General features: G+C 40.2%; 45 protein-coding genes and 1 riboswitch (1 of these 46 running past the window's edge). Of the genes, 6 read left to right on the top strand and 39 right to left on the bottom strand.

Features of this window, described 5'->3' with window-relative positions:
• Together mfd and pth are read right to left on the bottom strand one after the other, a co-directional pair.
• A protein-coding gene (gene mfd, locus JZO83_RS09280) for a transcription-repair coupling factor (protein ID WP_207115573.1) crosses the window boundary here: on the bottom strand, positions 1-1,693 show its 5' end (the start). It extends 1,829 nt beyond the left edge of the window; the window shows 1,693 of its 3,522 coding nt (coding positions 1-1,693); its start codon is at positions 1,691-1,693; the stop codon falls past the left edge of the window.
• Positions 1,694-1,710: 17 nt separating this feature from the next.
• Positions 1,711-2,271 carry an aminoacyl-tRNA hydrolase gene (gene pth / locus JZO83_RS09275; RefSeq protein WP_207115572.1) on the bottom strand — a complete coding sequence of 187 codons (561 nt, stop codon included), beginning with the start codon at positions 2,269-2,271 and terminating at the stop codon, positions 1,711-1,713.
• 347 nt (positions 2,272-2,618) lie between these two features.
• On the opposite strand from pth, the gene JZO83_RS09270 reads away from it, so the two are divergent.
• The gene (locus tag JZO83_RS09270; RefSeq protein ID WP_206853280.1) at positions 2,619-3,593 is read left to right on the top strand and encodes an L-lactate dehydrogenase; all 975 of its coding nucleotides are present in this window, start codon (positions 2,619-2,621) and stop codon (positions 3,591-3,593) included.
• A gap of 280 nt (positions 3,594-3,873) precedes the next feature.
• Complete coding sequence (locus tag JZO83_RS09265; RefSeq protein ID WP_062806046.1) at positions 3,874-5,274, top strand: L,D-transpeptidase family protein; 1,401 nt, start codon at positions 3,874-3,876, stop codon at positions 5,272-5,274.
• A 48-nt stretch (positions 5,275-5,322) separates the two neighbouring features.
• Here the strand turns inward: JZO83_RS09265 and JZO83_RS09260 are convergent, their stop codons facing one another.
• Positions 5,323-5,829 carry a VanZ family protein gene (locus JZO83_RS09260; protein WP_066026615.1) on the bottom strand — a complete coding sequence of 169 codons (507 nt, stop codon included), beginning with the start codon at positions 5,827-5,829 and terminating at the stop codon, positions 5,323-5,325.
• A 122-nt stretch (positions 5,830-5,951) separates the two neighbouring features.
• On the opposite strand from JZO83_RS09260, the gene JZO83_RS09255 reads away from it, so the two are divergent.
• Positions 5,952-7,751 (top strand): M3 family oligoendopeptidase, encoded by a 1,800-nt coding sequence (locus JZO83_RS09255; protein WP_207115571.1) that lies wholly within the window; start codon positions 5,952-5,954, stop codon positions 7,749-7,751.
• Between the two features lie 123 nt (positions 7,752-7,874).
• Here the strand turns inward: JZO83_RS09255 and JZO83_RS09250 are convergent, their stop codons facing one another.
• From JZO83_RS09250 to JZO83_RS09170, 17 genes are all read right to left on the bottom strand, one after another.
• Positions 7,875-9,377 carry an NlpC/P60 family protein gene (locus JZO83_RS09250; RefSeq protein ID WP_062806043.1) on the bottom strand — a complete coding sequence of 501 codons (1,503 nt, stop codon included), beginning with the start codon at positions 9,375-9,377 and terminating at the stop codon, positions 7,875-7,877.
• 362 nt (positions 9,378-9,739) lie between these two features.
• Positions 9,740-10,264 carry a rod shape-determining protein MreD gene (gene mreD / locus JZO83_RS09245; protein WP_010734108.1) on the bottom strand — a complete coding sequence of 175 codons (525 nt, stop codon included), beginning with the start codon at positions 10,262-10,264 and terminating at the stop codon, positions 9,740-9,742.
• A 3-nt stretch (positions 10,265-10,267) separates the two neighbouring features.
• A complete protein-coding gene (mreC, locus tag JZO83_RS09240; RefSeq protein ID WP_010734107.1) occupies positions 10,268-11,122 on the bottom strand; it encodes a rod shape-determining protein MreC in 855 nt (284 codons plus the stop codon).
• Between the two features lie 159 nt (positions 11,123-11,281).
• The gene (locus JZO83_RS09235) at positions 11,282-11,920 is read right to left on the bottom strand and encodes a thiamine diphosphokinase (protein WP_207115570.1); all 639 of its coding nucleotides are present in this window, start codon (positions 11,918-11,920) and stop codon (positions 11,282-11,284) included.
• Entirely contained in the window at positions 11,920-12,570 is a 651-nt protein-coding gene (gene rpe, locus JZO83_RS09230) for a ribulose-phosphate 3-epimerase (protein ID WP_207115569.1), read from the bottom strand. The genes JZO83_RS09235 and rpe overlap by 1 nt, the downstream gene beginning before the upstream one ends.
• Positions 12,571-12,582: 12 nt before the next feature.
• Positions 12,583-13,482: a ribosome small subunit-dependent GTPase A gene (gene rsgA, locus JZO83_RS09225; RefSeq protein WP_207115568.1), complete on the bottom strand. Its 900-nt coding sequence runs from the start codon at positions 13,480-13,482 to the stop codon at positions 12,583-12,585.
• A 147-nt stretch (positions 13,483-13,629) separates the two neighbouring features.
• Positions 13,630-15,666 carry a Stk1 family PASTA domain-containing Ser/Thr kinase gene (pknB, locus tag JZO83_RS09220; protein WP_207115567.1) on the bottom strand — a complete coding sequence of 679 codons (2,037 nt, stop codon included), beginning with the start codon at positions 15,664-15,666 and terminating at the stop codon, positions 13,630-13,632.
• A complete protein-coding gene (locus tag JZO83_RS09215; protein ID WP_206853215.1) occupies positions 15,663-16,403 on the bottom strand; it encodes a Stp1/IreP family PP2C-type Ser/Thr phosphatase in 741 nt (246 codons plus the stop codon). Before JZO83_RS09215 ends, pknB begins: the two co-directional genes overlap by 4 nt.
• A 12-nt stretch (positions 16,404-16,415) precedes the next feature.
• On the bottom strand, positions 16,416-17,774 hold the full coding sequence (rsmB, locus tag JZO83_RS09210) for a 16S rRNA (cytosine(967)-C(5))-methyltransferase RsmB (RefSeq protein WP_206853212.1): 1,359 nt from the start codon (positions 17,772-17,774) through the stop codon (positions 16,416-16,418).
• Positions 17,774-18,718, bottom strand: coding sequence for a methionyl-tRNA formyltransferase (fmt, locus tag JZO83_RS09205; RefSeq protein ID WP_206853211.1), 945 nt, complete (start codon positions 18,716-18,718; stop codon positions 17,774-17,776). The genes rsmB and fmt overlap by 1 nt, the downstream gene beginning before the upstream one ends.
• A complete protein-coding gene (gene def, locus JZO83_RS09200) occupies positions 18,711-19,202 on the bottom strand; it encodes a peptide deformylase (protein ID WP_019722350.1) in 492 nt (163 codons plus the stop codon). Before def ends, fmt begins: the two co-directional genes overlap by 8 nt.
• 13 nt (positions 19,203-19,215) lie before the next feature.
• Complete coding sequence (priA, locus tag JZO83_RS09195; protein ID WP_207115566.1) at positions 19,216-21,624, bottom strand: primosomal protein N'; 2,409 nt, start codon at positions 21,622-21,624, stop codon at positions 19,216-19,218.
• A 189-nt stretch (positions 21,625-21,813) separates the two neighbouring features.
• Positions 21,814-22,119, bottom strand: coding sequence for a DNA-directed RNA polymerase subunit omega (gene rpoZ / locus JZO83_RS09190; RefSeq protein WP_010734097.1), 306 nt, complete (start codon positions 22,117-22,119; stop codon positions 21,814-21,816).
• 4 nt (positions 22,120-22,123) lie between these two features.
• On the bottom strand, positions 22,124-22,738 hold the full coding sequence (gene gmk, locus JZO83_RS09185; protein ID WP_206853206.1) for a guanylate kinase: 615 nt from the start codon (positions 22,736-22,738) through the stop codon (positions 22,124-22,126).
• Between the two features lie 352 nt (positions 22,739-23,090).
• Entirely contained in the window at positions 23,091-23,981 is an 891-nt protein-coding gene (locus JZO83_RS09180) for a YicC/YloC family endoribonuclease (RefSeq protein ID WP_206853204.1), read from the bottom strand.
• A gap of 18 nt (positions 23,982-23,999) precedes the next feature.
• The gene (locus JZO83_RS09175) at positions 24,000-24,218 is read right to left on the bottom strand and encodes a YdbC family protein (protein ID WP_019722353.1); all 219 of its coding nucleotides are present in this window, start codon (positions 24,216-24,218) and stop codon (positions 24,000-24,002) included.
• Entirely contained in the window at positions 24,188-25,879 is a 1,692-nt protein-coding gene (locus JZO83_RS09170) for a patatin-like phospholipase family protein (RefSeq protein WP_207115565.1), read from the bottom strand. The genes JZO83_RS09175 and JZO83_RS09170 overlap by 31 nt, the downstream gene beginning before the upstream one ends.
• Positions 25,880-26,112: 233 nt before the next feature.
• On the opposite strand from JZO83_RS09170, the gene JZO83_RS09165 reads away from it, so the two are divergent.
• A complete protein-coding gene (locus tag JZO83_RS09165; RefSeq protein ID WP_207115564.1) occupies positions 26,113-26,889 on the top strand; it encodes a hypothetical protein in 777 nt (258 codons plus the stop codon).
• Between the two features lie 54 nt (positions 26,890-26,943).
• On the opposite strand, the gene thiT is transcribed toward JZO83_RS09165, so the two are convergent.
• The 9 genes from thiT to mprF all read right to left on the bottom strand — a co-directional run bounded on the left by thiT (position 26,944) and on the right by mprF (position 37,634).
• A complete protein-coding gene (thiT, locus tag JZO83_RS09160) occupies positions 26,944-27,528 on the bottom strand; it encodes an energy-coupled thiamine transporter ThiT (protein ID WP_034688585.1) in 585 nt (194 codons plus the stop codon).
• Between the two features lie 84 nt (positions 27,529-27,612).
• A riboswitch (TPP riboswitch) is annotated at positions 27,613-27,715 on the bottom strand.
• Between the two features lie 23 nt (positions 27,716-27,738).
• On the bottom strand, positions 27,739-28,707 hold the full coding sequence (locus tag JZO83_RS09155) for a ribose-phosphate diphosphokinase (RefSeq protein WP_019722356.1): 969 nt from the start codon (positions 28,705-28,707) through the stop codon (positions 27,739-27,741).
• Between the two features lie 89 nt (positions 28,708-28,796).
• A complete protein-coding gene (gene glmU, locus JZO83_RS09150) occupies positions 28,797-30,170 on the bottom strand; it encodes a bifunctional UDP-N-acetylglucosamine diphosphorylase/glucosamine-1-phosphate N-acetyltransferase GlmU (protein WP_207115563.1) in 1,374 nt (457 codons plus the stop codon).
• 158 nt (positions 30,171-30,328) lie between these two features.
• Entirely contained in the window at positions 30,329-31,147 is an 819-nt protein-coding gene (purR, locus tag JZO83_RS09145) for a pur operon repressor (RefSeq protein WP_206853190.1), read from the bottom strand.
• Positions 31,148-31,317: 170 nt separating this feature from the next.
• Entirely contained in the window at positions 31,318-32,142 is an 825-nt protein-coding gene (locus tag JZO83_RS09140) for a metal ABC transporter permease (protein ID WP_207115562.1), read from the bottom strand.
• The gene (locus JZO83_RS09135; RefSeq protein WP_207115561.1) at positions 32,115-32,795 is read right to left on the bottom strand and encodes a metal ABC transporter ATP-binding protein; all 681 of its coding nucleotides are present in this window, start codon (positions 32,793-32,795) and stop codon (positions 32,115-32,117) included. The genes JZO83_RS09140 and JZO83_RS09135 overlap by 28 nt, the downstream gene beginning before the upstream one ends.
• Before the next feature lie 19 nt (positions 32,796-32,814).
• Entirely contained in the window at positions 32,815-33,753 is a 939-nt protein-coding gene (locus JZO83_RS09130; protein WP_207115560.1) for a metal ABC transporter substrate-binding protein, read from the bottom strand.
• Positions 33,754-34,102: 349 nt separating this feature from the next.
• Positions 34,103-34,951 carry a 4-(cytidine 5'-diphospho)-2-C-methyl-D-erythritol kinase gene (gene ispE / locus JZO83_RS09125; RefSeq protein ID WP_206853183.1) on the bottom strand — a complete coding sequence of 283 codons (849 nt, stop codon included), beginning with the start codon at positions 34,949-34,951 and terminating at the stop codon, positions 34,103-34,105.
• A gap of 112 nt (positions 34,952-35,063) precedes the next feature.
• Positions 35,064-37,634, bottom strand: coding sequence for a bifunctional lysylphosphatidylglycerol flippase/synthetase MprF (gene mprF / locus JZO83_RS09120; protein ID WP_207115559.1), 2,571 nt, complete (start codon positions 37,632-37,634; stop codon positions 35,064-35,066).
• Positions 37,635-38,218: 584 nt separating this feature from the next.
• On the opposite strand from mprF, the gene proC reads away from it, so the two are divergent.
• Positions 38,219-39,013, top strand: coding sequence for a pyrroline-5-carboxylate reductase (gene proC / locus JZO83_RS09115; RefSeq protein WP_207115558.1), 795 nt, complete (start codon positions 38,219-38,221; stop codon positions 39,011-39,013).
• A gap of 263 nt (positions 39,014-39,276) precedes the next feature.
• Here proC and JZO83_RS09110 read toward each other — a convergent pair whose 3' ends face one another.
• The 10 genes from JZO83_RS09110 to JZO83_RS09065 all read right to left on the bottom strand — a co-directional run bounded on the left by JZO83_RS09110 (position 39,277) and on the right by JZO83_RS09065 (position 56,939).
• Positions 39,277-44,199 (bottom strand): hypothetical protein, encoded by a 4,923-nt coding sequence (locus JZO83_RS09110; protein WP_207115557.1) that lies wholly within the window; start codon positions 44,197-44,199, stop codon positions 39,277-39,279.
• Between the two features lie 185 nt (positions 44,200-44,384).
• Positions 44,385-47,159 (bottom strand): QWxxN domain, encoded by a 2,775-nt coding sequence (locus tag JZO83_RS09105; protein WP_207115556.1) that lies wholly within the window; start codon positions 47,157-47,159, stop codon positions 44,385-44,387.
• Between the two features lie 440 nt (positions 47,160-47,599).
• Complete coding sequence (locus JZO83_RS09100) at positions 47,600-47,806, bottom strand: hypothetical protein (protein WP_207115555.1); 207 nt, start codon at positions 47,804-47,806, stop codon at positions 47,600-47,602.
• Positions 47,807-48,000: 194 nt separating this feature from the next.
• Complete coding sequence (gene rny / locus JZO83_RS09095) at positions 48,001-49,557, bottom strand: ribonuclease Y (protein WP_206853170.1); 1,557 nt, start codon at positions 49,555-49,557, stop codon at positions 48,001-48,003.
• Between the two features lie 288 nt (positions 49,558-49,845).
• Complete coding sequence (recA, locus tag JZO83_RS09090; protein WP_206853168.1) at positions 49,846-50,886, bottom strand: recombinase RecA; 1,041 nt, start codon at positions 50,884-50,886, stop codon at positions 49,846-49,848.
• A gap of 105 nt (positions 50,887-50,991) precedes the next feature.
• On the bottom strand, positions 50,992-52,236 hold the full coding sequence (locus JZO83_RS09085) for a competence/damage-inducible protein A (protein WP_207115554.1): 1,245 nt from the start codon (positions 52,234-52,236) through the stop codon (positions 50,992-50,994).
• A gap of 219 nt (positions 52,237-52,455) precedes the next feature.
• A complete protein-coding gene (pgsA, locus tag JZO83_RS09080; protein ID WP_019723896.1) occupies positions 52,456-53,034 on the bottom strand; it encodes a CDP-diacylglycerol--glycerol-3-phosphate 3-phosphatidyltransferase in 579 nt (192 codons plus the stop codon).
• A 171-nt stretch (positions 53,035-53,205) separates the two neighbouring features.
• Positions 53,206-54,096 (bottom strand): helix-turn-helix domain-containing protein, encoded by an 891-nt coding sequence (locus JZO83_RS09075; protein ID WP_207115553.1) that lies wholly within the window; start codon positions 54,094-54,096, stop codon positions 53,206-53,208.
• A gap of 292 nt (positions 54,097-54,388) precedes the next feature.
• On the bottom strand, positions 54,389-55,678 hold the full coding sequence (locus JZO83_RS09070) for a pitrilysin family protein (RefSeq protein WP_207115552.1): 1,290 nt from the start codon (positions 55,676-55,678) through the stop codon (positions 54,389-54,391).
• A complete protein-coding gene (locus JZO83_RS09065) occupies positions 55,671-56,939 on the bottom strand; it encodes a pitrilysin family protein (RefSeq protein WP_206853160.1) in 1,269 nt (422 codons plus the stop codon). Before JZO83_RS09065 ends, JZO83_RS09070 begins: the two co-directional genes overlap by 8 nt.
• Positions 56,940-57,162: 223 nt before the next feature.
• On the opposite strand from JZO83_RS09065, the gene mscL reads away from it, so the two are divergent.
• Complete coding sequence (gene mscL, locus JZO83_RS09060; RefSeq protein ID WP_206853158.1) at positions 57,163-57,627, top strand: large conductance mechanosensitive channel protein MscL; 465 nt, start codon at positions 57,163-57,165, stop codon at positions 57,625-57,627.
• Positions 57,628-57,671 lie beyond the last annotated feature (44 nt).

Below are 57,671 nucleotides of genomic sequence, written 5' to 3'. Positions count from 1 at the left end.
TATTGATTCGTGGTGTTTTGGATTCCGATGCCACATATTTTTGGATCAAATTCAGCTGAGTGACAGGGATGAAGAGCTTATCATCGTTTTGGTAAATGATCGTCATATAGTCTTGGTGGACCCCATCGACTTCTAGTGTTTCCATGCCGATATATTTCCCGATCCCATGATTTGCATGGACGACATAGTCTCCAGCTTTTAGCTCATTATAGCTTTTTAGACGTTCTGCATTCGTCACCGTTTGCCGGCGGGTCTGTTTTTTCGTCGTCTTTTGGAAGATTTCTTTCTCAGTGATCGTGACGATTTTTTCTTGTGGTAGCTCAAAACCTGTCATCAATGCGCCTTCAACTAACTGGACTTGTCCTTTGATCAGTTGATCCGCTTCTGTTTCTACGACCAATATGTCTTCATCGCGCAACATTTGCTCTGCTTTTCGGATACGCTCTTTGGTCGGAATGAAAATAACTACCGTTTGCTCTTGTTTGCGCCAACGATCCATTTCCGTTTTCAGCAACGGCATCTGTCCAAAGAATTGTTGCATCGTACGGTATTGGAACTGATAAAGTGCTTGGAACCTTAGATTGCCCATCCCTTTTTGGAATAGAGAGAAGAAAGTAGTCGCAAATTTTTCTTTTTGGATGATCCCATGCACATCTGCCACAAATTGTTGTTCAGAAAACACACGTAACTCACTGAGTTTTTGTGTGTGCCATTCCGCTGCTTCTCTTTCCATCTCGCGATTCGTTTCCATGATCCGTTGGTAATCGTCCACGATCAGCAAGCTGTCTTGTGGAAAATAATCCAAAATCGACAACTGTTCCGAATACAAAAGATCCGCATAGAACTTCGCTTCATCTGTTGGGATATTTCTTTGCCATTCTGAGAGCAACTGTCCGAAATAATCGTGTAAAAATTGTCGTTCAGTAGGTTCTGAGGTCGTTGCTAGTTTCTTTTCTAAGAGGTTCTCGATTTTTTTGATGCCATCAAGTAGATTTTCTTGCGAATACACTTGCTCGCTCGTTGGCGGCAACCAAACTTCTTCGATCTTTTCAATCGATCGTTGCGTATCTGCTTCGAAGTATCTCATGGAATCAATTTCGACATCAAACAGTTCCACACGAACTGGGTATTCAAAGGTCAACGGATAAATATCGATGATACTTCCGCGCATACTAAATTCTCCAGGTTTTGCGACCATCTCTGTTCGCTCATATCCCATCAAAACGAGTTGTTGTGGTAACGATTCTACAGCGATCTCTTTGCCAATTTGCCAATGTAATTGAGCATTTTTCCATGTTTCTTTATCAGGAAGACGCTTGTGTAACGCTGCCACTGGGAGAAGATAGATCCCTGGCTCGTTTTGTTGCAAGCGATTCAATGTCGCCACACGTTCCGCTCGAGCTTCTGGAGAAGAAAAGGCCATTTCTGCGGACAAAACTTCATCTACTGGAAATTGGTGAATGCTTTCTGCCGGCAAGACATGTTGTAGATCCTCAGCCAATTGGTTGACATAATATAAATTAGGCATCAGGATAATCAAATTTTTGTTCAATTTTTTAAACGCATGTGCAAACAACAGTGTTTTAGCCGACCCAGCTAAACCGGTGATCAGCTGTCTGGACATTCGTTGTTCAAGATTCATGGACCATTCAGCCACTTGTGAATCTTTGCCAATCAGTTGGATCATATCCATCTGTTCATTCTCCTTTCTTAATTAAATTTGTTCATCGTATCAATAAAGGAATGGCCGTCCAATAGAAATTCAACAGCAGCAACCGATTGATCAATACTTTGCTCGATCAGCGGCTGCGTTTCTTTACTGAAAGGACTAAGAACATGTTGGATCACTGTCTTTTTGCCTTCAGGTCTGCCAATGCCGACTTTTATTCGGTCAAAGACGGTACTATTCAAATGAGAAATGATACTCTTGATCCCATTGTGGCCTCCTGCACTTCCTTTTTGTCGCAAGCGAATTTTACCGATTGCTAAATCTAAATCATCATAGACGACCACCAGTTCTTCTGGGTAGATCCCAAAGTAAGTCATCAACGGACCGACTGATCGGCCTGATTCATTCATAAACGTTTGCGGTTTAACTAATAAGATTTTTTCTCCGTCATGGAAAAATTCAGCTACTTCTGCTTCAAATGTGTTTTTCTTAAAGGTCGCTTGGTGTTTTCCAGCCAAACGATCCACCACCATAAATCCCACATTATGTTTGGTTTGTTCATATTTTGTGCCCGGGTTTCCAAGCCCTACGATCATTTTCATTTTTACGCTCATCCAATCTTATAAACAGCACAAAAGGCTGGACTGCTCGTAGGCGGTCCAGTCTTTGACTCGATTTTTTTTATTATTCTAGCTCTTATTAGTATAACACACAATCCTTTGTTACAGCTAAAAAGAGAAACTTAATAAATGAAAAAACGATTAAATTTATAATCCAAAACTAATGAAATCATTGGTTTTGCTGAATAGTGAAATAACGCACATGTAAGCTTTTACATATGATACAACCTTGTTATCTGTTATATTTTATAACCAAATAGCGTGACAGAGAGCTTTATACATGTTAGCATAGGCATGGGAAAAACAAATCAATGGAAGGATTGATACAAATGGTTGCAAATACAGAAAAAAAAGATCATCAAAAAGTTATTCTTGTCGGAGACGGTGCTGTAGGTTCTAGCTATGCTTTCGCTTTAGTGACACAAAACATCGCTCAAGAAGTAGGGATCATTGATATAAATACTGCAAAAACTGAAGGAGATGCCATTGACTTATCACATGCTTTAGCATTTACTTCACCTAAAAAAATCTATTCTGCATCTTATGCAGATGCACATGATGCAGATTTAGTCGTTATTACAGCTGGTGCACCACAAAAACCAGGTGAAACACGTTTAGATCTAGTAAATAAAAACTTAAAAATCAACCGCGAAGTTGTTACACAGATCGTTGACTCAGGTTTTAACGGTATCTTCTTAGTCGCTGCTAACCCAGTTGATATTTTAACTTACTCTACTTGGAAATTCTCAGGTTTCCCTAAAGAGCGCGTAATCGGTTCAGGAACTTCACTTGACTCTGCTCGTTTCCGTCAAGCACTTGCTGAATTAGTTGATGTGGATGCACGTAACGTCCATGCGTATATTTTAGGTGAACATGGTGATTCTGAATTCCCAGTATGGTCACATGCCAACGTTGCTGGTCTACAAATCTATGAATGGGTTAAAAATAATCCAGACGTTGATGAAGAAGCAATGGTTAACTTATTCTTTGGTGTACGTGATGCTGCGTATACGATCATCGAGAAAAAAGGCGCAACATTCTACGGTATCGCTGTTGCATTAGCACGTATCACTCGCGCAATCTTAGATGATGAAAATGCCGTTCTTCCATTATCTGTTTACATGAATGGCGAATACGGTCTAAACGATATCTATATCGGCGCACCAGCAGTTATCAACCGTCAAGGTATCCAAAAAGTTATCGAAATTCCATTAAGCGATAGTGAACAAGATCGTATGGCTGCGTCAGCAAAACAATTAAAAGACATCTTAGATGAAGCTTTTGCTGCATTAGACGCAGAATAATCCAAAACAATTTGAACGTCCGTTGACTCGTAAAACCGAATAAACGACGTTTTAACAACTGACCTTCGCAGGAGATCCTGAAAATTGACCTTCCATTTTCTAGGATCTCCTGTTTTTTTTATACGATTTTCCATAGCAAAATCACGTCTAACTAATGTTATTTTTCCGTGCAGTATGTTAATTTTTGTATAAAGAGGGACATCATTTCGTCTTTTACTGTAAATTATGCTATGATAGAGTCGTTACACCCTATAACTATTATTATTAAGGAGTTGCAGATATGACAAGATCTTCTCATCGAAAAAAATCAATGCGTATTGGTTTGCTTTCTGTTCTCGGTGTGATTCTAGTATTAATCGGCTTTTACACCTATCGTAGTACATATTACACGAATCGTTTTCTTCCTAAAACGGAAGTCAATTCGATCAATGTAAGTAACCTGACTATCGACCAAGCAAATGACAAGCTAAAAGAAGCTTATTCCAATAAGACGATTTCAATCAAAGAAAACGGAACGGTTTGGAAAGAGATTGCAAAGTCCGATCTTGGTTATAAAAAGGATTTTTCAACTGATCTAGCTTCCATCTTGAAAAACCAAAATGCTTGGACTTGGGGAATGAACTATGTAGCTGCGGCCGAAAAACAAGAAATCGATCCACTAAGTGCGGAACGGGAACAACTGGATCAAACGATCGAGACATTGTCTACGGAATTGACTGAATTGAATAAAGACCGTACGCCTACTGCCGATGCAACGATTGAAAAGTCTGGTGACTCATTTAAAATCAAGCCTGAAGTGAAAGGGAACACGGTCGATGTCGAAGCCGTTACGAAGGAATTGACAACTGTTGTCAATGATGGAAAAGATACAATTGATCTGACTGAGTTCCAAAAAGAACCAACGGTCACATCTACAGATAAAAAGTTGACTGAGCAGTTAACGACAATGAATAATATCGCTAAAGTAAAAGGAACTTACAGTATCAATGGTGAAACAGTTACGATCCCTTCTTCACTCATCGTTGAATGGCTCACCTATGAAGATGGAAAACCTGCGCTTGATTCAGAAAAAGTTCGTCAATATGTTAGTGAACTTGGCGAAAAATACAATACAAGTACGAATGATACTAAATTCAAAAGTACCAAACGTGGCGAAGTAACTGTTCCTGCTGGCACGTTCAGTTGGACGATCCAAACAGATAGCGAAGTAACAGCATTAACAGAAGCGATTTTAGCAGGACAAGATTTCACACGTTCACCAATTGTTCAAGGTAGTACAACTGCCGACCACCCATTGATTGAGGATACGTATATCGAAGTCGATTTAGAGAATCAACATATGTGGTTCTACAAAGATGGGAAAGTAGCACTTGAAACAGATATCGTTTCAGGAAAACCTTCTACCCCTACTCCTCCTGGTGTCTTTTATGTCTGGAATAAAGAAGAAAATGCAGTATTAAGAGGAACGAACGATGATGGTACACCATATGAAAGTCCAGTGAACTATTGGATGCCAGTCGATTGGACAGGTATCGGTATCCACGATTCGGATTGGCAACCAGAATATGGCGGCGACTTATGGCGAACTCGCGGTTCTCATGGTTGTGTCAATACGCCACCAGGTGTCATGAAAGAATTATTTGGAATGGTTGAAAAAGGTACGCCTGTTTTGATTTTTTAATCGTAACTACTAGAGCACAGTTGCAGACACGCAACTGTGCTCTCTTTTTTACTTTCTCTTCTTTATAAAAGTAAATAAAATACATATAACAACTGCAGTCAATGCCCCCATCGAATCAAGCATGACATCTTGGAACATTGGTGAACGATCGCCTGTCAACATTTGATGGAACTCATCTAGACCGGCGTATCCTGTCGCAGATAACCAAGCAAGAACCCCCGTTAACCACCAGATTTTCATTTTCGGGAATACACCTAGATACAGACTACCTCCTAATAGAAAATAGGTACCAAAATGGGCGCCTTTTCTTAAAAAGAATTCAATGAATTTGCTGTATCCAGAATGGTCGATACTGATAACACTTTCTCCATAAGTAAACTGGATACCTGATAATGCTTCTTTAAAGGGTTGGTTTGGGAACCACGCATCAATTCTTGAAAGTTGCGATTGTTGTCCATAGGTTTGCGAGGAGCTATAAAATAAAATAGCCATGATCATTAATGCAAACACTAAATAAAAATTTCCATTTTTTCTTTGTTTTTTTAAAAACTCCATAAGTCACCTCTTCTTTCTATGATAGCTTTTTTTTCATAAAACAACAATAATTTCTCCAAGACTTATTCCTTCTTTAAATGCTATACTAGAGATAGTACCATAAATATGAGAGGGGTTTTTTGATGAATTATTCGCTTAACTGGGATTTAGATTCTATCTTTCCTGGAGGAAGTGCTTCAACTGAATTAAATGAACGTTTGGCTCAATTAGAACGACAAATAGAAACATATTACGAACAAATCAATCAATGGTCATTTTCATCCGAAGATATCGATTCTCTTGTGACGATTTTGGCACTTCAAGAAAAAGTAACCAATGGCTTCAGCCAATGTAATAGTTATATTACTGCTTTATTATCTGCTAATGTAAAAGATTCCGATGCAAAGATTTTGTCTGGTAAACTCTATGCTTCATTACCACGTTGGCAAGCAGCAGATACGATCTTATCGAAAAAATTTGCAGAAATATCTGACAATGAATGGACACACTTGATTGCTCAAGATCAATTAGCTCCGATTGCTTTTCGCATGAACGAAATTCGTCGCGATGGCGCACGCTTGTTATCTGAAAACGAGGAGCACATTATCAATACATTATCTTTGGATGGTTTGAATGCCTGGAGTAGTCATTATGATACGATTGTCGCTAGCGTGACTGTACCATTTGAACAAGAGGGAGAAATCATTGAATTATCTGCTGGTCAAGCATTCAATAAAATGATGGGTGATCCTGATCCAGAAGTCCGCAAACAATTATTTATAGCTTGGGAAACTGCTTGGCAAGAAAAAGCACCTTTATTTACAGACACTTTGAATCATTTAGATGGGTTCCGTCTATCCACCTATAAACTACACGGTACAACAGATTTCTTACAAAAGCCTTTAGAATATAATCGCTTGAAAAAAGAAACATTAGATATAATGTGGAAGACGATCCAAAAAAATAAACAACCCCTTGTCGATTACTTAACAAGAAAAGCCAATCTTTTCGGTAAAGAAAAAATGGAATGGCAAGACCAAGATGCACCGATCATTCTAGGTGATATGAAAGAAAAAACCTTTACCTTTGATGAAGCGGCAGCATTTATCATTGAGAATTTCAATAAATTCAGTCCTAAAATGGCTGAATTTGCTCAAGACGCTTTTAACAAAAGTTGGATTGAAGCAGAGGATCGTCCTGGCAAACGACCTGGTGGTTACTGCACCGAATTGCCTGAAACACAAGAATCTAGAATCTTCATGACTTATAGTAATTCAGTCAACGAAGTCGCTACTTTAGCCCATGAGTTAGGTCACGCTTTCCATAGTAGTACGATGTGGGATCTTCCAGCGTTGAATCGTGAATACGCGATGAATGTTGCTGAAACAGCAAGTACATTTGCAGAATTGATCGTAGCTGATGCAACACTTAAAGCGGCATCAACAAAAGAAGAAAAAATCAATTTGTTGGATACTAAACTACAAAATGCTCTGGCTATGTTCATGAATATCCATTCTCGTTTTATCTTTGAAAATCAATTCTATACTGCTCGACAAAAAGGACTAGTCGCAGAACAAGAGATCACTGATATGATGATCGAAGCGCAAAAAGAAGGATATGCAAATGCATTATCTACTTATCATCCTTATTTCTGGGCAGCAAAACTACATTTCTTTATTGATGATGTACCGTTTTATAATTTCCCTTATACCTTTGGTTACCTGTTCAGTTTAGGTATTTACGCCTATGCTAACGAGCAAGGTTCAAGTTTTGAACAAGAGTATATCGACTTACTACGCGATACTGCTTCGATGACAACGGAAGAATTGGCTCAAAAACACTTAGGTGTAGACTTAACGAAACCAGATTTTTGGCAAGCAGGTATCAACATGGTCTTAGAAGATATCCAAAACTTCATGGAATTGACGGAAGAATTTATTTGATCATGCTTTCTAAGCAAGAAAATTTTAAAGGATCGAACAGACAGTTACCAAAAACTGTTTGTTCGATCCTTTTTAGTTTCGTAAAAAAAGAACTAACTCACTTTAGAGTTAGTTCTTCATAAATTACATACTTACAGCAAAGTCAGGTGCATACCATTGAACTGAGCCAATTTTAACACTTTCGCCCGGTTGTGGTGCGTGGATGTATTGTCCGCCACCTAAAGAAATTGCTACGTGGTAAGTGCCACCAGCTGCTCCCCAGAATAATAAGTCTCCAGCTTTTGCTTGAGAAACTGAGATTCTAGCTCCTGCTGATTCTTGAGGTACAGTCCAACCACCGATGTCACGACCAGTTACTTGTAGGTACACATAGCGTGTAAATCCAGAACAGTCAAATCCACTTGGATCTTTTCCACCCCATACATAAGGAGTCCCAATGTATTTCATCGCTTCAGCTACAATCGCTGCTCCATTAGTAGATGGAGCCGTTGGCGCTGGAATTGATGGTGCCGGTGTTGATGGCTCCGGCGTTGATGGAGCTGGTGTTGATGGCTCCGGCGTTGATGGAGCTGGCGTTGATGGAGCTGGTGTTGATGGCTCCGGCGTTGATGGTGTTGTTGTTTCTGGAACAGATGGTGTAGTAGTAGATTCTTCTGTTGAAGATTCTGGTACACTGCTTTCAGTTGTTGAATCTTCTGTTGATGTAGATGATTCAGGAACTGAAGATTGTTCTGTTGAAGATTCAGCACTTGATGATGATTCTGAAGTAGCTGATTCAGAAACTTCTGTTGATTCTTGTACTGATGAAGAAGAAGCTTGTTCTTGCTCTTGTGCTGCTGCAGCGGCAACTGCTGCTTGTTCACGTGCTTCTCTTTCAGCTTGTTCTTGTGCTGCTTGTTGACGCGCTTGCTCTGCTAAACGAGCTTGTTCACGAATACGTGCTTGCTCTGCTTCAGCTTCTGCTTTTTGGCGGTTCAAGTCTTCTTTTTTATCTTCTGCTGTTGCTTGTTCAGCCGCTAAAGTAGTTTTTAGGACATTTAAATCAGCTTGTTTTGATAGTAAGTCGCCTTTTTGTGATTCTAAAGCCGCTTGGTTTTCTGCTAACTCTTGTAGCTTCGCTTCATTTTCAGCTTTTTTATCTTCAACTGCCTGTTTGTCTTCTTTTTGTTGTTTCACTAAGTCTTGGTTCGCACGTACAATTGATGACATTGCTTGAACGCGTCCGATAGCATCTGAGAATGACTCAGCATTCAATACTGCATCGATGTAGTTAGAGCTTGTACCTTTAACTTGTGTTTCACGTGCTTGCTCTTGGATCGTTGCTTCACGTTTTTCGATACGTTCTTGTAGATCAGCAATTTCTTGTGTCAATTGAGAAGACTCTTGACGTAATGTTGCTTGATTAGCTAATAAAGTTTCAGCTTTTGTATTGATGTCAGCGACTTGACCTTCTAATGCCTCGATTTGAGATTGGGCACTTGCTTGTTGGTTTTGTAATTCCGCAATTTTTTGATCTTGTTGTTGTATTTGAGAATCAAAATCTTCCGCCGCGGCTGCGATCGGTGATGCTACGGCAGTCAAGGCCATTGAACTTACCATTACTGCTGATATTAAACTCTTTTTCACTCTTCATTCCTCCGACTGGCTTAATTTAATAAATATCTAAAAATATTTAAGTCTTTCTTAACGATAACAAAATTGTACCATAGCTGTATGTCAATGAGATAATAGTTATGTTACAAAAACATTTCAAAACAACTGATTATAATGACAGAAATGTAAGATGACATGGTTATTTTCATAATACATTTTTCAATAATTAAATAATGTCCGTTTTAAATTAAATAAAAAAAGGCTGAGACATTGGGCCTCTCGCACCACCTAAAACAGATTAAATGGCGGGCACAGAAGTAACTTCTTCGGCAATAAGGCGCCATCCACAAAAATTTGAAAAACAATTTCCGTGGATGGCGCCTTATTTCTCGAGACTAAACACCTCTGTCCCGACCTTCTTTGAATAGCTTCTTTAATGGGAATACAAGTAGAGCGAACAATACCATATTCAATAATAATGTTGGGCCTAAATATTTAGTGATAAAGTACGTACTATCTACACTCGCAAGTTTGAATACCATTTGTACGATCAATGTAAACAACTCATAGCCTGTGATGAAAATGATGAGGCTAAAAAACTCAGTAAAAATATTTACATGGATGACCGATTTCATCCCATACATGATAAATACTAATAAAGGTAAAGCAACTGCGTAAATACCAATCACACCAATATAGTAAGAATCAAAGATAATACCTAAAACTAATGTCGTGATCAGTAAGTAGCGTTTGGAAAAACTCAAACTGCAAAATAGTAAAACCAATATCAAAAGATGCGCACTTGCCATGTAGTCACCGCTCGACCACCTGATCATCATTCGGGTAAAGTGCCCATCGATCAACATGAGTAGGAACAGGAGGATCGGCAAATAAATGGTCATTTTCTCTTTTTTCAGCATGGACTATTCCTCCACAAGACGTTTGATGATCGTTACTACTGGGAGATCATACATATCCGCATAAGGTTTGACATAGACTTCGCGATCTAGCCCATAACTATCTGGTTTTGTTTTGATGACTGTACCGATTTGTAGATCTGCTGGCGAGTTGCCTCCAAGACCTGATGTTTGTACTACGTCGCCCTCTTTGATTTCACTGTCACCTGTTAGCTGTGTCACAACTAGCGCTTGTAACTTTTCGTCATAATTCTTGAGTAAACCGAAAGATTCTCCGTTTCCAGAAGATACGCGGACAGGAAAATGGTTGGAACTTACATTTGATGAAGTCAGCAATTCTACTTTAGAAGAAGTGGCATTGACTTCAATGACACGTCCGACTAAACCTTTTTGCGCCATGACTGCCATATTGACTTCGATTCCATCATTTGATCCTTTATCGACGACTAATAGATCTTGCCATGAGTCAGGTGAACGAGTGATCACATTTGCTGTGACTCTTTCATAACTCGTCAACGTTTGGCTTAAATCGAGTTCGCTTTTTAGTGCATCGATTTCTTTTTGCATGTTCTTGTTTTTTTGAGCTATCTCATCATAGCTGTCGATTTTTTCTTTTAACCGTTCATTTTCTGAATAGGTGGTGAAAAGATGATGTACTGAATCCACGCCATTTTGGACCCATTTGACCGGAGCAGAAATCGTCCGATCGACAAAAGAGACACTGTCGTTCACAATAGATTGGAAGAAATTGGGCTTTCCTTCATTCGCTCGCTGGGCAGCTGTCACACTTAGGACCGTTACTACGATAATAACGATAACTAAGGTAATAATGATATTTTTATTAGGATTGAACTTCTTCACAAAGACACCTCGAATTAAATTAGACTCTTAACTGTAATTTTATCATTAAATACGAGGAAACAAAAGGCTCGACCCTTCTTTTAAGCTTTTTTTAGCAATTAATTCAAACTGTCATTTTTTCCCTTTACACCAATTGTTCGTTTCTGATGAACCAATCACTTAATCTTTACTTTGGATGACTGAAATGATCCCTTTCGAGAAGGAAAAAGATGCTTTATCTGTGACAAATTCATTGCTTGCATAAGATGTTGGACGAGGTACTTCCTCATTCGTTAGTTCATATTTACTGTCAGTTAAGGTCAAATGACTCACAGGGGTCAAACAACAATAAGCCAAATACTTCATTTCAGGGATTTTTTTGATCTCGTAAGTTCCTGGCAGATAGTAAGTGATCACGTTTTGTTTGTCTTGTATCTCGATTTGGCGAACAAACGGTTGGAAGCGTGGTTCTAATGCCAACCATAGATTGGCTAATAGATGATCCACTCTGCCACCGGTTGCCCCGATCAGCGTCACACTTGCCTTTGGAAAGTGTTCGAATGTCTTTGCCAAACCTAGCTGTGTGTCTGTATCGTCTTTTTCTGCCGGTGCTTGATGTATCTCGACTGCTTCTTCGGATACTCGTTGAAATTCCGAAGAAGACAACGAATCAAAATCACCGATCGCTAAATCCAGAGGGTAGCCTTTTTCAAGCAGATAGAGCGCCCCGCGGTCGATCCCCACGTAGCGATCAAATGCTCGCTGTGACAAATCTGGCCAATTTTCTGTTGAGCCGCCTGCGACAAGTAATACTTCCATTAACTCAACGCCTTTTTCAATTGATTGATCTGAGTAGCTGGGTCTTCTGCACTATAAACATAAGAGCCTGCAACAAATACATCTGCGCCTGCTTCTTGACAGATTTTTGCTGTTTCTGGAACGATTCCGCCATCTACTTCGATTTGGTAGTTCCAATTATTCGCTGTGCGTAATTCTGCTAATTCAGCGATTTTATCCACCGTTTCTGTAATAAAGCTCTGTCCGCCAAAGCCAGGATTGACCGTCATCACTAGCACTTGGTCGACTAAAGGCAAGACATGCTTGATCATTTCGATCGGTGTACCCGGATTGACAACGACACCTGCTTTGACATCCAAGTCTTTGATCATCTGGATCGCACGATGGATATGCACCGTAGATTCCACATGAACAGTGATGATATCTGAACCCGCTTTTGCAAAATCGGCAATATAATTTTCAGGATTGATGATCATCAAATGAACGTCTAGCGGTAATTTTGTGACCGGACGGATTGCTTGTACGACGTTCGCTCCAAATGTGATGTTAGGAACGAATTGTCCATCCATTACGTCCACATGGATATAGTCTGCGCCGCCTTTTTCTACTCGTTCGATGTCTGTTTGAAGATTTGCAAAATCTGCGCTTAAAATCGATGGTGCTATTTTCATAAAAATATCCTCCTATTTCCTTCTGCTTTGTTTTTTGTTGTACATTGGTTTACGATTTTCAACTTCTTGCAAAAATTGCAAGTAATTGTCATAGCGGGTTTGGGCAATTTCTTTTGTTTCTACTCTTCGTTTGACTTCACAATCTGGTTCTTTTACGTGCATACACTCTCTAAAGCGACAATCGATCGAAGCTTCGACAAATTCAGGGAATTGTTTGGCTAACTCAACAGGCTCGATGACTAAAAAATCGATTGAGCTGAACCCTGGTGTATCGGCAACTAACCCGTCATAAAGCGGCAATAACTCGACATGTCTCGTCGTGTGACGTCCGCGTCCTAAAGAATCGGAGATCTCGCCTGTCTCTAATTCAAGCTCTGGAGAGATTTGATTGAGTAAGGTCGATTTACCGGCGCCAGACTGTCCCATAAAAACAGTCAATCTTTCTGGGAAATAGCGTACCAGTTCTTCCGTATCTCCTTGTTCGTGAGGCACGATCACTGGATAGCCGATTTTTTCATAGGTGTCTTTGATTTCTTGGATTTTTGTTTGTTCGACAGTTAGATCCGTCTTCGTCAAATAAATGACTGGCTCGATCGATTCATATTCCAACATGACCAAAAAACGATCAAGGAGATTATAGGAGAATGTGGGTTCGATCAAGCTAGTGACAACAACACCTAGATCGACATTTGCGACCGGTGGACGTACTAACTGATTTTTACGTGGTAAAACTTCTAGCAAGTAGCCGTCTGTCTTATTTTCGCTTTCAAACACCACTTGATCTCCAACGAGTGGAGTGATCTTTCGATTGCGGAAATTCCCACGTCCTCTTGTCTGATAGGTCTCTCCATCTTTATATACGTAATAAAATCCACTTATTGCTTTTCTGATTTGTCCTTTGATGAAGTCCACCTCCATTTTTTAATATATTTTACCACAGGACAGCAGAAGTTAGGAGGAATCGCAAAAAATAGACCTGAGAATTTCCTTAAATGTCTAACAAATTTTGGAATCTCAGGTCTATTTTTAATGTTTGTTGTTACAGATTGTTTGCACAGATTATTCAGTATCACTCGTAGATTCTGACGAACTGCTTTTCGTTTCCTCTTCTGAAGATGAACTGCTTGAGCTGCTGGACGAGTCTTTTTCAGAACTTGAAGAAGAAGTTTTGGCTGGGTCAGGTCCTTTTGAATAGATCACATTAACGACCGTTCCTGATGTGATCGATGCACCTACCCCTGGGTCTGTACGGATCACTTTATCTTTTTCAACTGTATCTGAAAACTCATACGTTTCATGACCGATGTAGTCGGCACCAATGCTAGATAAATAGCTTTGGGCATCACTTTTCGTATAACCAGAAATATCATTCAACGTCTTTGCATTCGGGCCTTGACTAACAACAAAACTAATAAATGTCGTCGCCGTCAATGGTTCCCCAAAATTTGGTGACTGACTGATGATCGCACCTACAGGAACCGTATCACTGTAATCATTGGTTGCACTGATATTTGTGTAACCATTCGTTCTCAAAATACTAACGACCGTTTCATAATTTTGGCCGGTGTAATCGCTCATTGTTGGCTGTGTGCCTTTACTAACAGTAAACGTGATCGTATCTGATATCGGATCAACTTCTGTTCCTTCATCTTCTGATTGTGAGATGATGTTCCCACTCGTGATCTCATCACTGAATTCTTCTTCTTTTTTGATTCGACTTGATGAAAACCCTAGATCGAGTAATTGCTTACGCGCTTCATCATACGACATATCCGTATAATCATCGAGTTGGACTTTTTTCTTCCCTGTACTGATATAAAGCGTGACTTCACGATTTTGTTTCACGGTTGTTCCAGAGGCTGGATCTGTTTTGACCACATTACCTTCCTCAATCGTATCATCCGCAATTTCTTCGGTATTGGTTGCTACCTTCAATCGTGCTTGGGTCAATGTTTCTCTTGCTGAAGCTTCAGATTGCCCAGACACATCGGGAATCGTGACTTCCCCTCGTCCACCTGAAGCAAATAAAACAGCTGAGCCAATCCCTAATAAGGCAAGTAAAACGAGTAACAAGATCCACCATTTTTTCTTTCGTTTCGTCTTGACATCTGGCATTTTTTCTTCTGGGTCTGGTACTTCTTCCGTTGTTTTTTCTTCTGGCAAAGGCATAGACTTAAAGGAATCTGGCATTGGTGTTTCTGCCGTTATCGGGGTCAACACTTTCGTTTCGTTCCCCATCGCCTGTGGTTGCCATTTTTCTTCGTTTGCTCGCTCCAATGAAAGAACTGTTGCTAGATCATCGGCCATTTCTTCTGCCGTTTTATACCGATCAACAGGTTCTTTGGCGGTTGCTTTCAAGACGACATTTTCTAATGCTTGCGGCGCACCTGGATCAAGCGCCTTGATTGAAGGCAAGTCATCCTGAAAATGTTTCAATGCGATCGTAACGGCTGATTCACCATCAAAAGGTACGCTTCCGGTCAACATCTCATATAAAATGATCCCCAACGCATAGATATCCGATTGTTTTGTTGCCATGCTTCCTCTTGCCTGTTCAGGCGAAAGGTAATGAACAGAGCCAAGCATCGTATTCGTCTGTGTGATCGAGGTTTCAGATAAAGCGATCGCAATCCCAAAATCGGTGATTTTCACGACTCCTTCATTATCGATCAAGACATTTTGTGGTTTTAGATCTCGGTGAATGATTTGATGGCTATGTGCTAAAGAAATCGCAGATAAGATTTGTTGCATGATATTGACTGCTGTTTCATAAGGAATTGGATAATGCGTTTGGATATAACGCTTTAGATCCATTCCTTTTACATATTCCATAACTAAGTACTGCATGTTATCTTCTTCACCGACGTCATAGACGCTAACAATATTCGGATGGACAAGTTCGGTTGCTGCTAATGCTTCTCGTTGAAACCGACGGATCGCCGTTTGGTCATTTTGGAAGTCAAAACGCAGTACTTTGATTGCTACATCGCGATCTAAAATCAAATCATGGGCTAAAAAGACATTTGCCATCCCACCACTACCGATATTTCCGGTAATTTGGTAACGGCCATTTAATTTTCTTCCTGGCTCAATCATGCAACATCCTCCTTATACTCAATAAGAAGAACGCTGATATTATCTGCTCCGCCAGCCTCATTTGCTTGATCAACTAATTGCGTTACTTTTTCTGATAATGATCCTTCTTGATTGATGATCGTACCGATCGTTTCTTCTGACAACATATTGGTCAATCCATCTGAACATAGAAGCAAACGATCTTTTAGTTGCCAAAGATAAGTTGCTACGTCTACTTCTAATGATCCAGGCATCCCCACTGATCGAGTCAAAATATTCTTTCGTGGATGATTGACTGCCATTTCTTCGCTGATTTCGCCTGACTTGACCAATTCATTTACTAAAGAATGGTCTTCGGTCAAGCGGATGATACGATTATCGCGAAGCAAATAAGCCCGACTATCACCAACATTGGCAATCGTGAAGCGTTCCTCTGATAAGGCAGCTGCCACGATCGTTGTTCCCATTCCACTATATTCAGGCTGCTCTTGTCCTAATTGATGGATCGCTCGATTTTCATCTTGGATTGCTTGGATAAACCACTGCGCAATTTTCTCATCATCAAGTAACGCTTGCTCTTCCCAAGCTTCCCCTAAATTTGTTACGGCCATTTGACTCGCAATATCGCCTGCGCGGTGACCACCCATCCCATCGGCTAAAATTGCCAGTTTGATCCCGACTTGGTTTTTAAATACACTGACATAATCTTGGTTCGTATTACGTCTTCTTCCTACATCTGATTGATATTCAATCTGCATTTCTTCACCTCATTATTTTTTGCGCAAACAACAAATGAAAAAGCCATCTGTGTAAAATTGATGTGGATATAACGTCAACATCTTCTCCTTGATTGATGATTGTAGCACAGGATCAGTGGAAACATCAATAGTCTCAAAATCTGGATGGTTAGCTAAAAAGGCAGCAATGACTTCTTGATTTTCTTCTTTTAAAACTGTACAAGTACTATAAGTCAATATACCTGAAGGTTTCAGTGCTGTTGCTGCACTTTCTAATATAGCCAATTGGATGGCTGGAAGATTGGCTAATTCGTTCGCATTCTTTTTGTAACGAATATCTGGTTTTCGACGTAGCAAACCAAATCCAGAACATGGTGCATCCACGAGTATCCGATCAAACTGTGCAGGCGCAAACTCTTCCTTGATTTCTCGTGCATCCATTTTTTGTGCGTAAACTGCATTCGCTACGCCTAAACGTTGCGCATTTTCTTCGATCAATTTCACTTTGTGTTCATGCACGTCTAAGGCGACGACTTCTCCTCCACACGTTGGATCTAAAAATGTCGCAATATGCGTCGTTTTCCCACCAGGGGCAGCACACGCATCTAAAACATGGAATTCTGGTTCGATCTGCATAGCTGGCGCAACTAACATCGAACTCTCATCTTGGATCGTCATCACGCCATCATGGAACAAGGTGCTAGAAGCGAGACGTCCCTTTTCTGCAATGATCCCCTGAGGACTGATTTCACTTGCTTTGACATCGAGTCCTTCTTCTTGTAAGACTTGCAATGCCTCTTCTCGTGACATGCGTCGGGTATCGATCCGAGCGCTCACATGGCTTGGTCGATAGAGCGATAAGCCTAGCTTTTCTGTTTCTTCATAACCGATTTGGTCAACAAATCGTTGGGTCAACCACGTGGGCAAACTGATCGCCACTGCTAACCGCTCGATAGGATCAGTAATTGTTTCAAGACTTGGTCGTTCTTGGCGCAAATAGTTTCTTAGCACGCCATTGACAAATTTCCCTGTACCGGGGTTCCCTTTGACTTTAGCGATTTCGACTGCTTCGTTCAAAATGGCATGATCGGGTACTTTGTCTAAGTATTCCAATTGATAGATCGACAAATATAAGAGCGTTTTGACCCAGTCATCCACTTTTTTGGCTTTGACGATCAATGGAGCCAAATAAAATTCAAGCAAACGTTGACGGCTGATCGTTCCATAGACGAGTTCCGTGAATAAGCCGACATCTTTGGGATTCAGCTCTCCTTGATTGATCATCTCGTTCAATAGCAAGTTTGAATAGGCACCGCCTTTATTGACACGTTCTAACGTCATCAAAGCCATAAAGCGAACGGAGCGTTTCATTTTTTTAGGTATTTTAGCCATTATTCCACCCGCTGTCCAACAGCAACGTTTTGTCCGCTGCCATTTAAAAACTCGTGGATCAATTGTTTGCCTTTGCCTGCTGGCTGTAACTCATTGATTGCAAGAACGGTTTGTTTGCCGCATGCGATCCAAAGTTGTTTTTTGTCTTTATGAATGATCGTACCTGGTGCTTCTTGGGTCGTTTCATTAGCCATTACTTCGACAGCCCATAACTTCCAACGTGCAGAGCCATAGTTTGTAAAAGCAATCGGCCACGGACGCATCCCACGAACTTGGCAGTCGATTTCTTCTGCTGTTTTTTCCCAGTCGATGGCTTCTTGTTCACGCGTGATGTTCGGTGAAAACGTCGCTTGATCCTCGTCTTGAGGAACAGGAGTCAACTCGCCAGAAATGATTTTAGGTAAGGTTTCCAGCAATAATTCTTTTCCTAAAAGACTTAATTTTTCAAACATGGAACCAACATCGTCTTGTTTTGTGATCGGTAGACTTGCTTGGGAGAAAACCCCTCCCGCATCCATTTTTTTGATCATCTCCATAATCGTTACACCTGTTTCCTTTTCTCCATTGATAATGGAATAGTGGACAGGTGCACCACCACGATATTTTGGTAATAAAGAGGCATGGACATTGATAGCCCCATGTGTTGGAGCTTGCAATAATTTTTCTGGTAAGAATTGACCGAAAGCAGCGGTTACCAACACATCCGGCTGCAACTCAATGATTGTTTGCATTTCTGGTGAACCAGTGATTTTTTCTGGCTGTAACACAAGAAGATCATGCTGCAACGCTGCAGCTTTCACTGGCGTTGGGGTAATGATTTTTTTTCGCCCTACTGGTCGATCAGGTTGCGTCACTACTGCAACGATCTCGTACCCCTGATCGATCAATCCTTCAAGTATAGGAACTGAAAATGCGGGGGTTCCCATAAATACGATTTTAGTCATCTAAATGTTCCTCCATATATTCTTCGAGTTTTTCTTCTGGGATTTGCTCGATCATTTTATCAATAAATAAAATCCCATCTAAGTGATCGATCTCATGTTGAAAGGCTCGTGCAAGATAACCAAAAGCAGTTACTTCGATTTCCTCTCCGTCACGATCATAGTAACGAACAGTCACTTCGTCTGCGCGCTTCACTGTACCGTAGACATGCGGAATACTCAAACAACCTTCCACATCGATACTTTCTCCTTTTGCTTCAATGATCTCAGGGTTGATCAGTTCAAACTTATCCCCTTCATCTACTTCGACGATAGCGATCCGTTGATTTTTACCAACTTGCGGTGCGGCGATACCGACTCCGTCATTTGCGACCATCGTTTCATATAAATTATCTAACAATACGATCGTTTCATCCGTGATCATATCGATTGGCTGAGCTTTTCGATTCAATTTTTTATTTGGGTGGATCATTATTGGATAACGCATAGTGTTTCCTTTCTTAAATAAAATGCAGCGGCTCGTTATCGATCGCAACAAATAGATTTTGTCGTTGTTCTTTTTGGCTTTGATCCAAGATTTCTTTCAAAGCATTAGCCAGTGCTGGTTCATGTTTATACTTGATGATCAACTGATAATAGTAACGATTTTTCACCCGTAAAACGGTACTAGGTACTGGGCCTAATAGTAAGCTGTTTGGTCCTAGTACTTGCTTTAACTGGCTGGCGATCTGAAAAATCTTTTTCGCTGCGACTTGTTCTTCAGGATGGCTCGTCGTGATTTTCACCGTGAAGTAATAAGGTGGATAACCTCCACGATGCCTTACACTCATCTCTTGTTGATAAAAGCGTTCGTAATTTTGTTCTTTTGCCAAGGTCACAGCATAATGGTTCGGGTTGAACGTTTGGATCACGACCTCCCCTGCTTTTTCGGCTCTGCCGGCTCTTCCGGATACTTGTGTCAGCAATTGGAAAGTGTGTTCACTGGAACGAAAATCAGGCAAGTTTAACGAGGTGTCCGCATTTAGAACGCCCACTAGGGTCACATCAGGAAAATCCAATCCTTTTGCGATCATCTGCGTTCCTAATAGGATATCGGCTTCTTTATTACCAAATTTTTGTAAAATCCGTTCATGTGCTCCTTTTTTCCTTGTCGTATCTACATCCATCCGCAAAATCCTTGCTTGCGGATAAAGTGCTTGTAGTTCTTCTTCGACTTTTTGAGTCCCTGTTCCATAGTAACGGATCTTGTTGCCTCCACAGTTTGGACAACGATGCGGGATCGCTTCCTCATGCCCACAGTAATGGCAACGCATCGATCGTGAATCCATATGGAGAGTCAATGAGATATCACAATTTGGACAAGGCAAGACAAAGCCGCAATCACGACACATCACAAAGGAAGAATAGCCCCGACGATTCAACAAAAGAACGGTTTGTTCTTGTTTTTCTAAGCGATCTTGGATCTTTTCTTGCAATAATCGTGAGAAAGTCGATGTTTGATTCTTTTCGAACTCTTCGCGCATATCGACAACTTCGATCTCAGGCAACTGCGCACTTGTTTTTGCGCGTTGGCTCAAATGCAGCATGCGATAAACACCTTTTTGCGCACGTGCTCTTGATTCAAGGGAGGGTGTCGCACTCCCTAAAACGACTGGACAATGATGATATTTTCCACGCCATAACGCTAAATCTCTCGCATGATAACGTGGCGTTTCATCTTGTTTATAACTGGATTCATGCTCTTCATCAATGATGATCAGCCCGATATTTTCAAGCGGAGCAAAGATCGCTGAGCGTGCGCCGACAACTACTTGGGCTTCATTACGCTCGATTTTACGCCATTCGTCATATTTTTCACCTTGGGATAAGCCACTATGTAACACTGCGACAGATTCTCCAAAGCGACCTTTAAAACGTTCGACCATTTGAGGGGTCAACGCAATTTCAGGAACCAGCATGATTGCTGTTTTCTTTTCTGCCAAGACATCAGCAATTGCTTGAAGGTAGACTTCTGTTTTTCCGCTACCAGTGATTCCTTCAAGTAAAAATGTCTCATTTTTTTCTTGATGACACGCTTCAATGATCTGTTGGACGGCTGATTGTTGTTCTTCGTTCAATTGTAAAGCGGTCGTTCGTTCAAACACACGATCTTTATAAGGATCGCGGTAACTTTCAACTTCTTCGATACGCAACCAACCTTTATCTCTACCTTGATTCAAGATGACAGAGCTAACGCCTTTTTCTTTGAAGTAAGAAACAGGCATCGGTTTTTCCAGTTCTGACAAATGAAGCAGTAATTCTTTTTGTTTTTTGGCATTTTGTCTGAGCGTTCCCCACGCTTTGTCCAGTTGTTCTTTTGACAAAAGGGAATGAACGACACGGATCGTTTTCACTTTGTTTTTTGTATGGACTTCATAACGAATATCGACTAGCTTGTTCTTACGCCAACGGATCAACTGCGGTAAAAGCCCAGTTTCTTCCGCCTCTTTCCAAGAAATCTCTTGTCTGCCTGCGAACAATGCTACGACCTCTGGTTCATCCGTGACCGGATAAATGAGTTTATCGTATTCTGCTCTCATGACACTTGGTAGCATTGTTTGCAAACAAGTGATTTTGAAAGCATAAGTGATCGTTTTCATATAATCGGCTAACAGCATCAGCTCTTGATTGACCACAGGTGCTAGATCAAGCAACTGGCGGATCGGCTTCAATTCTTTTTGAAGGGGTTGCTCCTGTGCTGTCAACGCCATCACAAAGCCTTGGACTTGGCGATTGCCGTTTCCAAATGGTATTGCCACTCGCATGCCCACTTGGATAGCCGCTTCCATTTCAGAAGGAACCAAATAGGTGAATGCTTGATCGGTTTGCATCGTTGGTACATCTACAATCACATCCGCAATAACGGTCATGGACTCCTTCTCCTTTCTTCATCTTGGTTTTTAAACACAAAATGGCTCTTGACCATTTTACTAGAGATTCCTTGTTTTGTCTTACTTTCTGCCAAATCCTAACAAAAAATTAACGCAGGAAAAAAAGAGCCTAGGAACAATTCCCAAGCTCGTGGCTTTGTCTATTTTAACGCGAATATCGTTGCGCTCTTACAGTTTTTGCTCGTCGCGAATACGAGATTCTAATTCTTGCTGTGCACGGTCTTTTTGCGCTCTACGTTCTTCATCTTCCATGCGTAGGCGTTCACGTTTTAATTCAGGATGTGGATCACTGATCACATTTCCTGCTTCGATTTCTTCTAAAGCTTGGCCAACACTTTTGACTGAATCAAATGAATCCATTGTTGGTTGTGCTTTTGCATCCAATTCATGGGCGCGTTTACTTGCTAAGATCACTAGAGAATATTTTGAATTCACGCGATCTAATAATGAGTCGATTGAAGGTTTTAACATCATAAGACTACATCTCCTTTAACATTTTGATATATTTTCCGATGACACGGTCGACACGGAAATGTTCACTTGCAATAATATCTTTGATTCGGTTGACTGCTAATGGCACTTCATCGTTGACGACAGCGTAGTCATACAATGCCATCATTTCGATTTCTTCCTTAGCGACTTTCATTCGTTCTTCGATTACTTCATCTGCATCTGTTCCACGTCCAACGATTCGTGATTTTAACTCTGCTAAATCAGGGGGCGTTAGGAAAATAAATACGCCGTCAGGTACTTTTTCTTTTACTTGTTTTGCACCTTGGACTTCGATTTCAAGGAAAACATCTTTTCCTTCGTCTAAGGTTTTGTTGACATACGATAGTGGGGTACCGTAATAATTCCCAACATATTCTGCATATTCCAACATTTCGCCTTCAGCGATCATTTGTTCGAATTCTTCGCGGCTTCGGAAATAGTAGTCGACTCCTTCAACTTCTCCTTCACGCATCTTGCGTGTCGTCATCGAAATCGAATATTGGAAATCATTATCCTCACTCTCAAAAATTGCTTTTCGTACTGTGCCTTTTCCCACACCGGATGGACCAGACAACACGATTAATAATCCACGCTCTGACATGACGACGTCCTTTCAACTAGTCTTTTTTATACTATTGCTTATTTTGCACTTTTTTCTTGCAACTTTCAAGGCTATTTTTTTATTATAGCTAGAAAACCTAGAAAAAGCTAGTCTACTTCCTACTAAGGAGCCCGAGACAAAAGTAAAATTTACTTTTGTTGTATACCTAAAAAACGAATAAACGGCGGGAGCAGAAGTAACCTCTTCGGAAATAAGACGGAATCCACAAAAATTTGAAAAGCAATTTCCGTGGATTCCGTCTTATTTCTCGAGGCTGAACACTTCTGTCCCGACCTCATTTCATAAGCGAGCCTGCCTAACAGACAATTCGTCAGTCAGACAGGCTGGAAAATCACTCGATATTTTGGATTTGCTCACGGATTTTTTCTAAAATCGTTTTCGATTGAACGACCCGATTTTTGATCTCGATCGCACTTGATTTTGAACCGATCGTATTGATTTCGCGATTCATTTCTTGGAGTAGAAAATCTAATTCTCTACCGATGGGATAGTCTGCATCAAGCAGTTCTTCCAGTTTCTGCGTATGGATCACTAAGCGGTCGATTTCTTCATGGATATCGCCACGCTCCAAAAGAATCGCTATTTCGGTCAACAAGCGTTCTTGTTCCACTTCTGCTCCTAGATATGCTTCGATTTTTTCTTGATATCTTTTTTGGAATTCTTGCTCGTAGATCTCTACAAAACCTGCTAATCCATCAATGACCTTTTTTAATTCTTCGGTTTGCTGAAGAAATACTTTTGCTAACGCTTGGCCTTCTTTACTCCGGCTTTCTTCGATGGAACAAAGCGCTGTTTCCATCGTTTCTTTCGCTAATTGAGCAAGGATTTCTTGGTCTTCTTCCGTTGATTCTGCGATCGTCACAAACTCTTCATTCAGTGCAAAACGTTCGATCAGCGCACCGATCGATAAAGGATTTGCTTCCCCATATCTTTCTTCAATACCTGTGGTCAATTGTGTGTAAAGCGTATCGATCAATTGCCAATTGATCGTCACTTTCTTTTCTTGTTCACCTAGATAAGTGAGATTGATAAACACATCCACGCGTCCTCGGCTAAGTTTTGTTTTGATCAATTGTCTCAATTCATTTTCAACAAAACCTAATACTTTCGGGCTACGAACTTGGATATCTAAAAAACGTTGGTTGACACTTTTGATCTCGATTTCAAGTTGATAATTCTTTTGTTCGCGGATGGCACTGCCAAAGCCAGTCATGCTTTTCATGCGACAGAGTCCTTTCTTTTACATATTTTTGATTGCTTTTTGTAACTCTTCAAACTCTTCATTTGTCAATGTTAGCCCTTTACCCATTTTTTCATGGTCAGGTGCCCAGTCGCGTAAGTCAAATTTCGGTGGTCTGCCATTCCAACTCACTAAGTTCAATTCTTTGCGCCACCCTTTATTGTTTTCAGATAAAACTGCAATTTCTTCTACGATCTCATATGAGAATTCTTGTGCCATGGTTGTTCCTCCTTTAGATAATAAAGATAGAGATACATCAAAGTTTCTATCGCATCTGTATTGAGTTGCCGTTGTATGCGATCATACTTTTTCTCCTTCACATATTGGTGAAGTCTATTTTCCTTCGTTACGTGTATTTTAGCATTTCGTTCGAGTTTTCGAAACTTCAGCCATTCACTGGCGTTCAACTGCCCAATCGCTTCTAAAAAGGCTTCGTCGATCTTATTTTCTTTGCAAATGCTCGGCAACATCTCTTCGACAGTATACACTTTGTTCGGTAAGATCAATTTTTGTTTTGCTAATAGCTCAAGCATTGCCAATCCGCATGTTTCAATGGTGACCCTGTCTTTATATATATTACGCAAGTCACGCCAAAATTTTTCTTTGTGGAAAAAGGTTAGATCTAACTGAAGCTCTTCGAATAAGAAACGTAAGAAACGCCGCCAATAGCGTTCAGCTGGTTTTGCCGTTTCAAACGTATACCAGTTTCCTTGATAGCTTCCTAAACATTTCTTTGCTTCTAAATAACCTAGTTGGATATTCAATTGGTTTCTTTGTCGCTCAAATACTAAGAAGCCACCTAAAGACCAATTTGAACAACATTGCCATGTCACTAAAGCATCTGGTTGCTTGAATTTTTTAGCCACCCCTGGTCCTTGGACATCGACGATCAAGACTTCAGTCGCGCCTTGCTTGATCGCAATATCGACCGGCACATTGTTTCGATACCCGCCATCGACATACTTGGATTCGCCGATCTGTCGATAAGCCATGGCAGGATAAAAAGAAGCAGAGGCAAGTATCCAATCCGCGATTTCTGTTGGTGCTAATGCTTGGATCCTTGTGACTGTTTCTTGAAATTCAGGGATTTTTGTTGCAACTGTATATAGTTGTGGTTGTTTTGTCTGTTTGATTTTTTCTGCATCAAGGTGTTGTTCAAGTAATGCTTCCAGCGGAGCAATCGAAGCGCCGCCTTCGACCACTGCACTGCGTGTCATCAAGCTCGCCTCTTGAATATACCGTTGTCTTAAATCTTCTGATAAGGCCACTTCAGGCAATGCTAATACTTGATTGGTCGACAGCTCATGCCACAACTCGGTTGCTTGGGCTAATTGATCCTGAACGATCAACGCCCCATTCAGGGCACCTACAGAAGTACCAGTAATGAGTGAGATTTTTAAATCTGCTTCTTTCAGTGCTTTCCAGACCCCGATTTGGTACGCACCATGCGCGCCTCCTCCACCTAAGACAAGTCCCGTATGATAGGACAGCTCCTTTCCCAATGTACTTGCCCCCGAATAACCATTTCGTTGAAAGCGATCGATCATGTTTGACGAGATAGGATGATCAAAGTGGAAGCAAGCATATTTTTTGAAAAAATAACGGACAGTACTTTCTAGTAATACAAAAATTTCGGACCATTTCCAATAATCTTCCTCAATCAATATGTTTGTGTAGGTCAGTTTTTCATTCGTTATTTCTGCAGAAAAGTAAATGTTCATCTTCTGCGAGACGATTTTCCATGCCTGTTGTTTTTTTGCTTGTTGCCAAAAATGTTGACGGCTTTCCTGATGGGTAGTGAAAAAGGCAAAAGGTTGTTTCGCTTGTTGCACGCCACTCTGCTGATAACGTTCCGACCAATAGACTTTTTGGACTTTCATAGACACCTCTGCTTCTCTTTTTCTTTTATTATATCAGTAAACAGCCAAAAAGGGCGCGCGTGAACAGTAACACGTTATCAACGTTATATATAGATTATTTTTTACGCATTATCCATACTTTGTCCATAAACTAATCGTTACTTTGTAATCGAATTTTAAAATAAAAGAAACAAGCTTTTTTTCAGTAAATGTTGTAAAATGAAAGGGATGAGACAAAGGGGAGGAGGAGTATGATGAGTGATTCAGTATATGTACATATCGATACAACTAGTAACGCCGTTTTGACCAAAGGGCTGTCTATCAATGATTTTTCAAATAGCATCGTGCATTTCCCTCAGAATCTACTTTTGTTGGACCCTTCTGCATCTGCCGGAGAATATGAATCACATACTGGTTTGAAGGTCATTCGCGGCACTGAGAATATCCAAAAATTTTTCCAAACAGTGCGCAGCCGTAACAATAGTACGGATCTTAAATGGATCGATTTTACCGATTTGACGATGTTAAAAGAACTAAGTCCTCTGGAAATCTCAGAGTTGCTTTATTTTGGTCATATGAAAACACATCTCCATTCACCTTTTTTCTATAAATTACAAAATAACTTTGTTTATTTTGATTTGAGCGATCATCTAGGTAGAACCTATTATCGTTATTTAGATGAATTTTATCGGATTTTTGCCAACAAGTTAAGCACGATCTTGGCGGGAAAAATCAACGAAAAAAAATCATTCTTTCGAAAAGAGATCCCTGTTGAAAAAATCAGTGTAGAGATACTGAAAAAGATGCGTAATTTAATGCAAGAAGGAATCATTTTTTCGTTTGATCAAGCAGGTTTGGTCGATGACAAGTATGAGATCCCGATTTATGTCATTGAAGATTACGTTTGGAAATTAAAAGGAACACGTTACTTGGAAGAAAAACCGGTAGCTGTTCTCGTCTATCATGCCACTCAACAACGTTGGCAACTAGACGGCAACGTTTCTGATTTTGTTTACAACACATTTGTATAATGACAGTCAACTCCACTAAAAAAGCGTAAAGGTCAGCTGCCTTTACGCCTTTTTTTAATTTTTGCTTTTTCGTACTTGCAATCCTTCGCTTACAAATAAAGAAGGAACGGTCTGTTCGATACCTAGTAGGACAATAGTTGTTACAATCCCAGTAGCTAACCCACTAGCACCATTCATGACTAAAGAGAACAACCATGGATTCATTCCCCATAGTGCGAAACTCCCCCAAAAAGCAACCCCAGCGACAAAATGCCAGAAATATCTGGCAGTCACACCAACGAATGTCGCTAAAATGATCGTTGAGGCCATTTTCTTACGATTGCCTTGCAGATAACTTTGTTGCATTCTTTGCGAAAAAATCCCTGCAACGCCAGCAAACGTAAACGCGATCGGATACTCGATCAACACTTGGATGACACTCAAGTAATAGACAGTCCCCATGGGAAAATGAAGGATTCCCCACAGAAAAGCCGATCCCATACCAGCTTTCCAACCCCTTCTCAAAGCAAATAAAGTTAAAGGGATTTGTCCGAGCGAGATTGCAAAACTACTACCTATTTGTAGAGGAATCATCGACAACACTAAAGATAATGCTGCGACGATTGTTCCCTCGATCCAGACACGATGATTCTTATTCATAAAAAAGCTTCCTCCTTTATAATTGGACATCACAAAGGAGGAAGCAAGTTTGTTTTTTTTACAAACAGCTTCGTGCTTTCACACTAGCTATTCATTCACAATTCCTACGCTCGCATAACCGAAACAGGTACGAAGGGTTTAGAATATATTCAGTCTCAGCCCAAAATGGACTCCCCTTTGTGATTGTAATTATTTAGTTTTTGTTTTCCTTTATCTTTTTGTTTCAAATAAAGGACTAACTGGTTTGTTTTCATGGATACGTTTGATTGCGTCACCCATCAAGCCACCAACGCTTACTTCGTCAATCTTATCAATTTTGCGATCTTCTGGCAAATAGATTGAATCCGTTACAACTAAGCGCTCGATTGCAGAGTCTTCGATTCTTTGTAAAGCAGGTCCTGACAACACAGGATGTGTACATGATGCATAAACGCTCACTGCTCCAGCTTCTTTCAACGCGTTAGCTGCCAATGTGATCGTTCCAGCTGTATCGATCATGTCATCGATCAAGACACATGTTTTGCCTTCTACTTGACCAATGATATTCATCACTTCTGCCACATTCGCTTTCGGACGGCGTTTATCGATGATCGCAATTGGTGCTTTTAAGAATTCAGCCAATTTACGCGCACGAGTAACACCACCATGGTCAGGTGATACCACAACGACATCATCGCCTTGGATCCCTTTTTCTAAGAAGTAATTCGCAATCAGTGGTGCGCCCATCAAATGGTCGACAGGAATATCAAAGAATCCTTGGATTTGGACTGCGTGCAAGTCAAGTGTCAACATTCTTGTTGCTCCAGCTTTTTGGATCATATTTGCCACTAATTTTGCAGTGATTGGTTCACGTGCGCGAGCTTTACGGTCTTGACGTGCGTAGCCGTAATAAGGCATTACAACGTTGATAGTTTTAGCACTTGCACGCTTCAATGCATCAATCATGATCAATAATTCCATCAGGTTATCATTTACCGGACTACTTGTTGATTGAATAACATACACGTGTGAGCCACGGATACTTTCTTCGATATTGACTTGGATCTCACCATCACTGAATTGAGTGACGGATGATTTTCCTAGTTCAACCCCAACAGCTGCAGCGATTTTTTCTGCCAATGGACGATTTGAGTTTAATGCAAATATTTTTAATCTTGGATCAAAGTAATGTTTGGACATGAGGACCTCCGCTTTCTTTTTCACAACTCTACTACCTAATAAATACTAGTCATATTTGTCGAATAAATCAAGTGGTTTTACAAAAAGTATCAATTTGAATATGGGAGTTTCTTCGCGTATCCTTCTTTATTGACTTGTCTAGCACGTGCAATTGCCATCGCATGCTCAGGAACATCGTTGGTAATCGTTGAACCAGCAGCGATACATGTGTTCTCTGCAACATCTACTGGCGCCACAAGATTCGCATTTGAACCGATAAAACTATGGTCACCCACTGTTGTATGATGTTTTGCTTTTCCGTCATAATTGACAAAAACGACACCACAACCGACATTGATTTCTTCCCCTAATGTCGCATCGCCCACGTACGTCAAATGACCGACTTTTGTATTTTTGCCGATTTTCGCATTTTTCACTTCGACAAAATTACCGATATGGACGCCTTCAGCAATTTCAGCTTTTGGACGTAAATGAGCATAAGGTCCCACATCTGCTTTACTTTTGACCATGCTGTTTTCGATCACTGAGTTTTCGATCACTACTTGGTCACCAATCTTGCTATCAACGATGCGAGAATGCGCCCCGATGAAGCAGTCTTCGCCAATCTCCGTTTGCCCTTGAAGTTGGACACCCGCTTCAATCACCGTATCTGACCCGATCACTACATCCGCATCGATATACGTGGTGGCTGGATCAACAAAGCTCACGCCATTGACCATGTGTTTTTTATTGATTCGTTGGCGCATCAATTCGCTTGCTTTTGCTAGTGCGATGCGATCGTTGACGCCCATACATTCATCAAAATCTTCCGTTTGATAGGCAGCAACTGGATTTCCAGCATCTTTTAGGATCTCAATGATGTCTGTTAAATAATACTCGCCTTGCGCATTATCTGTGCCGACTTTGTTCAATGCTTCAAATAATGCTTTGTTATCGAAACAGTAAGTCCCTGTATTGATTTCTTGGACTAATGCTTCTTCTGGAGACGCATCTTTTTGCTCAACGATTTTTTCAACGATCCCTACATGGTCACGGATGATTCTTCCATATCCTGTTGGGTCTTCTGCTTGCGCAGTCAAAATCGTAGCACTTGCATTTTTCCCTTGATGGTATTCAAATAAGTTATTCAACGTCTCAGTTGTCAATAAAGGGGTGTCGCCACTGATGACTAACGTTGTGCCTTCCTTACCTGCTAAAAATGAGGCAGCTTGTAATACCGCATGGCCCGTTCCAAGTTGTTCCGCTTGTAACGCATATTCACTGCGTTCGCCTAACTGAGCTTTGACTTTCTCCGCACCGTGGCCAACGATCGTTACGATTTGGTCAGGATTTGTTTCGCTTACACGGTTGATGATATGTTCGACCATCGGTTTTCCAGAAACAGGGTGCAGCACCTTGTATAGTTTTGATTTCATGCGAGTCCCTTTACCCGCGGCTAATATGATTGCATAACGTGCATCCAAATGTGTCACTCCTAAATTACGATTTATTACTTTTAAGTTTAGCCCAGTCGCCCTTTTTTTTCAACTAATCGTTCATTCTTGGCCATTAGACCGCAAAAAAGAAGAGACATCAATCATCATCTCTTCTTTTTCCATAACACTTCTGTTATTAAAATGCTTTATTCGTCGAAATAATTTCCTGGTACTACAGTGATATTTTTCGTTTTTGTGTCGACGTCTTTGACGTACAGTAAAGAGGTGTAATCATTGATTGCACGATGTCCGTTGAATTTTGATTCCGCAAATACAGTGATCCCAACAAGCTCAGATTCAAATTCTTCGATCAAGCTCTTCATTCCGTTCACTGTTCCGCCGCCTTTCATAAAGTCATCGACGACAAGGACACGAGAACCACGTTTCAAACTTCTTTTTGATAGTTCCATTTTTTCGATACGTTCAGATGAGCCTGAGACATAGTTCACACTCACTGTGGACCCTTCTGTGATCTTGGAATCACGACGAACGATAACAAACGGTGCGTTCAAGTAATAAGAAACTGCTTGAGCGATCGGCACTCCTTTTGTGGCAACCGTCATCACTGCATCGATTTTTTCTCCTAAATATTTTGAGGCGATGATTTTCCCTACTTGACGTAATAGCTCAGGTTCTCCTAATAGATCAGATAAGTAAACATAGCCTCCAGGAAGTAAACGGTCTTGTTCAGACAAACGTTCTGCAAGTGATTCAATGTATTTCTTTGCTTCCTCATAGGAAATTTCTGGGATGAATAGTACTCCTCCCGCTGCACCAGGAATGGTTTCAAGCGTTCCATACCCTCGTTCTTTAAATGTTTTTTTGATGATTCCCAAATCTTCACTGATGGAAGATTTCGCAGATTCATAACGTTCGGCAAAGCTTGTTAATGAAATCAATTCATGCGGATGATCTAATAAATACTGTGTCATATCGACAAGACGCTCACTGCGACGTACTTTCACATATTCCAGCTCCTTTTTCCAACAAATTTTATCGTGTTTCATTATATAAGTTTTTTCGGGAAAATTCGAGCATTTTATCTAAAATTAAGAAAATAGTTCGGTATTTGTAAAAAAACAGGTGTTTATCTAAGACATTTGTTTGTCTCAGATAGACACCTGCTTGGGTCTTTTTATTTATTTTTTCTTCTAATCGTTAGTAAGATCCGTTTGCTCAAATTAACGAGTAAGAACAAAAGAATAAATACTAACGTAATCGTCGCTCCTGGAGGTGTGTCCAAATAAAAGGAACTAGTCAATCCAGAAAGCATCCCAATAAAACCAACGATGATACTGATAAAGATCACTACATTGAAGCTTTTTCCTAAGCGCATCCCGATTGCTGCCGGTAACACCATAATAGCAGAAATCAATAATGCTCCTGCTATCGGGATCATTACAGCAATTGCTACCCCAGTGATGATATTGAACAGCATCGACATCCACCGAACGGGCAGCCCATCCACATGGGCAGTGTCTTCATCAAAGGTCAACACATACATCGGGCGTTTGAATAGGAAAAACAATAGACCGATCACTGCAAATAAAATACCTAAAAATAGCACTTGCTCCCAAGTGATCGTGACGATCGAGCCAAACAAGTAAGATTGAATACTCGTGGCAGAATTCCCTCCACTCAAATTCATCAAAACTAACGCAAGTGCCAGTCCACCTGCCATAAGAATCGCAATCGAAATTTCTGAATACGTACGATACATAGATCGTAGATATTCCAAAATGATAGCAGCGACAACGACGACCACCATTGTTGTCATCGTCGGATTGAGATTAAGGAAAAACCCTAAGGCTACTCCTGCTAAAGAAACATGAGACAAGGTATCTGCCATCAATGATTGACGACGGATCACTAAGAACACGCCTAACATCGGTGCGATCCCTGCTATAAAGATTGCCGCAAGAAATGCGCGTCTCATGAATTCATATGAAAGCAACGCCATTGAGAATCCTCCTTTCGCACTAAACGGATTTGTCGATCCGCATATTGCTTGATATCTTCGTGGTCATGAGTGATCATCAACACGGCTTTGCCATGAACGTGCGCGCTATGGCGCAACAAACGATAAAATTCATTTCGTGATTCTTCATCCATCCCAGTCGTCGGCTCATCCAATACAAACAAATCCGGATCAGTAGCAAAAATACGCGCTAAGCTGATTCGTTGTTTTTGTCCGCCAGATAGTTCTCCGATCCGACGATGACGCATGTCCCACATGCCAACAGATTCCAAAGCACGTTTGACGTGTCCGTGGTCTTTTTCGCTCAAACGTTTGAACCAACGACCTCTAGGATATCTGCCAGAACGTACTAATTCTAATACGGTACTAGGAAACCCCGCATTGAAGGAAGAAACTTGTTGCGGGATGTAGCCAATGCTCAATTTGTTTCCGTCCTGATTTTTACTTGCAATCTTTATGGTCCCTTTAGAGGGTTTCAATAGCCCTAAAGAAGCTTTGATCAATGTAGACTTTGCCGCTCCGTTTTCGCCAGTCAAGATCACAAATTCGCCGGCATTTACATGATAGGATACACCTTCTAAAACAGGTTCTTCATCATAATAGAAAGTGAGATCGGCTATTTCGATATAACGCACATAGAGGACTCCCTTCGTTTTACTTTATGCTCTCTTTTAATGCCTCAAGGTTTTTCTCCATGATAGATACGTAATTTTCACCAGCTTTGATTTGATCATTCGTCAAACTCTCTAGTGGATTAAGTACTTCAAGTTTTACACCTGTTTCCTTAGATAATGTTTCTGCTACTTTAGATGACGCATTTTCTTCAAAATAGATGACTTCAACGTTATTTTGCTCAACAAAATCTTTTAATTCAGCCAATCGACTAGGCGTAGGCTCTTGATCCGGTGAAACACCAGAGATCGCTACTTGTTCTAGATCATAGCGATTTGCTAAATAAGCAAATGCCGCATGTTGTGTCACAAACGTTCGATTCGCTGCACCTTTTAGTGCCTCTGTATAGGCTTGGTCCAATGCTTCTAATTTTTGGACATAAGCCGCAGCATTTTTTTCAAATGTATCTTTCTTATCTGGATATTTCTCGCCTAGCTCTTTAGCGATCGTTTGTACTTCTTGGATCGCTAATGTTGGATCTAACCAAACATGAGGGTCGTATGCATGATCATGGTGATGTCCTTCTGATTCTTCATGTTCTTCGTCATGGTCTTCTTGTGATTCTAAACGCTCGATCCCCTTGGCTGCTTCGATCATCAACGTTTGATCAGTATCGATCGTATTTTTCAATGAATCAACAAAAAATTCCATGTCGGAACTGTTATAAACAAAGACGTCTGCATCAGCAATCTTTGCACTTTGTTGCGCACTTGGCTCAAAATCATGAGGTTCCGTACCTGCGGGAATCAATAACTCAACATTCCCAGTATCACCAACGACTTCTTTCGTAAATTCATACATTGGATAAAACGTTGCAACAACATTCAACTCGTCTGAATCAGACTCTTGTGTAGTCTGTCCACAAGCTGTAAATAGGAAAGCTCCTATAACTAAAGATGCGGCGAATAAATATTTCTTCATATATGCTCCTTTCAAAACAAATCGTAATATTACGATTTATTAACGAGGATTAATGTACCAAATTAAAAAAAAACAGTCAATAGATTAAACTGATTTTCTGATTTAAAATCAAACTTGTACTGTAAATCGGAAAACGAATGAATCTACCGTCATATCAACAATAAGCGCAAGCGTTTTCCTTCGTTCTTGATTAAAAATCAACAATAGCTTGCTTCGTCTTTTGGTTTTTGATGACCATGCGACTGGGACAATTCCTTTTTATTCCTAACCATGAAACAGAAGAACCCCCATACGAAAGACCGTCCAATCATTTTTCTCCTGATTGAACGGTCTTATTTCTTTTATTCGTTTATAGCGTTCTGACAAGATACACTTCTTCACAAAACCCTTTTAATCCATTATAGACTCTTTGGGCTCTGGAATAATGTTGACAAACAGCAAAAACCGTTGGCCCGCTGCCACTCATCAAAGCAGCATCTGCACCGTATTTGATCATTCGCTCTTTGATTTGGTGAATGATCGGATGACGTTTTCCTGTCACGTCTTCGAGGCTGTTACCCATTTTCGTTAACATTTTTTGATAATCTTGTTGACGAAGCGCATCAGCCAATCCAGCAATATCTTGGTGTTGGATTTTTTGCGTATCGATTTCTCGGAAAACAGTTCGCGTGGAAACACTCATTTTAGGCTTTACAAGAATGACCCAACAAGAAGGCATTGCCGGTAACAATTGGACGATTTCACCTTTTCCACCTACGTACGCTGTTTGACCGTAGACACAGTATGGAACATCTGTCCCTACTTCCAAACCAATCTCAGCCAATTCTTCCAAGCTACAGCCTAAGTTCCACAATCGATTGATGCCTCTCAATGCCGCCGCACAATCCGTACTTCCGCCGCCTAATCCAGCAGCGACAGGAATATTTTTCTTCACAACGATTTTTACGCCTTTTTTGATTTGATATTTCTTTTTTAACAACAATGCGGCTTGATACACATTGTTACGCTGATCTACCGGCAAAAATGCTTTATTCGTCTCAACAATGATTCGATCTTCCGATAGCTCTTCAAAGAACAAGTGATCAGCTAAATCTACACTTGACATCACCATTTCCAACTCATGATACCCGTCTGGTCTTTTATATAACACATCTAACCCTAAGTTTATCTTCGCTGGTGCTTTTTCAATCAATTCCATCCTCTCACCCATTCGAAAAGTCTAAGTCGAAAGTATTCTATCATAGGGAAAAATAAAAGTATAGCTTTCACCAATAGACGTAAACACTTTCATCACAGCTTTACAATCATTTTTACAATTCTGTCAGAACTTCTTCTGCTAAACTTGTTCCTTTTTCTTTTCCTTTACCGATCAATAAGAACAGTTGCAACGTGGCTAAGGTAAAACTACTTCCTTTCATATACGCAAAATAACGCCCTTCCCAATGTGTGACATATCGTTGTTTTTCCTCATAGGCTAATTGAAAAGAATAAAAGAAATTACCATAATTATAGATGATTCGCATCACTTTTTCTTGCAAGAATGAAAAGTCTGTCTCTCCGACATTCGCCAGTGGAGCAAGCCCAAGATTCGCTTCTACGTAGCCTTTTTGACGATAGACAGCCAATAAATTGGCAAGCAAGTAATCGCCTAGACTATTCGGCTGATTCGGTAGATACCGTAGCAGATCATACCCTGCTTGACGCCCATTGATCGGTTGAGATGTAATAAAGCCAACGATTTGCTGTTCTTTGCGAACAACACCGATTCCGCTCATCAAGAGATATTCTTTATCGAAATAGCCTACTGAGAAATGTTTCTCACGAGAACCGTCCAACCATTTTTGCGACACTTCATGGATTGGTTCGAATAATTCTTCAGGTAATTCGTCATACCAAGTAAAATGATAGCCTTCATTCGTCAAACGTTGCAATTCGATTTGCTTTGTTCGCCATTGAAGCGCATCAGAAGAAAGATCAGTGACGGCGGCTTCGCCAACTTTCGTAAAGTGAAATCCCGCTTCGTGAAGCATAACGACATAGCTTTCTGAAACTTTATAAAATGCCAACTGATAACCAAAACAATCAGCTTTCTTTAAAAATTCATGCGTAGCTTTACGTATTTTAGCTGGATCACCAATTGGATCACCCAGAACAAAACATTTGTTTCCCTTGATTTGATACCCAAACACTACTTGGTCTTGATCCTCTTCCTGATAATAAAAATAAGTGTATCCAGGTAAATGCAAGTAATGACTAGCTGCGGTCCCGCCATAGGTCGTTAAAAGGCGATCTAAACGAGTTTGATCTAAAGATTCACCAAATCCTGTGTCTGCGGCCAAGTACTGATACAAAGCAACTAACGCCAGTAAAGAGATCCCTAAGCCAATCAATCCAGAAAACCAGACGTCTTCAGAAGGGAAGAGAATGAAGCGATTGGCAGTTAAGTCACCTACCCAAAAACTACCACGATGATAGCCTGCGATGGCATAAACAACAAATAAAAAGCCAAATAAACACGCATCAAATAAAATAGCTCCCCATGAATAAACAAACTTTTTACGATAAAACTCTTTGCGAGAGAACCAGACCGCGAGTAATATCAGAAGATAGACAACGATCAATTGCCACGACAACGTTCGCATCACTGTATTGATGATACCAAAAGCAAGTAAAGCAATTGTCGGAATAAATGCTTTTTTGACCTTCATCGCTAAAGCTCTAGCTAAACCTAACAATAAGAAACCGATCAACAGATTCAACATCTGATCTAAAAAATCAAATGAGAAAGGCAAAAGTATTTGAAATAAACGACTGACCGTCGAAAGATTGGTGATCGTTGAAAGCAAGACCATCATGATCCCCGCAAAATAAACAGCACACACTAAAACAAAATGAGCAATCTTTTGAAAAAACAATCGAGGAATGTTATCTAAAAATCGATTGATCTTAACTCCTGTGTGTGTCAAAAATAAAATGACGCCAGATAGAAATGGGAGTACATAGTAGAACAAGCGATAATAAAGCAGCCACACAAGCGCAATATCTTGCCGCACACCTAGTTGACTCATCCCTAAGATCATCAACACGTCAAACGTCCCCACACCGCCGGGCACCATCGTCAACATGCCAATCAATGTGGCAATGATAAACATCGGGTACAATGACCATAAAGAAATATCTACCGCCATCAAGCGCCCAATCAATAAGAAAACTACTAATGCTCCAGTCCATTGTCCAAAGGAAGCTGCGAACAAACCCACCAAACCTTTAGGATAAAATTCTGCAAATAATGTTTTTCGTTTCAGATAGGCAAACAAGAAGATGATTGGCGCTAAAAAGCTACCCCCAAATAACCAAATCCAATACCCGCGAAAAACACTATCAGATTGAAGAAAGAAAACATTGATAAACGTTAATAATGACCAGATAGAAAGCCCAGTCAACAGGAATAAAGCAACTTTCGAGACTGTTGCAAGCACCATTTTACGATTGGTGTGCTTGCCATAAAAGCTAGCTCGTAAGCTTGCTCCGACGATTCCGCCAAATCCTGCCAAATTGTTGATCGTATTCGTGATCCAAGCCGATAACAAAAAGTCTTTGCGACTCATTTTAGGTTTCCCTTGTTTTTCCAATACTCGGATCGTGACCCAATCGTAAAGCAACATCGGGGCAACGCCGATCAATCCTGCTAAAATCATCCATGCAAGCGTGCTATGACGCTGTTGTTCCATCGTGTGCCAGACATCTTGCCAACTCATCCCTTGGGCAATATTGGCGACCTGATTCGCCACAAAAACAAGGATCGATCCAAAGAATATCAGTTTTAAAATCAACTGATGTGATTTCACCCACTGGATCATGATCTGTAATTTATTTTTCACCGGCACTCATCCTCACCTGTAGACTTTCTAAAACGTATACATTCATGTTATCTTATTTAGATTGATTTTTCCACTTTGGACGTTAGGTTGTGAGAAAGCCGTTCAGCTCCAAGTAGTAAGACGAAACGTGGGAAAATAGCTTCTCATATTTTTTCACGTTTTGACTTACTATTGAAGGAGCTGGCTTTCGAACACCGTTTATCTAGGTTGTGAAAGAAGCGCTTTGACCTGAACAGTAAGATGAGAAATCAGAAAATAGCTCCTCATATTTTTTGATTTCTCAGCTTAGTGTTGAAGGTCAGCTTCTTGAACACCGTTTATCAGAGGTTGTGAAAGAAGCGGTCAGCACTGAGTAATAAGACAGAAAAATCGAAAATGGCTTTTTCATTTTTGATTTTTTTGGCTTATTATTGAAGTGCTGCTTCTTGAACACCGTTTATACGAATTTTAGTGATACTAAAACACTCGTTTCATCTTCGTTTTCTACCCACCACTTTCTCCCCAATCCATTCACAGATGGGGTCATCTCTTGACTTGCAGATTGTAAGAAAGAAAGCTATGCTAAAACAAAAGGAGAGGATTACATGAAAATCGGATTTATCGGTACAGGAAATATGGCTCAAGCAATTATTCACGGGATCTTAGCAAATGATCTTGTGGCTAAAGAAGAGATTTTTGTCTCAAGTGGACATTATGAAAATGCACAACGTTTTGCTGGTAAAGTAGGCGTCACTGCTTGTCAGAGCAATCAAGAAGTTGCTGACAAAGCAGAGATCATCATCCTAGCAGTAAAACCAAAAATCATCGAATCGGTATTGCATGACTTGCGTGACCACCGTAAACAACAGTTATTCATTTCCATCGCTTCAGGAAAATCACTTGCAACATTAGAACAAGCGCTTGATCCAGAAGCAGCCATCGTTCGTGTGATGCCTAATGTCAATGTGAGTGTCGGTGCTGGCGTTTCGGCAATCTGTAAAAACCAAGCAGCAACAAATGATCAGCTGGCACAAGCGACAAAGATCTTTGAAGCGATCGGCAGCGTTTATCCTTTAGCCGAAGATGATTTTAGTACATTTATCGGCTTAGCGGGAAGCTCACCTGCTTTTATTTATATGTTGATCGATGCAATGGGGCGTACTGGTGTCTTGCATGGACTACCGAAAAAAACAGCAACCGAGATCGCAGCCAAAGCAATTTTAGGTTCTTGTCAAAAATTCCTCGCAAGCGATGAAAATCCTTGGGAATTAGTTGACCAAGTTTCTTCCCCTGGTGGTACAACAGTTGCAGGTGTCGTTGCATTGGAAGAAGCTGGGTTTATCCCCGCAATTATTAAAGGGATCACTAAAACGATCGAAAAAGATTTAGAGATGTTGTAGCATTTTGCAAACTTTTGACATTCATCGTCCATCTTTATCATCTACTTTTTTAACATCTAAAGAAATGCGCCTAAATCTCAATAAACGTTGAAAACAGAAGTAACCTCTCTGGTATATAAGACTTCACATTTTTGTACATGCCGTCTTATTTACCAGAGAGGTTCTTATTTAGTTAATACTAGTAGTGAAGTTATACTATCTCTTGCCTCTATACGTAGTACTGCCCGCTTTCTTTAGCTATTCTCCTTTATTTACCATTCATTTTATAGACTGACCTGTTTTCCCTGTAGGATCGTCTGTTGGTAAGTGATTGTCGTGTTCGTCTCTTTACTAACCTTTTTGCCACGCTTGATGATTTTTGAAAAACTAGTCGCTCCATCCCCTTTTTTAGCAGTTGCTCCTGTCGACATTTTTGGTCGTTCTTCTTTCCTTTCTAAACTTTTATCTTGTTCTATAACTGAAAAACCACCTCTTTGCATTAGATCTGAAAAACGAAACAGCTTGCCATCGCTCGATTCTTCTTTAATTTCTCTTTTGAGGCGTGGTTGATTTTTGGGGTTCTTTTTATTGTCAATACCTCTCATGATCCTGTCAAAATCCGCTGCCGTATCCCTTTTCTTGGCAGGTGCTTCTGTTGGAGTTTTTGGTCGTTCTTGTTTCTTTTCTGAACTTTTCTCTTGTTCAGTGCCCGAAAAAATCCCGCTAGATTGCTGATCAGTTACCGTCGCCTTCGTTTCTTTATTCATTTTTTTGTTATTACTCATACCCCCTGAAAAATCAGCCGTTTCACCCCTTGTTTGAGTAGGTACTGCCGTCGTCATTTTAGGTAATTCTTGCTCTTTCTCTAAATTTTTAGCTAGTTCTAAAACAAAAAAATCACCTGTTTGCATCATCGCGAAAGCAGTCAGCAACTTTCCATCGCCCAAGCCTTCTTCCTTTGCTTCCCTTTTGACACGCGGTTGTTTGTGGAACTCATTTTGATTTGCGAAATCTCTCATGATCGTTGCTAGTAATTGCGCATCCGTCAATTTAAAGTTGGTAAATAATATAGGGTCCGTTTCAAACGCTTTGATGACCGCTTTTTTAGATAAGTGAGGGGCATTTTGCTGTTTTGCTACTGCTGTAACAAATTGATCAAAATTCGGATGTTCAAAAAACTTCTTATATCGTGCTAGAAAATCAGTTTTCACATTTTCCCCACTCGGTAAAAAGCCAGTAGTCGTTAGCCCATATCTCACAACATCATACGTTCCCGAAACAACATGTGTGGTTTCATGCGTGATCGTTAATCCTAGAGGCGCTGCCATCTGGATTCCTGGTAAAATTTCTGGTCTTTTATGAAAAGCATCCGCATTAATAATAATGCGACACTCCGCATCTTCTCTCAATACAAATGCATAGGCTTTCGGACTATCATTACTATTGGAGTAATAGGCATGTGTCTTCTCATCTAGAACATAATCAGTCGAAACGACCCAAACATTTTCAAATCCCCAGTCTGCTGATTGTCGTAGAAATTGCTCGCCTTTTGTGGCGATCGAAAGTAGTCTCTTTACTGTTTCCTGCAAAACTCTCTCTTGCTGATAAGTATATTTCAAGTCAAGGAAGTTTATTAAGTATTGCCCTTCAGCTGTTTCTGCGATTTTATCTACTTTTAACAATTCTAAACACACGTCTTTGACGATCCCGAAATTCTCGATTGCGTTCTCAAGCTCTTGTGGAAGTTTCTCCATAAACGGTCGAAGTGGTTCCGGTACCTTACTTATATCTAAACCGAAAAAAACGCGAAACTTGTCCCCTGGTTTCAAAGACAATACTTTGACAATCTCATCAGAAATCGCTTTTTGGGCGCGAGCCTCGTCAATTTCGACAATTCTTTGTGGCTCTGGGACAAAATTCTCCAATGGTTTTATCTGAACTAATTCATCTTCCCGCCTTGAAATTCTGTGCATCACTGAATACTCGATTGCATTTAGCATGCTGTACCATCCCCACCATCTATTTGGAGATTCTGGAAGAGTATTATACGGCGGATACAATGGATTCTCCCTCCTCTGAGCAACTGCCCCTCCACTAGATGAAGCTACAGTCTCACCTTTTGAAGTGCCTGCTTGTGGAGAATTCGGTCTATTGTGTTGGATAGTCACTGGATATTTTTTACGTGATTTCTCTAAAGGCGTTTCAAAGCGAAAAGCACCACTAGTTGGATCCAATCGTAATACTGTCATCGGCGCAAGCATATTTTTTTTCACTAAATGATAACGATTCGTTTCTTTATCCAACAAAACTAGAGGAATATATTGTTTTTTGATTCTGATATAAGAACGCCCGGCAGAATTCCACATCAAACCATTTTCATCCGGCGGGGACAGCGTAGTAGGAGTTTGTAAGGACTCATACTGATTTAGTTCCTTCCCTATTTTTTCACGTACTGTTTGCGAGATCGTTGGACTCGTTTCTTTTTCAAAATACCACTCTATCCCATTAAAGTTTACTGGATATACCACTCCTCTATCATATACATCATAACGGATACCATGCTTCTCAATTGCGGTGATTCTGACAGGAACCAGTTTCTTATCCATTTCAATGAATGTTTGGCGAAAATCTCCTGCTCCAGTGATAGTTAGAGTCGTTCCTTCCCCGTAAGCGTTAGGATTTAAATTTACCTCTTCGACAGCTAGATCTCTGTTAGGAATCTTACTTGAAATTTGGTGAATCAAATTTTTTTGTCTGCGTAAAAAAAATGCTGGTCCCTCAAACAATCTTAGCTTTGTCCCTCGCAAGGTAAAACGTTGCCCATAAACATCCCCCTTTTTTAAGTCCGATACTGGAACATATAAATGGTTATGCACACGTTTCACGAAGATTTCTGGACCATTATTTGGTAAAGCCGCTTGCGTATAACTTTTAGTCAAATCGTCCTTTTCTATTACAAATTTTTCAAGTTTTGTCGCTACTTCCTTGAGTTCCTTTCTAATAAACACTTGGTTTTTCAAACGTATCAAGCCCTTGAATAAGACTTGTGAACTACTAGTCAACAATTCTACTCCTGGATCAACATAACGTATCGCGCTCACCGCAAGCGATCGAAGTTCTGATGTTTTTGGAAGATAGCGCGCACCATGACGTACAGCACCTGTTACACCTTGTTTCATGATCATTCTTGCCATACCAAATGCAAATCGCGTATTAAGTGAAGTGACTTGCCCTAATACAGGAATTAAAGAAACGACATCCAGCATACAACTGGGAACTGCCTCACCAACATCTTTATTAATAATACCGACTACACAATCGTAAAAAGGAATGAGATGTTTGAAAACATCCCGAACTTTTTCAGCTGTTGTTGTCTCTTTCCCTGAATCAAATAGTTGTTGATAGACTGTATCCCTGTGTTTCCCGCCAATATAATCGATTAGTCTCTCCTGCGTATTAACTTGCGATAAGGGTTTACTGCGATCAAATTCTAATTTAAGCGTGTATGGCTTATCTCTGATCAGAACTTTATCGTCGTATTTTCGAAATTCATTTTTCCAAAGATCTTGTCGGTCAAAAAGCCCATACCGAAGATATGCCATCGCATCTTTATCCACACGATAAAGCTTGTAACCGCCATCTTGTTCCAGTCTTTTTAACGCATAGAACCTTTCTTCACTGCCACGAGTAACGACAAATAAATCTGTCTCAGCCAATTTAAGAACTGTCTCTACTTCCACCTCTTTTGCTAAAAAGACGGGTGGGAAACCGGATGAACCTGGCCCGCTTGCCGGGTGACTTGCTTTATGACTCAATACTGCTTTCGCATTGTAAATACGACTTTCCGATGAAAAGATAAAATTCAAATCCTCTTTGTGAAATGAATCCACTGCAAGTCGTATCAGAAAATGATCCAGCGAGTAAAATGATTCAGATACAGCTTTAGTCAATCGCTTATACCATTCATTGACATCTGGTGGAACCCACGGACCCGGACAGGGATTTCCGCCAGAGAGATAAATTTGATCCGCCACAAGACTAACCTCTATACCAAGTCGCTCGCACTCTTCCAGTACTTCATCCACAAGTGCTGATTGTCGACGCCAGTTAATCACTGCTGTTTGATACGATACGACAAGATCATTGACAATTCCTTGCTTTTTTACTAATTCAAAATAGCCTTGTTGTAAATAATTGATAAAAGTACTTAACACTGCTTGTTTATAGTCCCCTTTTACCAAAGCTTCTCTTAAAATATCTGGGCTCAACTGAGCAGTAGCCAGTGTCGCTGGAACTAAAAGATGTGAAATTTCTTCGACAGTCGAAATTCCTTTTTCGATAATGCTTTCAAAAAAAAGTTCACCTACTGATTTGATTTCTGTCTGATTGAACTTATTAAGACAACCTAGATCCTCTAGTATTCTAGAACCTGTCATCTGCATTAAAGAATCATAATCAGAAATCAATTTATCGTCGCCCAACTCACTGGATTTAAGAAAATAGTTAGGTAATGCACGGTTCATAAAAGAGACCCATAGTTTAGTTATGTTCTCTTGTATTCCCGTTTTTTGGTCTACTTGTTGCGTTGCAGATTTCGATGGAATATTGATTAGACCTGCCTTTTTCAATTCTTCGACTGAAAATGACTTTCTAAGTTGGCCGATCGTAAAAGTAGATGGGTTAGATGAATCAATGATTTTTTTTGCTGCATAGCCTTCAATTGTAGTACCTAAGACATTTTCAATCGACCATTTCATTACGGTCATCTCAGCATTCTTATCTGAGATGACTTCCTCCGACTGCCCACCATATAGTTTTAACTCCTTCAGGATGACTTTTGCTACCTCTTGGATTTTTTCAGATTTGATGACACCATCCACTCCAGTTTGACTAAACCATCCCCCCATAGCTGCTAAAACATCTTCTTTGGTGGCTTGGGTAGCGGACAACATGCCTTTTTGACGGAAAAATGACTCAACTTGTGTCATGACTTTCTTATCCAACCACTTATTGATTGTTGCTGCTGATCGAGATGCTTCTTTTGCATGCCCCATTCCAGAGGGAGGTGTTGTTTCCAAAACCAAATTATTGATCTCAATCATGTCCCACAGCCACTTAGTGAACGTGATCTCTGCGCCTTTATTTGAAATGACACCATCTACTTCTTCGCCAAGAATGACTTGAGCAACTTGTTTCATTTTAACCATGTCTATCACTTCTTGGTTTGCGCCTTCCAACAATACCCAATTTGAGACGACTGTCGCAAAAACATTGATATCCGAAGTATCACAGTCTACACCTTTTTCAGTTAAAAAGTTCGCTACTCTTTGTTTTGCTTTCTCTACCTCTATGCGATCTACAGTAGTGTGTAACTCTTTTTCCGGCTGACTAGTTAGTTGTGGCGTAGAATCAAAATCATTTGCCTTAAAAAAACGTTCAATCTTTTTTTCACTTCTTCTTCTTGTTCCTGTTCTTGCTTTTTTTTGATTTTTTCAATATCAATTCCAGGACGATCGCCTTGCCCTTTCTCATACTTATAGCCAATCTGTGCATTATTGTTTTCCCACTGCAATACAATTGCTCGTGCCTCACTATCCGTCAAGGGTACTGCTGCCCCACCGTAAGCCCTCAAAATCATATTCGCCGCTATGTTCTGCCTTTTGCTGATCTCATCATACTGTGCGCCTTCAAAGATCCATTTTTGCAACAACAAAACCAGTTGGCGTGGCGTCGCCGTTGTTAAATACATTTGTTCTTTATAAAGGAAATCTCCGACTACCTCATTTGCCTTTGGCGTATTCTCTCGCAGATCAAAAATCTGTTCATGGTAATAAATCGGCACGATTGGTGTTTGCTTAGGAATACTCTCCGGTCGACCAAGGATAAAGTCTCTATAGATTTGGTTGTTTTCTTTTAAATGTTTTTGTACTTGAAGAATCGTGGCAGGCTCTTTTGGTGATAAATCATACTGAATGGTTTGTCTCGTCTTTTCTTTATAGCGATATCCCGCTAGCAACGTGTTGGTTTTCCATTGCTTATAAATTGCTTGCAATTGTATATTGGATAAGAAATCTCCTAGTCTGCTATTTTCAATCCCGTAACCTTTTTGGATAACATGAGCTAAATACTGCGCTCGTTCTGACTGTATGGTTTCGTCATTTCTCCAATTCTCACCTGCCCAACTTTGAACAACCGCAATCAGATCCAAGTCAGTAGCAATCTGTCGAACAACTCCTGTACCGATGAAAAATGACTTAAGCATCCGATTCACATCAGTTGTCTTATTTTTTTCTTGAAACATTTGTTCATCAAAGTTAAAAACTGGCAATAATTCTGACTGATCAAAGGGTTGGATATCTTGAGAGATGGCTTCAGTGATACGAAGGACCTTTCCGTAGTCAGAAGCACTGACTGGATCGAATAAATAATTCGTTCGATTATTTTCTGCAATCGTTTCATTCTGTGTTTGCATTGGATTTACATCAATATTCTTAATTTCAGTAAAAGTACATGATTTGAACACATTATTTGTTTCCCATTGAAAAAAAATATTGATTGCTCGAATTGCGGATACTTGCACGGCTGAAAGGCCATAAGCACTAAGAATGATCTTAGCCAGCTGTTGTCTCTTCTCAAGAAGTTCATGATTTGATCCTCCTCTGTTTGCCCAACTTTGAAGAGCGAGAAAAAAATCATTGAGTGGTTGCTCTTTAACCGCGCATAATTCACTATACTTTTCACAAACAGCCTGCCTGATTTTTTCATTTGCTCTATCTGTTTCACTGCGCTGTCCAAAGACTTCTTGATCATACCAGAACGGTGTAAATGGTTCGTTGATTGGGACGGGGGACGGTTTATTTTCCATATAGGCTAACATGACTTTATCGATTTTTTCATGCATTTCTTCAGAAAGTATTTGTGAGGATTTCAGTCCGATAAGCGTTGGATTTGTGGCTAATTCAGCTAAAAGTGTCGGAACCGTCGGCTGTGTAGGAATAGGTGCTGCTTCCGCGCCAACTCCTATTTTGAAATCATAACGTTTAACAAAACGATCGAACGCTTCTGAGAAATCTCGGGCTAAACTAACCAGTTTTTCAGCGATGCTTACGTCTGTTCTCTGAGGTGCTCGCCTTTTTGTGTCATTTGTCAGAAGTTGCTGCTTTATAATATGCTCTCGCTCATATTTTCTATTATCTTTACCTAACGAATCAGAAGTTCCAGAATTGCTCGAAAAAGTTTGTATTAATAAATCTGTGAACTGTCCTAGAATATTGTCGTTTGCCTCTGTCTGATTCCTTGAATCAATTATCTGCTCTTGCTGATGAAAGAAGGAGCTGAACGTTTCAGTGAGTCCATCCCAAAAAGAATGGATACTAGAAGTTACATTTTCTGGTATTGGCACATCTGTCGTTGTTTCATTTGGATAGTTTTTCTCAAAATTCGTTTGTAATACATTTTTTACCCTTTCAGCAGCATTCGTTGCATTAAAATGCTGTGGATCATTTACATCCGTGCTTTTTTTGAATGAGAACTGCTGTGGGGAAACGATTTTGTTGCTTCGCGTTTCATTCAATGTTTGTGATTCAGCGATTGCATTTCGACAAACTGTCTTAAAGTGGATGTGTGTATGATTTTTGTTTTCCCACAAGCCGTGCTCTTTTTTATGATAAGCTTGTTGGGTCGTCGTACAATCAATAAGCTCCGTGATCCCATGAGCAAATTTATGTACTTTTATACTAAACTGATGAGCCGCACTTGCAAAATCAAGCGGCGGAGAGACAACTTCTGGTTTATTTTGTTGGATTTGGGTGGTATTGGTGGGTACTGGTGGGGTGATTCTTTGGGGGTAAAAAGTCGAGCTAGACTTAAGATTAGGCATCCGTACTTGATTTCCAACCTGTTGTATTTCAACATGAGTATCTACTTTTAAAACAGCACCTGAATCTTGGACAGCTCGTTGCTGCGTAGGCAGGTCCTCTGGCATCCTTAGCCCTGCTAAAATATTCCACATAAAGAGGAATCCTACAGGGGTTAGGAGGTCTGTAGGAGTCTGTCCTGACCTATTTACAAGGTCCTTCACCATATCATCTCGCTCTTTTGGATTATCCTTCTTATTAAAATCGTTGTAAAATTCACCGATTTTCATATTAAAATCTACTCCTGGCATTGTTTTCACTCCTTCATTAAAAGATGTACAGCTACTGAATAAGGCGTTACATTTTACTCGTTCTACTTGCTTTTTTTCTAAATCGATTCTCCCCTTCACTTTCATCATACAAGGCGATTAAAAATTTATGTGCCTTTTATTCAAGTATTTTAGAAAAAAATGGTCAATTAGATGGCATTGAACACTCAAAAATAAATTACCTGTTTTTGCACACGTTTGTCGGATAACTAGTGCATCACATCTTTCCATATTTTTTTCCGAATGCGTGTACTCATCAATCAAATAGACTAGAAGAATGATTTTCATATGTTCTTATCAAATAAAAGTATTTTTTTGCCTAGACAAAAAGGGCTTCATTTAGGTAAATCTTTCACACGAAAAAGCGACAGAAATGCCCCCTTTCTGTCGCTTTTTTGACTTATACATCAAATCTTTTCTTATTATTCTGTTTTAACTTTTTTTTTTGATTTAAATTTAGCTACTGACAATCCGATTACATTATAAAATATAAAACTATAAATACCACTAGGTCTAAAATCACGATTTACGATATATTCAACAGTAATCCAGAAAGCACTTCCAAATAAGCCTGAATAAATGACGATTAGATAAGGATGATCGTCAGCAAATTGTTTTATTTTCATCATTGGGATTCTTTAACTCCTGATATTGTATTTATTCCAATTATCAGTATAGCGTTAAGTGGCGATCTATTTTTATATCAGTCCTGAAAGAGCATTTTAACGTCATAATCGTTGGCAATGTCTGGTATAAACTAAAATCCGTAAAAAAATGACCTGACAGATTAATCTGTCAGGTCACCCTATTTTTAACTATTTTTTTATTTCGCATAATCGGTTGCACGAGTTTCACGTATCACGATCACTTTGATATGACCTGGGTAATCTAGGTCATCTTCGATTCGTTTACGGATATCGCGTACTAAGCGCACGGCATCTAAATCAGAGATTTCTTCTGGTTTGACCATGACGCGTACTTCACGACCGGCTTGGACAGCAAAACTTGATTCAACACCTGCAAAGCTGTTTGAGATCGTCTCTAGACTTCTCAAACGACGGATGTAGTTTTCTAATGATTCGCTTCTTGCGCCTGGACGAGCCGCTGATAATGCGTCTGCAGCAGCCACTAACACAGAAATAACAGAAGTTGCTTCCACATCGCCATGGTGAGAAGCGATTGCATTGATCACGACTGGATTCTCTTTGTATTTCGCTGCTAATTCTGCACCGATCTCAACGTGTGAACCTTCGATTTCGTGGTCTAATGCTTTCCCGATATCATGAAGCAATCCTGCACGTTTGGCTAGTTGGATATCTTCGCCTAATTCTGCTGCTAAGATTCCTGATAATTTTGCTACTTCGACCGAGTGTTTCAACACGTTTTGACCATAACTTGTTCGGAAATGCAAACGACCCATGATTTTGATCAAGTCTGGATGAAGGGTATGTGCGCCGACTTCAAAGGCTGCTTCTTCTCCATACTCACGAATGCGTTCGTCCATTTCTTTACGTGATTTTTCAACCATTTCTTCAATACGCGCTGGATGGATCCGGCCATCTTGAATCAGTTTTTCTAATGTCATCCGTGCGATTTCTCGACGAATTGGATCGAATCCTGAAAGCACGACTGCTTCTGGTGTATCATCAATGATCAAGTCGATTCCTGTAAGTGTTTCAAGTGTTCGGATGTTTCGTCCCTCACGTCCGATGATACGACCTTTCATTTCGTCATTTGGTAATGTCACGACTGACACTGTCGTCTCAGAAACCTGATCTGCTGCACAACGTTGGATAGCCAATGATAGCAAGTTTTTCGCTTTGCGATCTGCTTCTTCTTTTGCACGTTGTTCTGATTCTTTTACCATCAAGGTCAACTCATGATTCAACTCTTCTTCAGTTGACTTCATGATTACTTCTCTTGCATCTTCTTTCGATAAACCAGCAATTTTTTCTAATTCTTTTTGTTGATCTTCAATCAATTTTTCAACGTCTTTTTCTCGCTCTTCAATTAATTGCTGTTTTGAACTAAGTGCCTCTTCTTTACTTTCAAGTGAGTTTTCTCGTTTTTCTAACGAGTCATCTTTACGATCTAACGTTTGTTCGCGTTGGATCAATCGATTTTCTTGAGATTTCAGTTCTAATTTACTTTCTCTCAGCTCACTTTCAACTTCAGAACGATATTTCTGATTTTCTTCCTTAGCTTCCAACAATGCTTCTTTTTTTAGAGTTTCTGCTTCTTTTTTCGCACCTTCAAGAATACTTGCAGCTGATGTTTTGGCACCAGCGATCTCTTTTTCATGACGTGACTTCGCAACCATAAACCCTAAACCAAGACCGACAATTAAACCGATGATAGCGAGGAGAATGTTGAGTCCCATAAAATCCACCTCCATACTATCTTTTCCATTTTTATCATCTACCAATTTCTATGATAAATTAATCTAAACTATAAATATGCTGTTGCATATGCGCACAAAAACATGCACAAGTTTATTCTAATGTTTGTTTCCAGTAGTGTCAACTTTAAATGCGAAAGAAACGGCTTCCTTAATTTTCGTAAAAGGGTGGTTTTAAACATAAAAACAATCGTTCTCTTTGCTCTTGTTTTAGACAAAAATAAAAAAACATCCGGTAGTTATTCCACTACCGGATGTCTGCTTACTTCTTTATTCATCTAAAGGTAATTCTTCTTGTGTTTCTTCTGGTACTTCGATCGGTTCGCCGATTCCGTAAGCTGCACGCACTAATGCAGATACTTCAGCCATCATTTCTGGATGGTTAGCCATGTAGATCTTCGCATTCTCACGACCTTGGCCGATACGATCTTCTTTATAAGAATACCATGCGCCACTCTTGTCGACGATATCTTTTTCAACAGCCATATCCAATAGTTCGCCTTCTTGTGAGATACCTAAACCGTACATCACATCTACTTCAGCGATTTTGAATGGTGGAGCTACTTTATTTTTAACGACTTTGATTTTTGTACGGTTACCGACAATATCTGTCCCTTGTTTCAATTGTTCAGCACGACGTACTTCTAAACGGATCGTCGCGTAGAACTTCAACGCACGTCCCCCTGGAGTGATTTCTGGATTACCGAACATCACACCAACTTTTTCACGAATTTGGTTGATGAAGATTGCAATCGTTTTTGTTTTGTTGATCGATCCTGATAGTTTACGTAAGGCTTGAGACATCAAACGAGCTTGTAACCCTACGTGTGAATCACCCATTTCACCATCGATCTCTGCACGTGGTACTAAAGCTGCTACTGAGTCGACAACAACGATATCTACTGCACCACTTGATACCAAGGCATCAGCGATCTCTAATCCTTGTTCACCAGTATCCGGTTGAGAAAGGAGTAATTCATCGATATTTACCCCTAATTTTTGGGCATATTGTGGATCTAAGGCATGCTCCGCATCGATAAATGCTGCAGTACCACCATTTTTTTGTACTTCAGCGATTGCATGAAGTGCAACTGTTGTTTTACCTGAACTTTCTGGGCCATAGACTTCAATGATCCGGCCACGAGGATAGCCACCTATCCCTAAAGCGACATCTAAGGCAAGCGAACCACTAGGGATCGTCGAAATTTGTTGGTCGATCTTTTCGCCCAATTTCATGATTGAGCCTTTCCCATAGTTCTTTTCAATTTTTTTCAATGCAGCATCTAAGGCTGCTTTACGATCATCTGCCAATACGATAATCCTCCTTATTTTTACGACTCAAAGTAACATTTCATTACGTTTATAATATCTTTTTTATTTACAAAAAGCAAGCAAAAACCGAACAAATATTCGCATTTATTTTTTTCTTAATAGTTGCTTCCTTAGCAGATCAAATCCTTGCATCATTGCACTATTTCTGATTGCCGAACGGTCTTTTGTAAAGTGATATTCCTTCGCTTCCACCCCTTCTTTTGAAGCAATAGCAAGCCAAACTGTGCCAGCAGGATGTCCTTCTAATGTATCTGGTCCTGCCACACCAGTTAATGCTACTGCATAGTCTGCACCGACGAGTTGTCGGGCATGTAGCGCCATTTGTTCCGCGCACTCTTGGCTGACTGTGCCAAACTGTTCTAATAGGCCTGGATCGATGCCTAAGAGCTTTGCTTTCGTGTCTGCTGAGTAAGTCACAAATCCACCTGAAAAGACTTGTGAGACCCCTGGGATCGCGCCTAGTGCTGATTGAAAGGCACCAGCTGTCAAACTCTCAGCAACCGTCACTGTTTTTCCTTGCTCTTTTAGTAAATCGACGACTGCTTGCGGTAAAGAATAATCATCGCCATATCCATAAAAGTATTCACCGACGCGCGCTTGGATCTTTTCTTCCAATGCGTGCAATGCTTGATTCCCCGCGTGGACGTCTGACGTTTTGACGGTCAATCGCAACGTGACTTCATTTGGCTTCGCATAAGGGGCGATCGTAGGATTGATTTGTGTAGCGATCAAGTCTTTTAGATCTGTCACTAATTGTGATTCACCGATTCCATAAAAGCGCAATACTTTTGAGATCAGCTTTTCTTCTGAAGGAAAGTGTTGTTCTAACAGTGGATGCACTTGTTCCATAAACATCGGCTTCAGTTCACTCGGTGGACCAGGTAGTAAAAGATACGCATTTTTTTCTGTTTGGTAAAACGTGCCTAAAGCTAGACCCGTTCGATTTGGTAATGGGGTGCCACCTTCAATGATTTGTGATTGCTGTAAGTTATTCTCTGTCATTTTTCTTTTTCTGGTTTCGAAAAATGCCAGTAATTTCTTATATCCTTCTGTATTTTGGATCAGTTCTCTACCAAGGTGTTGTGCGACAACTTCTTTGGTCAAGTCATCTTCTGTTGGTCCTAATCCACCACATAAAATGATCAGCTCGCTTCTTGATTCAGCTAGTTGGAGTAAATCATTCAAACGAGTGGGGTTATCCCCAACAACGGTATGATAATAGACGTCGATCCCTAGATCCGCAAGTTGTTCGGATAAAAATGTCGCATTCGTATTCACGACTTGTCCCAGGAGTAATTCTGTTCCTACTGCTATGATTTCAGATTTCATGTTCAATCGCTTCCTTTAGTTGGGTTGGTTCTGCACCACCCCTATTTATCTGTAAAATAGTCTTTATTGACTAATTGTCTCTACTCAATAGTATACGCTATTTGATGATAGAATCATTTCTCCTTGCTCATTTTTTTCTTATTGTCTCGTCTTTTTTCCAAAAAAAACAGACCGGAACAACCGATCTGTTTTTGATAATAACTAAGTGATTATATGATTTTACATTGACCCTTTGAACACGCCACGATTTTTGATGAAGTAATCGACACCTGAATAGATCGTAAAAATCAGACAAGCATATAACATGATTTGATCAAGAGGTACATTGATCAAGTTGAATGGGATATTGTTGATAAATAATAAAATGATCGCAATCATTTGAGTAGCTGTTTTTACTTTTCCAGGCCAAGCAGCTGCCATAACTTCCCCATCTTCAACAAGCAATAATCGTAAGCCTGTTACAGCTAACTCACGGCAAACGATGATCGCGATCACCCAAGCTGGTGCTTTGCCTTGACCGACTAACATGATGAAAGCTGTCATGACCAACATTTTGTCTGCTAATGGATCAGCAAATTTCCCGAAGTTAGTGACTAGCCCACGTGAACGAGCAATTTTCCCATCGAGCCAATCCGTCACACTTGCTAACGCAAAAATGATTGCACCTACTAATTGTGTAATAGCTAGTGACGTTGTTCCCACCGTTAATTGCCCCCAATCTAACGGAAGGCCGACGACTAAAATAAACACTGGAATCATGCAGATTCTAAGTACAGTTAATTGATTTGGTAAATTCACAAGAACGACTCCTTTCTTTCCTATTTTACGTCAGTCCAGCAAAAGTTTCCACCAATAGTCTCTCAATTGCTAAACAAACTTTTCCTCACTTTATTCACTAACACTCAAACAATAAAAGAGAGCCAAGGGCGAGATTCCGGCTCTCTTTTACATAATTGATTCTTAAACTGGTTACTCTGCATACTGCAAGGAAAGCGAGATATTCTTAAGGCTCGTATTATTTGGTCCTGCGTTGATCGGAAGTTCTTCGCCATTTAATTTGACCGTCGCGTTACTCGCTGCACCAAGTGTGATCATTGCATTTGTTGTATTTTCTGGAAGCTCAGTTGTTTTTATATCATTGGCAACCAAGGTTTCTTGGTAGTGATAGTCAAACGTATTGTTCAATTGGACACCGATCCAGACACGCTCATTCGCTGTGAATTCCAACGTGATCGGTTTTTTCGCATCCTTTACCTCGATCGAAATCGCGCTTCCTGTATCTTGACCAGGCGTGATGGTCATTTTTTTCTCTTCTTCTGTTGATTCTGTGGTCGATTCCACTGTTGATTCAACCGTCGATTCACTTGTCTCGGTTTCCTCTTCTGTGATCGAACCAACGACAGATACCGTTGAAGCTGTTCCACCAATGATTGGTTCAGATTGACGATCTTGCCATGACATATATGCGACCACTGTGATGATCGCTACAGCCACTAGTCCCAATAAAATCACTGGCAGACTTGTCCAAAATTTCGTCAGGTTCTTTTCTTCTTCATGCATGGCTTTTCTTGAGCCACTCACAGTTTCTGGTTCTGGTCGTTTTTGGATGGTTTCATCTGCAAAAGATTTTTTCCCATCAAAAACATCCACTAAATAATCCCCATCTTCACCAACCGCTTCTGCATATTGGCGAATAAATGCACGAACATAAAATTTACCTGGTAGTTGATCAAAGTCGTTTTGATCGATCGATTCCAAGTAACGTTTTTGAATTTTCGTCATTTGTTGTAATTCATCTAAAGATATTTTTTTGTTTAAACGGGCTTGCCGTAATTTTTCCCCGATGGTTTCAAAAGCCACTCGTTCATCTTCTCCAGTCTGTGTATTCTAGTCAGGAGGTTGTCTCTCTGTTGAAGATCGACCATTTTCTGACTGCTTCTCATTGAATTTTTGCTTTTTTCATGCTCAATGGATAGTGTTACCTCTATATTGATCAATCTTGCGCTCAATCTACTTAAGAATACCACAAAGCGAACTTACTTTGGATAACATTTCATCTGTTTTAAACTGAAATTTAAAACTTTCTTTTATTCTTACGAACGGCATGACAAATCAGCGACGATGTCCAAGAGAACCGGAAATTATTACTGTTTTACTTTTTTGGTTGCATATAAAATTCGCTAAGCACTTCTTCATTGATAAATGAGCGTCCGACCTGAAGGAGGTCCGTCATTTGGATCGATTCAATGATTTCTGGCAGATCGAACAATGTTTGGTCACCGAATAGACTTTGGGTAAATTGATTGGCAATGTACTCGATCGAATTCAATGATTGGAAATACTGACCCAACATTTTCTTTTTCAATAATTTCAAGTTTTCTTCTGTAATGCCTTCATCCTGTTCAAAGTTCAAAAGGATCTCTTTTATTTTTTCAACTGCCAGCTTAGGTTGATCCGAATCGCCACTGAAGTCAGCAAAATGGAATTCACGATCTAAACTAAATTCAAAGCCAAAACTGTCATCAATGATCCCTTCGTTGTAGAGCGTCAAATAGTTTTGTGAAGTTGGTCCTAAAAGTAATTGTAGTAACAAACGAATCGCTGTTTTGTATCTTAGCAGTTCTCTGCCGTTTTCAGGTAAATCATCGATTCCTTTGATCCCTAAAACGAACTTCTCGCGTGTGATGGCTGCTTCTAATGTACTCATTGGCAGAATATCCGCACTATTTTCAGGAAAGAAGCGTTCGATTTTTTGGGCTGGCGGAAATTCTTTCGCCGCTTGATTGCGGCGGATCTGTTCCATCAGTTGTTCTGGCTCCAGATTGCCGACGACAAATAGTACCATATTGCTTGGCTGATAAAAGGTTTGATAGCACGTATATAAATCTTCTGCTGTGATGTCACCGATACTTTCCACGGTTCCTGCGATATCGATGTGCAAGGGATGGTTCGGGTATAAATTATTTAAAATACCGAAGAATAACCGCCAGTTCGGATCATCTTCGTACATTTGGATCTCTTGACCAATGATCCCTTTTTCTTTGTTCACTGTTTCTTCAGTAAAATAAGGCGCTTGAACAAAATCAAGCAGCGTCAACAGATTCTTTTCTACTTGGTCTGTCGTTGAGAACAAATAGCTTGTTTTCGTGAAGCTCGTGAACGCATTCGCTGATGCCCCTTGTTGACCGAACAACTGAAAAACATCGCCTTCTTCTTTTTCAAATAATTTATGTTCTAAAAAATGTGCGATGCCATCAGGGACCTTTACTTTTTCAGTTGCACCATAAGGAATAAATTCATTATCGATCGATCCGTAGTTCGTACTGAATAGACCGTATGTTTTGTGATAATCATTTTTTGGCAACAGATAGACCGTCAAACCATTCGGTAAGACCTCGTGATAGAGTGTTTCATTGATTTGCTCATATTCGGCTTTATGCATTCTCTTCACCTCCAGCTAAAAAGAAAATTGCTTGTAATTCAATTTGGTTTGCGACTTCTTGGATGTCCTTGATCGTCACACGCTCCATACGTGCTAACCATTCTTCATCTGTTAGTTCGGTATCAGGAAGCCAATGCGCTAAATAGGCCGATTCAATCGCCGCTTGCGGAGAATCTAACGATAATAGATAGTGGTTACGTAACATGGCTTTCGTTTGGTCAAGCTCTAATTCAGTGATTTCACCATTGCGCAAACTTGCCAGTTGTTCATGGATCAAGTGCAATACTTGATTGCGATTCTTTGTCTCAATCCCTGTTTGCACAGTCAGTAACCCACGGAAAGTATCAACGTTACTAGATGCGTAATACGCTAAACTTTCTTTTTCTCGCACATTCATAAACAATTTCGAATGCGGGAAACCTCCGAATAAGCCATTGAACACCATCAATGAAAAGCGTTCCGGCTGATCATAGTAAACATTGGTTTGATAGGCTAGATTCAGTTTTGCTTGCACAACTGGTTCTTGGATTTGTCGTTCCTTGATCACATTGTCTTGTGTTTGCTCATAAAAGATTTCAGGTCGTACTACTTTTCGTGCAGTAAAAGGAAGCTCTTTTAACGCATCGATTGCCAGCGTTTCTTCGATATCACCTACGACAAAGATATCCACTTGATCTTCCTCGATCATCTGGGCATAGTATGCTGCTAAAGAACCGGAAGTGATTTTTTCTAGTTCCTCTACAGAACCCATACTTGGGATTTTTTGTGCGTCTGATTGTTCAAAGTATAATTCTTGTAAGGCTAACGAAGCCATTGTTTGCTTGTCTTCATTCAAACTTTCCAAGTATTGCTTTAAATTATTTTTCTCTAAATCAAACGTTGCTTGGTCAAATGCTTGCTCTTTGATATTAGGAAAGAACAACACTTCTTTTAAAAAAGAGACGGCATCTGTTAGGATCGTGTCATCGTTGACATATGCGCCATTAACGAAACTGATTCCCGCATTCATCCAGTGCAAGTTTCCTTTTTTTCGTACAGAAAAACCGAAGCCGGCACCATACAAATCAGCTAATTTCGCACTTAATCGTGTTTGGTCTGGATAGTTCAAACTATTCGTTTCTAATAAGCTACTCAATAGGGAGCGCTTGGTAACGATCTCTTTTTCTAAAGCTGTAGTGAACCGTACAAAAATACGGATCGTTTTAAATTGTTTGGTTGGAAGCACATGAAGGTTCACACCTTCTGTCAATTGATATGTCATAAATAACTACTCCTTTTTGTCATGATCCTTGGTCTCTCAGCGATGATCACTGTTGTTTCATCGACATACGAGCTCGCTTTTTTTGTCCGATTTTTTTTCAAGAGTCACTTTCTAGTATAGCATACAAGTCATTGAACGAACGTATGGGGATATTATTAAGCGTGTTGTTTTTACATTTTTTTATTCTTCGATATACTAGGATTAACAAGAAAGGAGAAAAACAATGATCAAAGAATTTAAAGAATTTATCATGCGTGGCGACGTATTAGACTTAGCCGTTGGTGTGGTGATTGGTAGTGCCTTTACTGGGATCGTGAATCAAATCGTTCAAGGCGTGATCACTCCATTAGTTGGTTGGGTCGTGGCTATGATCACAGGTACCTCTGACTTAGATGGCGCATTGTCTGTTCTTGATTGGTCCCCTGCTAAAGGAGTTACTTTTGCTTTTGGGAATGTTATTAGTGCAATTATTACATTTGTCATTACTGGTTTTGTTCTATTCCTAGTTGTCAAAGCAGCCAATCATGCGAAAAACTTACGACCAAAAGAAGAAGAAGTCGTGGAAGATAAACCAACTGCGGAAGATTATCTTAGTGATATCCGCGATCTATTAGCACAACAAACAGCTGAAAACAATGCACGCCCAACTGCTCAAGCAACGATTGAGAACACAGATAAGGAAGCGTGATATAAAAAAACAGAAGGATCTCCTTCTGTCAGATTGTAGACAAA

The sequence above is a fragment of the Enterococcus sp. DIV1298c genome, from assembly GCF_017316315.1.
Lineage (GTDB): Bacteria > Bacillota > Bacilli > Lactobacillales > Enterococcaceae > Enterococcus_B > Enterococcus_B mangumiae.
This window is presented reverse-complemented; position numbering and strand designations above follow the sequence as displayed.

Coding starts and splice junctions, on each gene's coding strand:
- JZO83_RS09140 (WP_207115562.1), bottom strand. CDS start 32,142: ATGGCGTTGCTTTCATATGAATTCATGAGACGCGCATTTCTTGCGGCA.
- priA (WP_207115566.1), bottom strand. CDS start 21,624: ATGACCGTTATTGCGGATGTGATTGTAGATGTACCAACGATGCAAACC.
- rpe (WP_207115569.1), bottom strand. CDS start 12,570: ATGAAAATAGCACCATCGATTTTAAGCGCAGATTTTGCAAATCTTCAA.
- JZO83_RS09065 (WP_206853160.1), bottom strand. CDS start 56,939: ATGACATATCAATTGACAGAAGGTGTGAACCTTCATGTGCTTCCAACC.
- JZO83_RS09155 (WP_019722356.1), bottom strand. CDS start 28,707: ATGTCCAAACATTACTTTGATCCAAGATTAAAAATATTTGCATTAAAC.
- rpoZ (WP_010734097.1), bottom strand. CDS start 22,119: ATGATGTTAAAACCTTCAATCGACTCATTATTAGATCGCGTGAATTCA.
- JZO83_RS09105 (WP_207115556.1), bottom strand. CDS start 47,159: ATGCCAGGAGTAGATTTTAATATGAAAATCGGTGAATTTTACAACGAT.
- JZO83_RS09270 (WP_206853280.1), top strand. CDS start 2,619: ATGGTTGCAAATACAGAAAAAAAAGATCATCAAAAAGTTATTCTTGTC.
- JZO83_RS09215 (WP_206853215.1), bottom strand. CDS start 16,403: ATGCAGATTGAATATCAATCAGATGTAGGAAGAAGACGTAATACGAAC.
- pth (WP_207115572.1), bottom strand. CDS start 2,271: ATGAAAATGATCGTAGGGCTTGGAAACCCGGGCACAAAATATGAACAA.
- ispE (WP_206853183.1), bottom strand. CDS start 34,951: ATGGAATTGATTGAAAAAGCACCAGCGAAGATAAACTTAGGGTTAGAT.
- JZO83_RS09100 (WP_207115555.1), bottom strand. CDS start 47,806: ATGATGAAAATAAAACAATTTGCTGACGATCATCCTTATCTAATCGTC.
- JZO83_RS09260 (WP_066026615.1), bottom strand. CDS start 5,829: ATGGAGTTTTTAAAAAAACAAAGAAAAAATGGAAATTTTTATTTAGTG.
- JZO83_RS09175 (WP_019722353.1), bottom strand. CDS start 24,218: ATGGCACAAGAATTCTCATATGAGATCGTAGAAGAAATTGCAGTTTTA.
- JZO83_RS09180 (WP_206853204.1), bottom strand. CDS start 23,981: ATGAAAAGCATGACTGGCTTTGGCAGTGCCATCCGCGAACAAAAGAAT.
- JZO83_RS09165 (WP_207115564.1), top strand. CDS start 26,113: ATGAGTGATTCAGTATATGTACATATCGATACAACTAGTAACGCCGTT.
- JZO83_RS09235 (WP_207115570.1), bottom strand. CDS start 11,920: ATGGAAGTATTACTTGTCGCAGGCGGCTCAACAGAAAATTGGCCAGAT.
- JZO83_RS09130 (WP_207115560.1), bottom strand. CDS start 33,753: ATGAAGAAATATTTATTCGCCGCATCTTTAGTTATAGGAGCTTTCCTA.
- pknB (WP_207115567.1), bottom strand. CDS start 15,666: ATGATTGAGCCAGGAAGAAAATTAAATGGCCGTTACCAAATTACCGGA.
- rsmB (WP_206853212.1), bottom strand. CDS start 17,774: ATGGCTAAAATACCTAAAAAAATGAAACGCTCCGTTCGCTTTATGGCT.
- gmk (WP_206853206.1), bottom strand. CDS start 22,738: ATGTCAGAGCGTGGATTATTAATCGTGTTGTCTGGTCCATCCGGTGTG.
- rny (WP_206853170.1), bottom strand. CDS start 49,557: ATGGGACTCAACATTCTCCTCGCTATCATCGGTTTAATTGTCGGTCTT.
- JZO83_RS09255 (WP_207115571.1), top strand. CDS start 5,952: ATGAATTATTCGCTTAACTGGGATTTAGATTCTATCTTTCCTGGAGGA.
- JZO83_RS09170 (WP_207115565.1), bottom strand. CDS start 25,879: ATGAAAGTCCAAAAAGTCTATTGGTCGGAACGTTATCAGCAGAGTGGC.
- JZO83_RS09085 (WP_207115554.1), bottom strand. CDS start 52,236: ATGAAATCTGAAATCATAGCAGTAGGAACAGAATTACTCCTGGGACAA.
- fmt (WP_206853211.1), bottom strand. CDS start 18,718: ATGACTAAAATCGTATTTATGGGAACCCCCGCATTTTCAGTTCCTATA.
- thiT (WP_034688585.1), bottom strand. CDS start 27,528: ATGAATAAGAATCATCGTGTCTGGATCGAGGGAACAATCGTCGCAGCA.
- JZO83_RS09070 (WP_207115552.1), bottom strand. CDS start 55,678: ATGCATAAAGCCGAATATGAGCAAATCAATGAAACACTCTATCACGAG.
- def (WP_019722350.1), bottom strand. CDS start 19,202: ATGCGTTATCCAATAATGATCCACCCAAATAAAAAATTGAATCGAAAA.
- proC (WP_207115558.1), top strand. CDS start 38,219: ATGAAAATCGGATTTATCGGTACAGGAAATATGGCTCAAGCAATTATT.
- JZO83_RS09110 (WP_207115557.1), bottom strand. CDS start 44,199: ATGGTTAAAATGAAACAAGTTGCTCAAGTCATTCTTGGCGAAGAAGTA.
- mscL (WP_206853158.1), top strand. CDS start 57,163: ATGATCAAAGAATTTAAAGAATTTATCATGCGTGGCGACGTATTAGAC.
- mreD (WP_010734108.1), bottom strand. CDS start 10,264: ATGCTGAAAAAAGAGAAAATGACCATTTATTTGCCGATCCTCCTGTTC.
- JZO83_RS09265 (WP_062806046.1), top strand. CDS start 3,874: ATGACAAGATCTTCTCATCGAAAAAAATCAATGCGTATTGGTTTGCTT.